Annotated in this window: 56 protein-coding genes and 4 tRNA genes (1 of these 60 running past the window's edge); 35 read left to right on the forward strand and 25 right to left on the reverse strand. The window is 63.8% G+C overall.

Features of this window, described 5'->3' with window-relative positions:
• From JC881_RS29070 to JC881_RS29090, 6 genes are all read left to right on the forward strand, one after another.
• Positions 1 to 284: DUF2345 domain-containing protein (locus JC881_RS29070; RefSeq protein WP_198789262.1), on the forward strand; the 284-nt coding region annotated here is incomplete at its 5' end.
• Positions 284 to 1201 carry a DUF4123 domain-containing protein gene (locus tag JC881_RS29075; RefSeq protein ID WP_198789263.1) on the forward strand — a complete coding sequence of 306 codons (918 nt, stop codon included), beginning with the start codon at positions 284 to 286 and terminating at the stop codon, positions 1199 to 1201. The genes JC881_RS29070 and JC881_RS29075, both read left to right, overlap by 1 nt.
• 41 nt (positions 1202 to 1242) lie before the next feature.
• Positions 1243 to 4179, forward strand: coding sequence for a T6SS effector BTH_I2691 family protein (locus tag JC881_RS29080; protein WP_198789264.1), 2937 nt, complete (start codon positions 1243 to 1245; stop codon positions 4177 to 4179).
• Positions 4180 to 4203: 24 nt separating this feature from the next.
• Positions 4204 to 5193: a DUF6708 domain-containing protein gene (locus JC881_RS29085; protein WP_198789265.1), complete on the forward strand. Its 990-nt coding sequence runs from the start codon at positions 4204 to 4206 to the stop codon at positions 5191 to 5193.
• A 55-nt stretch (positions 5194 to 5248) separates the two neighbouring features.
• Complete coding sequence (locus JC881_RS32645) at positions 5249 to 5371, forward strand: hypothetical protein (RefSeq protein WP_269823221.1); 123 nt, start codon at positions 5249 to 5251, stop codon at positions 5369 to 5371.
• 3 nt (positions 5372 to 5374) lie between these two features.
• Positions 5375 to 6370, forward strand: a complete 996-nt coding sequence (locus JC881_RS29090) for a DUF6708 domain-containing protein (protein ID WP_198789266.1) — start codon at positions 5375 to 5377, stop codon at positions 6368 to 6370.
• A 68-nt stretch (positions 6371 to 6438) separates the two neighbouring features.
• Here JC881_RS29090 and JC881_RS29095 read toward each other — a convergent pair whose 3' ends face one another.
• Entirely contained in the window at positions 6439 to 8310 is a 1872-nt protein-coding gene (locus tag JC881_RS29095) for an Ig-like domain-containing protein (RefSeq protein WP_233102105.1), read from the reverse strand.
• A gap of 75 nt (positions 8311 to 8385) precedes the next feature.
• On the opposite strand from JC881_RS29095, the gene JC881_RS29100 reads away from it, so the two are divergent.
• Positions 8386 to 9099: an SIR2 family NAD-dependent protein deacylase gene (locus JC881_RS29100; protein ID WP_198789267.1), complete on the forward strand. Its 714-nt coding sequence runs from the start codon at positions 8386 to 8388 to the stop codon at positions 9097 to 9099.
• On the opposite strand, the gene JC881_RS29105 is transcribed toward JC881_RS29100, so the two are convergent.
• The 3 genes from JC881_RS29105 to JC881_RS29115 form a co-directional block, all read right to left on the reverse strand.
• Positions 9096 to 9677: an HD domain-containing protein gene (locus JC881_RS29105; protein WP_198789268.1), complete on the reverse strand. Its 582-nt coding sequence runs from the start codon at positions 9675 to 9677 to the stop codon at positions 9096 to 9098. The genes JC881_RS29100 and JC881_RS29105 overlap by 4 nt on opposite strands.
• Before the next feature lie 111 nt (positions 9678 to 9788).
• Entirely contained in the window at positions 9789 to 10748 is a 960-nt protein-coding gene (locus tag JC881_RS29110) for a bifunctional enoyl-CoA hydratase/phosphate acetyltransferase (RefSeq protein ID WP_198789269.1), read from the reverse strand.
• 224 nt (positions 10749 to 10972) lie between these two features.
• Entirely contained in the window at positions 10973 to 11554 is a 582-nt protein-coding gene (locus JC881_RS29115; RefSeq protein ID WP_198789270.1) for a helix-turn-helix domain-containing protein, read from the reverse strand.
• A gap of 280 nt (positions 11555 to 11834) precedes the next feature.
• Between JC881_RS29115 and JC881_RS29120 the strand changes: the two genes are divergently transcribed.
• On the forward strand, positions 11835 to 12107 hold the full coding sequence (locus JC881_RS29120) for a hypothetical protein (RefSeq protein ID WP_198789271.1): 273 nt from the start codon (positions 11835 to 11837) through the stop codon (positions 12105 to 12107).
• A gap of 37 nt (positions 12108 to 12144) precedes the next feature.
• On the opposite strand, the gene JC881_RS29125 is transcribed toward JC881_RS29120, so the two are convergent.
• Together JC881_RS29125 and JC881_RS29130 are read right to left on the reverse strand one after the other, a co-directional pair.
• Positions 12145 to 13833, reverse strand: coding sequence for a DUF2075 domain-containing protein (locus JC881_RS29125; protein WP_332875310.1), 1689 nt, complete (start codon positions 13831 to 13833; stop codon positions 12145 to 12147).
• A gap of 190 nt (positions 13834 to 14023) precedes the next feature.
• Positions 14024 to 14437, reverse strand: a complete 414-nt coding sequence (locus tag JC881_RS29130) for a nucleotide pyrophosphohydrolase (RefSeq protein WP_332875311.1) — start codon at positions 14435 to 14437, stop codon at positions 14024 to 14026.
• Between the two features lie 245 nt (positions 14438 to 14682).
• On the opposite strand from JC881_RS29130, the gene JC881_RS29135 reads away from it, so the two are divergent.
• Both JC881_RS29135 and JC881_RS29140 read left to right on the forward strand, forming a co-directional pair.
• On the forward strand, positions 14683 to 15882 hold the full coding sequence (locus JC881_RS29135; protein WP_198789273.1) for a restriction endonuclease: 1200 nt from the start codon (positions 14683 to 14685) through the stop codon (positions 15880 to 15882).
• Positions 15883 to 15986: 104 nt separating this feature from the next.
• Complete coding sequence (locus JC881_RS29140) at positions 15987 to 17114, forward strand: DNA cytosine methyltransferase (RefSeq protein ID WP_198789274.1); 1128 nt, start codon at positions 15987 to 15989, stop codon at positions 17112 to 17114.
• A gap of 26 nt (positions 17115 to 17140) precedes the next feature.
• Here the strand turns inward: JC881_RS29140 and JC881_RS29145 are convergent, their stop codons facing one another.
• The 10 genes from JC881_RS29145 to JC881_RS29190 all read right to left on the reverse strand — a co-directional run bounded on the left by JC881_RS29145 (position 17141) and on the right by JC881_RS29190 (position 27493).
• A complete protein-coding gene (locus tag JC881_RS29145; RefSeq protein ID WP_332875312.1) occupies positions 17141 to 18103 on the reverse strand; it encodes an O-methyltransferase in 963 nt (320 codons plus the stop codon).
• Positions 18103 to 19458, reverse strand: a complete 1356-nt coding sequence (locus JC881_RS29150; protein ID WP_198789276.1) for an ATP-binding protein — start codon at positions 19456 to 19458, stop codon at positions 18103 to 18105. The genes JC881_RS29145 and JC881_RS29150 overlap by 1 nt, the downstream gene beginning before the upstream one ends.
• 86 nt (positions 19459 to 19544) lie before the next feature.
• Positions 19545 to 20033: a very short patch repair endonuclease gene (locus JC881_RS29155; RefSeq protein ID WP_332875313.1), complete on the reverse strand. Its 489-nt coding sequence runs from the start codon at positions 20031 to 20033 to the stop codon at positions 19545 to 19547.
• Positions 19945 to 20553 (reverse strand): HNH endonuclease, encoded by a 609-nt coding sequence (locus JC881_RS29160; RefSeq protein WP_198789277.1) that lies wholly within the window; start codon positions 20551 to 20553, stop codon positions 19945 to 19947. The genes JC881_RS29155 and JC881_RS29160 overlap by 89 nt, the downstream gene beginning before the upstream one ends.
• A gap of 198 nt (positions 20554 to 20751) precedes the next feature.
• Positions 20752 to 20827, reverse strand: a tRNA-Thr gene (locus JC881_RS29165).
• 25 nt (positions 20828 to 20852) lie between these two features.
• Positions 20853 to 21869: a class 1 fructose-bisphosphatase gene (locus tag JC881_RS29170; RefSeq protein ID WP_198789278.1), complete on the reverse strand. Its 1017-nt coding sequence runs from the start codon at positions 21867 to 21869 to the stop codon at positions 20853 to 20855.
• A gap of 39 nt (positions 21870 to 21908) precedes the next feature.
• Entirely contained in the window at positions 21909 to 24614 is a 2706-nt protein-coding gene (pepN, locus tag JC881_RS29175) for an aminopeptidase N (RefSeq protein WP_198789279.1), read from the reverse strand.
• On the reverse strand, positions 24601 to 25287 hold the full coding sequence (locus JC881_RS29180; protein ID WP_198789280.1) for an HAD family hydrolase: 687 nt from the start codon (positions 25285 to 25287) through the stop codon (positions 24601 to 24603). Before JC881_RS29180 ends, pepN begins: the two co-directional genes overlap by 14 nt.
• A gap of 13 nt (positions 25288 to 25300) precedes the next feature.
• Positions 25301 to 26405, reverse strand: a protein-coding gene (gene prfB, locus JC881_RS29185; protein WP_198789281.1) for a peptide chain release factor 2 whose coding sequence is annotated in 2 segments (ribosomal slippage) — positions 25301 to 26323 and positions 26325 to 26405 — 1104 coding nt in all. Because the reading frame shifts where the segments join, the coding sequence is not laid out codon by codon here.
• Between the two features lie 272 nt (positions 26406 to 26677).
• Entirely contained in the window at positions 26678 to 27493 is an 816-nt protein-coding gene (locus JC881_RS29190; protein WP_198789282.1) for a MetQ/NlpA family ABC transporter substrate-binding protein, read from the reverse strand.
• A gap of 235 nt (positions 27494 to 27728) precedes the next feature.
• On the opposite strand from JC881_RS29190, the gene JC881_RS29195 reads away from it, so the two are divergent.
• Genes JC881_RS29195 through JC881_RS29210 form a run of 4 tightly spaced genes read left to right on the forward strand, consistent with a single transcriptional unit; the run spans position 27729 to position 30506 of the window.
• The gene (locus JC881_RS29195) at positions 27729 to 28601 is read left to right on the forward strand and encodes a methionine ABC transporter ATP-binding protein (RefSeq protein WP_198789283.1); all 873 of its coding nucleotides are present in this window, start codon (positions 27729 to 27731) and stop codon (positions 28599 to 28601) included.
• Positions 28594 to 29256, forward strand: a complete 663-nt coding sequence (locus JC881_RS29200; RefSeq protein ID WP_198789284.1) for a methionine ABC transporter permease — start codon at positions 28594 to 28596, stop codon at positions 29254 to 29256. Before JC881_RS29195 ends, JC881_RS29200 begins: the two co-directional genes overlap by 8 nt.
• Before the next feature lie 49 nt (positions 29257 to 29305).
• Complete coding sequence (locus JC881_RS29205; RefSeq protein WP_198789285.1) at positions 29306 to 30127, forward strand: MetQ/NlpA family ABC transporter substrate-binding protein; 822 nt, start codon at positions 29306 to 29308, stop codon at positions 30125 to 30127.
• A 25-nt stretch (positions 30128 to 30152) separates the two neighbouring features.
• Entirely contained in the window at positions 30153 to 30506 is a 354-nt protein-coding gene (locus JC881_RS29210; RefSeq protein ID WP_198789286.1) for a hypothetical protein, read from the forward strand.
• Positions 30507 to 30789: 283 nt separating this feature from the next.
• On the opposite strand, the gene JC881_RS29215 is transcribed toward JC881_RS29210, so the two are convergent.
• Together JC881_RS29215 and JC881_RS29220 are read right to left on the reverse strand one after the other, a co-directional pair.
• Positions 30790 to 32142: an LLM class flavin-dependent oxidoreductase gene (locus tag JC881_RS29215; RefSeq protein ID WP_198789287.1), complete on the reverse strand. Its 1353-nt coding sequence runs from the start codon at positions 32140 to 32142 to the stop codon at positions 30790 to 30792.
• The gene (locus JC881_RS29220) at positions 32139 to 32972 is read right to left on the reverse strand and encodes a MetQ/NlpA family ABC transporter substrate-binding protein (protein ID WP_198789288.1); all 834 of its coding nucleotides are present in this window, start codon (positions 32970 to 32972) and stop codon (positions 32139 to 32141) included. Before JC881_RS29220 ends, JC881_RS29215 begins: the two co-directional genes overlap by 4 nt.
• Before the next feature lie 152 nt (positions 32973 to 33124).
• On the opposite strand from JC881_RS29220, the gene JC881_RS29225 reads away from it, so the two are divergent.
• Complete coding sequence (locus JC881_RS29225) at positions 33125 to 33823, forward strand: aspartate/glutamate racemase family protein (RefSeq protein ID WP_198789289.1); 699 nt, start codon at positions 33125 to 33127, stop codon at positions 33821 to 33823.
• Here JC881_RS29225 and JC881_RS29230 read toward each other — a convergent pair.
• Complete coding sequence (locus tag JC881_RS29230) at positions 33820 to 34746, reverse strand: alpha/beta fold hydrolase (RefSeq protein ID WP_198789290.1); 927 nt, start codon at positions 34744 to 34746, stop codon at positions 33820 to 33822. The two genes, JC881_RS29225 and JC881_RS29230, sit on opposite strands and share 4 nt — an antisense overlap.
• A gap of 135 nt (positions 34747 to 34881) precedes the next feature.
• On the opposite strand from JC881_RS29230, the gene JC881_RS29235 reads away from it, so the two are divergent.
• The 4 genes from JC881_RS29235 to JC881_RS29250 all read left to right on the forward strand — a co-directional run bounded on the left by JC881_RS29235 (position 34882) and on the right by JC881_RS29250 (position 37522).
• Positions 34882 to 35943, forward strand: coding sequence for an aldo/keto reductase (locus JC881_RS29235; protein ID WP_198789291.1), 1062 nt, complete (start codon positions 34882 to 34884; stop codon positions 35941 to 35943).
• Between the two features lie 8 nt (positions 35944 to 35951).
• Positions 35952 to 36443 (forward strand): aminoacyl-tRNA deacylase, encoded by a 492-nt coding sequence (locus tag JC881_RS29240; protein WP_198789327.1) that lies wholly within the window; start codon positions 35952 to 35954, stop codon positions 36441 to 36443.
• 67 nt (positions 36444 to 36510) lie between these two features.
• A complete protein-coding gene (plsY, locus tag JC881_RS29245; protein ID WP_198789292.1) occupies positions 36511 to 37146 on the forward strand; it encodes a glycerol-3-phosphate 1-O-acyltransferase PlsY in 636 nt (211 codons plus the stop codon).
• A 22-nt stretch (positions 37147 to 37168) separates the two neighbouring features.
• Positions 37169 to 37522, forward strand: coding sequence for a RidA family protein (locus tag JC881_RS29250; protein ID WP_198789293.1), 354 nt, complete (start codon positions 37169 to 37171; stop codon positions 37520 to 37522).
• Positions 37523 to 37525: 3 nt separating this feature from the next.
• Here the strand turns inward: JC881_RS29250 and JC881_RS29255 are convergent, their stop codons facing one another.
• Together JC881_RS29255 and JC881_RS29260 are read right to left on the reverse strand one after the other, a co-directional pair.
• A complete protein-coding gene (locus JC881_RS29255; protein ID WP_198789294.1) occupies positions 37526 to 38176 on the reverse strand; it encodes a retropepsin-like aspartic protease family protein in 651 nt (216 codons plus the stop codon).
• 7 nt (positions 38177 to 38183) lie between these two features.
• Positions 38184 to 38669 carry a YajQ family cyclic di-GMP-binding protein gene (locus JC881_RS29260; protein ID WP_013542743.1) on the reverse strand — a complete coding sequence of 162 codons (486 nt, stop codon included), beginning with the start codon at positions 38667 to 38669 and terminating at the stop codon, positions 38184 to 38186.
• A 43-nt stretch (positions 38670 to 38712) separates the two neighbouring features.
• Between JC881_RS29260 and murB the strand changes: the two genes are divergently transcribed.
• Both murB and JC881_RS29270 read left to right on the forward strand, forming a co-directional pair.
• Positions 38713 to 39765, forward strand: coding sequence for a UDP-N-acetylmuramate dehydrogenase (murB, locus tag JC881_RS29265; protein WP_198789295.1), 1053 nt, complete (start codon positions 38713 to 38715; stop codon positions 39763 to 39765).
• A gap of 4 nt (positions 39766 to 39769) precedes the next feature.
• Positions 39770 to 40603: a glycine-rich domain-containing protein gene (locus JC881_RS29270; protein WP_198789296.1), complete on the forward strand. Its 834-nt coding sequence runs from the start codon at positions 39770 to 39772 to the stop codon at positions 40601 to 40603.
• Between the two features lie 67 nt (positions 40604 to 40670).
• Here JC881_RS29270 and argG read toward each other — a convergent pair whose 3' ends face one another.
• The 4 genes from argG to JC881_RS29290 all read right to left on the reverse strand — a co-directional run bounded on the left by argG (position 40671) and on the right by JC881_RS29290 (position 43561).
• Complete coding sequence (gene argG, locus JC881_RS29275) at positions 40671 to 42017, reverse strand: argininosuccinate synthase (RefSeq protein ID WP_198789297.1); 1347 nt, start codon at positions 42015 to 42017, stop codon at positions 40671 to 40673.
• A gap of 23 nt (positions 42018 to 42040) precedes the next feature.
• Complete coding sequence (ppnP, locus tag JC881_RS29280) at positions 42041 to 42367, reverse strand: pyrimidine/purine nucleoside phosphorylase (RefSeq protein ID WP_198789298.1); 327 nt, start codon at positions 42365 to 42367, stop codon at positions 42041 to 42043.
• Between the two features lie 113 nt (positions 42368 to 42480).
• Positions 42481 to 43149 (reverse strand): hypothetical protein, encoded by a 669-nt coding sequence (locus JC881_RS29285; RefSeq protein ID WP_198789299.1) that lies wholly within the window; start codon positions 43147 to 43149, stop codon positions 42481 to 42483.
• Between the two features lie 58 nt (positions 43150 to 43207).
• Positions 43208 to 43561 carry an ArsC family reductase gene (locus tag JC881_RS29290; RefSeq protein WP_198789300.1) on the reverse strand — a complete coding sequence of 118 codons (354 nt, stop codon included), beginning with the start codon at positions 43559 to 43561 and terminating at the stop codon, positions 43208 to 43210.
• A 36-nt stretch (positions 43562 to 43597) separates the two neighbouring features.
• On the opposite strand from JC881_RS29290, the gene folC reads away from it, so the two are divergent.
• The 14 genes from folC to JC881_RS29360 all read left to right on the forward strand — a co-directional run.
• Complete coding sequence (gene folC, locus JC881_RS29295; RefSeq protein WP_198789301.1) at positions 43598 to 44905, forward strand: bifunctional tetrahydrofolate synthase/dihydrofolate synthase; 1308 nt, start codon at positions 43598 to 43600, stop codon at positions 44903 to 44905.
• A 61-nt stretch (positions 44906 to 44966) separates the two neighbouring features.
• Positions 44967 to 45854: an SPOR domain-containing protein gene (locus tag JC881_RS29300; protein ID WP_198789302.1), complete on the forward strand. Its 888-nt coding sequence runs from the start codon at positions 44967 to 44969 to the stop codon at positions 45852 to 45854.
• 18 nt (positions 45855 to 45872) lie between these two features.
• Positions 45873 to 46358 carry a CvpA family protein gene (locus JC881_RS29305; RefSeq protein WP_093430838.1) on the forward strand — a complete coding sequence of 162 codons (486 nt, stop codon included), beginning with the start codon at positions 45873 to 45875 and terminating at the stop codon, positions 46356 to 46358.
• Between the two features lie 12 nt (positions 46359 to 46370).
• On the forward strand, positions 46371 to 47876 hold the full coding sequence (gene purF / locus JC881_RS29310) for an amidophosphoribosyltransferase (protein WP_198789303.1): 1506 nt from the start codon (positions 46371 to 46373) through the stop codon (positions 47874 to 47876).
• A gap of 8 nt (positions 47877 to 47884) precedes the next feature.
• Positions 47885 to 49105 carry an O-succinylhomoserine sulfhydrylase gene (locus JC881_RS29315; protein ID WP_198789304.1) on the forward strand — a complete coding sequence of 407 codons (1221 nt, stop codon included), beginning with the start codon at positions 47885 to 47887 and terminating at the stop codon, positions 49103 to 49105.
• 10 nt (positions 49106 to 49115) lie between these two features.
• Positions 49116 to 50504: a glutamate--tRNA ligase gene (gltX, locus tag JC881_RS29320; protein ID WP_198789305.1), complete on the forward strand. Its 1389-nt coding sequence runs from the start codon at positions 49116 to 49118 to the stop codon at positions 50502 to 50504.
• A 72-nt stretch (positions 50505 to 50576) separates the two neighbouring features.
• A tRNA-Ala gene (locus JC881_RS29325) sits at positions 50577 to 50652 on the forward strand.
• 56 nt (positions 50653 to 50708) lie between these two features.
• A tRNA-Glu gene (locus JC881_RS29330) sits at positions 50709 to 50784 on the forward strand.
• A gap of 69 nt (positions 50785 to 50853) precedes the next feature.
• Positions 50854 to 50930: transfer RNA gene (locus JC881_RS29335), tRNA-Asp, on the forward strand.
• 311 nt (positions 50931 to 51241) lie between these two features.
• The gene (locus JC881_RS29340) at positions 51242 to 52321 is read left to right on the forward strand and encodes a tartrate dehydrogenase (RefSeq protein ID WP_198789306.1); all 1080 of its coding nucleotides are present in this window, start codon (positions 51242 to 51244) and stop codon (positions 52319 to 52321) included.
• 32 nt (positions 52322 to 52353) lie between these two features.
• Positions 52354 to 53304 carry an ABC transporter permease gene (locus JC881_RS29345; protein WP_198789307.1) on the forward strand — a complete coding sequence of 317 codons (951 nt, stop codon included), beginning with the start codon at positions 52354 to 52356 and terminating at the stop codon, positions 53302 to 53304.
• Entirely contained in the window at positions 53301 to 54185 is an 885-nt protein-coding gene (locus tag JC881_RS29350; protein WP_198789308.1) for an ABC transporter permease, read from the forward strand. The genes JC881_RS29345 and JC881_RS29350 overlap by 4 nt, the downstream gene beginning before the upstream one ends.
• A 3-nt stretch (positions 54186 to 54188) precedes the next feature.
• The gene (locus JC881_RS29355; protein ID WP_198789309.1) at positions 54189 to 55178 is read left to right on the forward strand and encodes an ABC transporter ATP-binding protein; all 990 of its coding nucleotides are present in this window, start codon (positions 54189 to 54191) and stop codon (positions 55176 to 55178) included.
• Positions 55175 to 55940, forward strand: partial view of an ATP-binding cassette domain-containing protein gene (locus JC881_RS29360; protein ID WP_198789310.1) — the 5' portion only. 47 nt of this gene lie beyond the right edge of the window; the window shows 766 of its 813 coding nt (coding positions 1-766); its start codon is at positions 55175 to 55177; its stop codon lies beyond the right edge, outside the window. Before JC881_RS29355 ends, JC881_RS29360 begins: the two co-directional genes overlap by 4 nt.

Below are 55940 nucleotides of genomic sequence, written 5' to 3' on the forward strand. Positions count from 1 at the left end.
CCACCAGGATCGCGGCCGACAAGAAGGTGACGATCGCGAGCACGACGAAGAACGTGGAGGTGGAAGCACCGACACACGTGCTGCTGACCAGTGCGGGCGCGTACATCAAGCTCGAAGGCGCGAGCATCAAGATTCATGCGCCGGGGAAGGTGACGTTCCGAGGAATGCACAACTTCGTCGGGCCGCAGGGGGACAGTGCGAGCAACAGCCTGCCAAACAGCGACTTCAAGGGATGCGCCCCCGGTGCAGAAACAACCGCAGTCGGTGGCGGAGGACTGATCTGATGCGCTTGCCGAATTGGCCCTGGGACGACGTGCCTGCCGCACTGGTCGAATCGTTGTCCGCGCAACTGATGTCCCGCTTTGCGCCGGGTCGTCCCATCTATCTCCTGATCGATCCATTCCTGGGCGATGAGAAAAGCCTGGACGGCCGCCACGCCAGATACCCGATCGATGGCGCATCCTTCGATGTGCCGCCGGATCGATCGCCTTATTTAATCGAACTGGAGGACAGGCACGACCCTTTGCTGGACGTGAGCCTGACCATCGCCGTGCGCGAGCATCTGGTAGCGTGCGCGGTCGGGAGCGGCGCCTTTCGGATCGGTGCCTGGCTGCAGACAAGCAACGGCGCAGGCGCAGTGCTGGCACGGCAATTGAGCCATCTGTTCAGGGCGCGAGGAGCGCCGAATGCAAAGCGCTATCTGCGGCTCGCAGACCGACGAATGCTCGCGCTGCTGCATCAGATGCCGCATATGGAGAATCAATCGCCAATGCCGGTCATCGATTGGCGCGAAGCGCTCAAGGGCGTGACCGACTGGATTTATCTTGACATGAACTTCAAGCTGCAAAGCCTGCAGGGCACTCCAGGCGAGCTGCGCATTCTTCCGCTCAAGTTGGAGCAGCGGCATTGGACGCTGCCATTGCAGGCTGAAGCAATCAACCGCGCGCTGATGGCGTGGCAGCAACTGCGCTATCCGTTGCCGGCTGACGCCACGGTGCAGGTGTTGCGCAAGGTGGCGAATGCTCAACGCCGCGGTATCGTCAACCCACAGGACCAGGCGGCCTATTCGGTCGAGGCACTGTGCCATGAGGCATTCGAGAGCTGGCGGGGCCTGGACGATCAATTGATATCGTTGCAGCGGTTTGGCGGTCGCATGCAAGACATGCTTTCAGAGCAGCGCGCGCATTGGTTCGCGCTTTGACCTGAAGCACCCCGATTTTTTGTTTTCTCTCTGGACGCGCCATGGCAACCTCCTCCCAATGCAGACGTTGTGACAAGAGCGGCTTGTCGATCTTGCTGGTGCGTCCGACCGCCATTGCGAAAGACAGTGCGTTTGCACCTGCTGACGCCGGCAGATTGCTCACTCATGACGCCGTCGTCCAAGCTCTGCGATTGCCTCGGATCGAGCAGTCGCGTTACGCATTGCGGCTCCTGCGCCAAGGCGGCTATGTGTATGTCTACTATCCGGCCGGCAGACCGCAGAAGTTGAGAAAAAGCTGGGAGGGCTATCGGGTCTCGGCGCAGGGGGCGATGCTTCCCGAGGGGGAGTTTGTCTTCGACAAGACAGAGGCCGCGTGTAGCCGAAAGTCCACCCACCCCCATGACCTGCGCACCATTTGCATCGAGGAACCCAAGCAGGTGGGCACTGTCTGGATAGGCTTCAGCATGAACTGGTGGAGCGACAAGATCAAAGCAGTCGTCGCCAAGGATCCAGGTGCTGCCGGGATGGTCAAGGTCGACCTCGGCTCGGCCACGCAGCCAAGCGGCCTCAAGGCCGAAGCTGCACTTATCGGACAACACGTGGCCGACTACGTCCTCGCCGATTTCACGCACGCCAACGTCGAGAGCGCAACGCCGTTCTATCCGGCAAAGGCGGGCGAGGCTGCCGCAGTCAGCCTGACAATGGTCATGCGCAAGCAAGCCGAGGCAAGCCCCGACACGAAAGACAAGGAACTGGTGCTGGCGATCCCCGATCCGGCGGGTTTGGCGGCGGACCTCAACGGCATCCGGATCGCGAAGGACAAGGCTTTGAAAGAGGCATTGGCCAATTCGACCGATGCGCGCGCATTGGCCAGCGATGCCGCATTGCGGGGCCTGGAGGAGGCGATCCGCGCGGTGGCCGCCGTGCGCGCGCAGAACGAAGCCAATGGCAGCACTTCGGAAAGTGCTTGGAACAAGATAAAGGACTCGCGCTACGTCACGGAAGGCGGCTACCGGTGGGAGCCTTCATCCGACGGCAGCAAGGCCGCGGATGGGAGTCTCAACGGACAGATCATCAATCCCCCTGATGCTCGCCGCGAAAGAGCCATTGCAGCGCGCGGCAAGAAACTCGGTGAAAGCGACTGGGCCAAGATCGGCAGCCAGCTCGACGAAGCGCGCCGCAACCAACTCGTGGCAAGGGCCAGAAACCGGGTCGAGGAAGATGGCAGGAAACTGGAGCCGTATGAAGCCGATTGGCTCAAGGCCATGAAATCGATCTCGACGCTGAAGTACTTCGAATGCCATTTCGACGAAGACGAGCCCAACAGGGTCATCGCGCCGGTCAGTCCGGGCGAGATCTATTGCAGCGAAAGCAGCCTAGTGCACTTGCCGCAGCCGCTGAGCAGCCAGCGCCACTACAAGGAATATCTGGAGCATCTGCTCGACAAGCCCGTCACCGACAAGCAGGCCGTCGCGTTGCGCGCCATGTTCGGCAACCAGAAGGTGGTGATCGAACAGATCAACGGGCTGCTCGCGGGCGATGCCGATCGCGGCAACAGCGACAACATGCGCGACAAGACGTACGACATGCTCAAGGGTCTGTTTACGTTGGAAGGTGGGAAAAAATACTCCTGGATGACCGACGCTGTGGCTGCCTTTGCCGGTGGTCATCAAACCGCGTTGGGTGCTGCGGCATTTCTGCTATTGCGCGGCAACCCGGCGCAGGCGGCCACCTATCTGCAGAAGCTGCCAAAGTTGGCCGTGGGACACAACACCCTGCTGATGGCCATCGAAACAGCGGTCAATGGGGGCGAGCCGAACATGGCGATTCTGGTGGAGCGCCGTGTGACCGCGGCGCAAGCCATCAAGCGCGTGGCAGCGGCACCCAAGGATCAATATTCCCAGCGAGACCGCACCGCCTTCAACCAGAACGACAAAAGAGTGCTGGTGCTGGAGCTTTCGGACGTGAACACCGAAAGTGGCGCAGTGACATTGCGACCGGGCGAGGCACCTCGCATGCAAGGCTACGCGAAAGGAGCGCCCAGCACCAAGGCCTTCGAGGCCGTCAAGGAGCGAGCCAAGTCATTGAATGCCGTCGTCACGACCGAGTCGGCCGTCGAGCGGGTGCAGCAATACAGAAAGATTGAAGCCGCCAATCTCGTAGCCGAAGGACGGATCGACCAGCGACTGGGCATCGGCGGGATGATCGTGCAGGCGATCGGGCTGTATCAGGCGTTGCCTGTCCTGTTCAAGGAACTCAATGGCCCCGGCGGCGAAAAGCTGCGTGACGCGGCCCTGAGCGTGGCCGATGGCGTCAGCGGCTTCACCGGTGCGACAGCTGACATGCTGGCGGGGGCGCATAAGGCTGCGCTGATGGAGCAGGCCGCGGGCAGGCAGCTGATTCAGATGAGCACGAAGCTGGCAGTCCTCAAGACAGTGGCGGGCTTGGCGGGCGTGGCGGGTGGTGCGCTGAATGCGGTGATGTCGGCATACAAGGCAGAGGGGGCGGAAAAAGAAGGGGATACGGCCGCGTTTGTTGGGTATCGAACTGCTCAATGGACCTTTATCGGGACTTCGTTCACGAGTGCGTACGTTGCGGGAGATGCCGCCAGTGGAGCCGCCATCAGTCGCTTTATTGCCCGCCGCGTCGTATTGCGCGCCGCTGGTGTCGTCGCCGCCGAAGCCCTGGCCGCGACCGCAGGCACGGTGGCGGCCGTAGTTTCAGGGGTGGGGCTGGTGTTGCTGATCGTGGGCATAGGCGCCACCGTCTTTGCCATCGTGACCACTCGCACCGAACTGCAGCGTTGGGCGGCGCGAAGTTATTTTGGCAAAGACAGTGGCGAGGCGCCGCGATTCAAATCCGCAGCTGAAGAAGATGCCGAACTCGTCAAGGCATTGGGCGTCGCGTCGGCTGATGAAGTGAAGGGATCCGTGCTGCTGGAGCGCGATCTCGCACCGGAGGCCGCAAGCTATGGTTGAGTTGTCGGTTCCAGGAGTTCGACCATGAAGCTGATCGGCTTTGACACCAGCGGTGAGAGTACCGACGAAACACGGCTCGACGGCAAAGTCTTTGGCCTGACCAAGCGCTATGACAAGAAGCGGGCTGCGGGTGCGCAGGCGGGGCACCAAGGGAGGCTGTCTGGGGTGTATCGCGATGCGATCGAGATCAACGGCGGTTCATTGGTGGCAGCGGGAGGATATGCAACCACCTTGGGCCTGATTTGCGGACTGCTCGGCCTGTATTTTTTTCGCGAATCCTTTTTCGGAGACTTGGCGAAGGGCCACTATGTGCTCACTGCAATAGGCATCCTCTGCTTGTTCTGTGTTTTCTTCATCGGCATCTACTTCGAGATGTTCAGCCCAAGCGAATCGCCGATCTATTTCGATCGCGCCCGCCGCAGGGTCTACTACGTGCATCGCTCCGGCCGAAGGCGCTTCATCCTGTTTGGCCCCTCGGCGGTCGAGATTCGTGTCATCGATTGGTCTTTGGTAGATGCCGAACATCACACCAAAGCCCGTGCCAGCACGGCCAGCGTTTCTCGAGATCACTACTTGGTGTTTCTCATGCGCAAGAGCGAAACCGATCCCACCATCGCCGATGCCTACCCGATCGGACCCGTCGACTTTCCCAGTGCCTTGTGGGAGTACATCCGCCGCTATATGGAGCGCGACGCCGCCCCCCTGATTGCCGGTGAGGCGCCGCCTTACAAAGGTGCGACCTTCGACATGATCGAAGCGCTGAAGCAACGCAAGAAGAACTACTGGCAGGACTGGAAGGAGTTGCCGTGGACCCAGCTGTGGCAACACTTGGCCTTGCCATTGTTCGCCGTGTTCTTCGTCGTCAATCGCTTCGTGGTGTGGACCGCGCAGAAGGTGCGCTGGCCGCAAGAGGTCAAGGACGCGCTGGGTGTGGCGATTACCGAAGAAGACTTGAAGGCCGATCCAACACACAAGTTGCGACCCGAAGGCGAGGCTACGAAGGACGGCACCTGATCACTGTCCGTTCGTCCGATCTCACGATTCACTCAATTTGGGGTCGAGTCAAATCATGGTTTCCAGCGGCGTCGTGTTCACCTTTGGCGCCATCCTGTTCTTGGCTTTTGCAAATGCCATCAAGGCGTTGCGCGAGGCAGCGCAAAAGGCCGCTCATGACGCAGCCAAGGCGGGCTGACCCATGTTGACAGGCTGGTACCCGCAATTTTCAAAGAATCGCCCGCTGACCTCGCAAGAAGAAAAAGATCACTTGCCGTTTGGACGCAAGCAGGACGTCATCCCCGAAGACGGCGTGGGATTGATTCATTTCAACTCCACCTTCATCGAGTTCGTAGACAGGGGATTCAAGCTCAAGGGAATGTCGGCGACATTGGCCTTCTTGTTTTGCGAACTGATTGTTCTCGGTGCTTTCTTCGGTGGAATTTACCTGGCCGTCGAATCGACTCAAGAGTTCACACTCGCGACGTATCTGATCGTGGCCGCGGGAGAAAGCACATTTCTTTTTCTCGCTTATTTCGTGTGGAAGAACTTGCTCCGCTTCGACCTCTTTGCCTACACGCACAACCCGATTCGTTTCAATCGCAAGACCGGCAAGATCCACGTCTTTCGCCATAACGGCGCGGGCGGCGTGCTGAGCGTGCCTTGGGGCGACCCCAGTCTGTACTTCCACATCGGCCATGGCATGCAGAACAAGGTGCTGCGCGACCTGCGCTGCCATGTGCTCGATGCGAGCCGATCGGTTCAGGACACCTTCACCGTGGGCCACAGCACCGATGAAGATCTGCGCATCGTGGAGCAGTGGGAGTTCATCCGCCGCTACATGGAGCAAGGGCCCTCCCATGTGGTGGACGACCCGCTCGACGGCGTGATCACCCTTTCGCTCAAACCCAGTTGGAAGAACTGCTACGTGTGGGTGTGCTTCGCCCTGGGGCAAAGCCTGTTCCCGATGCGGCATGTGCTGTTTCCGCTGTACGGCGCGCTCACCTTGACCCGTTGGCTGAGCTTCAAGACCTGCAAAGAGCCCGTGTGGCCCGCCGACATCCAGGCCGAAGGTGCGATGGAGCCCGGCGATCCGCACCATTGGCCCGAGCCCGAGTTCATGGGCGCTTTTGCCGAGAACGATGCGATCTACCAGCGCGCCGTGCGCAGGAACGAACTGCGCAAGCAACGCCTGTAAGCGAATGACCGAGTGAAGATCTGGAGGTGCAGGCGAGGGCGGTTACCCATGTCGTGGCGACCTCACCCTCAAGACCCACTCCGCTCCCGCAAAGCCACAGCCGTCCGCACCTTCTGCACCGCCGCAGCCGGCGCAGCGGCCTGCGTCATCAACCGCTCCGCCACATCCTTCTCCCCCTCCTTCATCGCCAACGCCCGGTACGGCGTGACCTGCGCATTCACCTGCATGTTCGCCGACACGCTGGCAACATTCCCCATCCCATCCACAACCCGCGCCTCGATGCTCGCGTACCCCGCCGCCCCGGGCGTCCAATTGCACGTATACGGCGCGGCCTTCACAGTGCACAGCGTCTTCCCATCCACGATGAACTGAAGCTCGGCGATCCCCGCATTCGCTTGCGCCGCAGCGGAGAGCGTCGTCGTGCGGCTGACCCCCGTTGCAGCCGGCACCGCGACCGACACCACAGGCGGCGCCACATCCGCGGGCGCAGTCACCATCACATTCGCAGTCGCCATCGCCGAGTTGCCGGCCGCGTCCACGCCGATCACGCGGATCGTCTGCATGCCCGGCGTCATCGGCGTCCAGGTGCAGGTGAAGGGCGGCGCTTCGAAGGTGCAGATCGGAATGCCATCGGCGCCCGCCACCTTCACGCCCCACACGCCCACGTTGTCCACCACGGCCGGTGCAATGGTCACCGGCTGCCCGATGGTCGCCATCGCGGGCGCCGAGACCGACACCGTCGGCGGCACGTTGTCCACGCCGCCCAGTGCCATGTCGATCGTGAAGGTCGATTGGCCCTTCACCGCCTTCTGCTCGAACGCATCGAAGATCGTGAACCAGCTCGCCGCGGGCGAGCGCCCCGGCGCGGACGCCTTCACCAGCAGCGTCGACTTCGCGCTGTTGAAGCACGTGAAGCCGCACGCCCAGTCGAACGCGAAGCGGCCTGCCTCATCGGCCGCGCCCTGCGCGAGCAGCACCATCGGCTGCTCCGTCGACGTGCCCGCATTGCGCCACACCGACACCTGCGCGCCCGCGAGCGCGGTGCCCGTCGCGCGGTCGGTGATGCGCACCTGCGTGGCCGTCGTGCCCGCCATGAACTTCGAGGTGCCGTACTTCGGCCAGTCGCTCCAGTCGGTGTTGATGTTGGCCTTGGTGCCCGCAGTGAAGCGGATCATGTTCAGCGTGATGACGCGGTTGGTCGCCGGGTCGCGCCGCTGCTCGAACACCGTGCCCAGCAGCGGGTCGAGCCGCCAGCTCTGGCGCGTCCACCAGTAGCGGTCGGTGTCGCTCATCAGCGCCAGGTCGGCCTGCGGCGCGGTGCCGGTGGTGTCCTTCACCATCGAGGCGTTGTAGTACTCGCCCGCGCCCGCGCCGAACACGTGCTCCAGCTCGTGCAGCAGCGTCTTCAGTTGGCGGCCGAGGTAGTCTTTCTCGGTGGATTCGGGCGCGGCCTTGGTGATGTCGCGCGACAGGCGCAGGGGGTCGTGCAGCGCGATCCAGTTCAGGTTCCAGGTCACGCCCTTCTGCGGAAAGGTCCAGCTCGCGGCGAGGCCGCCGTGGCTGTAGCCGCGGGTCGACTTCGAGATGCACACTGCAATCTCGCCGTTCACCAGCCCGTTGTGGCTGCACGCCGGCGCCATGGCGGGCGCCACCAGCTGCAGGTCGTTCGACGGGTCGAAGACGAAGCTGCGCACCGTCTCGCGCGTGAAGACCGTGTTGACGTCGGCCACGTACTGCGCAAGGCGCCGGCCGGCCTCTTGCGGGCCGAGTTCGTCGGAAAGCGCGGGGTCGACGTAGAACTTCAGGCGATGCACACTGTGTGGCGCATTGCCAACATCGTTGAGGCCCGCCCACGCCGCCTGGCTGGCCAGCAATGCACCGCAGAAGAGCGCGGCCCCAGAGGGAAAAGCCCGGCGAACCAGCGAGAGAAGAGCGCGCATCTGCCCCAAAGGATATGTATCGAAAATGTAAGTTTAGTGCGTATTTAGACACATACCCCGATTCTTTTTACAAATATGAAACAACTGCAGCCCCGCAAGATCGTCGTGCTCTCCGGCTCCGGCGTGAGCGCCGAGAGCGGACTGCCCACCTTTCGCGATGCGAAGGGGCTGTGGAACAGCTATTCGTGGCAGGAGCTCGCGAGCCCCGATGGATGGCAGCGCCATCCCGAGGCGGTGCTGGCCTTCTACAACGAGCGCCGGCAGAAGGCCTGGCAGGCAGAGCCGAACGCGGCGCACATCGCCATCGCATCGCTGGAGGCCGCCTACGAGGTGGTCATCGTCACGCAGAACGTCGATGCACTGCACGAGCGCGCGGGCTCGCGTCACGTGCTGCATGTGCACGGCGAGCTCGCGTATGCGCGCGGCACGTCGCCCACGCCCAGGCGCTACCGCATCGACGGCGAGCCCATCGTCCTCGGCCAGCTGTGCGAAGACGGCACGCAGCTGCGGCCCGACATCGTGTGGTTCGGCGAATCGGTGCGGCACTTCGACGAGGCAGAAGCGCACGTGGCCACCGCGGCGCGCGTGCTGGTGGTGGGCACGTCGCTCACGGTGAACCCGGCGGCGTCGCTCGTGCAGTACGCGCACCGCGATGCACAGAAGGCACTGGTCGCGCTCGAGATCGAAGACGTGCCGCGCGGCTTCACCTTCCTGCAGGGCAGGGCGACGGACGTGGTGCCCGCGCTGGCCGCGAAGTGGCTGAGCGAGGCGCCGCCCGATACGCGCTAATGCACGGGCGCCGAAGGCACCATCCGCCGCCGCGTCGCGTCATCGAGCAACTCGCGCAACGCGCTGAAAAGCGGCGCAGTGCCCGTGTGCTTGCGCCCATACCCCAGGTTGAACGCGTAGTCGAAATTCTCGGGGTTCGCGCCCTGGCTGTGCTGCAGGATCGTCTCCAGCTTGTCGAGCGCCTTCACCGCCTGGGCCTCGGGCGAGGCGGCGGCTTCGTACTCGTCCCACAGCGCGAGCAGCTCGCCGCGCAGCCCGGCATCGAGCGGCGCCATCAGCGTGAGCAGATCGCGGCGCTCGCGCTCGCTCTTGTCGGGGTGCGCATGCTGGCTCGTCGCCGGAACGTCGCCATGAATCGCCTCGCCCAGGTCGTGCACCACGCACAGCTTCAGCACGCGCAGCAGGTCGAGGCCGACGAGCTCTTCTTCGAACGCCATCGCCATGAGGCACAGGCGCCAGCTGTGCTCGGCCGTGCTCTCCGCGCGACCGGAGGAGGTGTGGCCGCTGCGCAGCACGTCCTTGAGTTTTTCCGCCTCGCGCAGGAAGGCGAGCTTGCCCTTGAGTTGCTCGATGTTCATCGGCGGGATCGTAGGCAGGCGGGGCGGGGGTGTCCACGCATGAGATATGCGCGGCACCTTCGTTCACTTGTCTGTTCATTCGATCAATGAGATGAGACGAGGCGAGACGCGTCACCCCACCGCCTTGATCAACCGATCCCTCCCCGCCTTCACCAGCATCGACGCCACCGCGCACGACGCAAGCCGCGCCGATTCCGAATCCGCGCGGCTCGTGAGGATCACCGGCACCTTCGTGCCCAGCACGATGCCCGCCGCATAGGCGCCGCCCAGAAAGGTGAGGCTCTTGGCGAGCATGTTGCCCGCGTCCAGGTCGGGCACGATCAGCACGTTGGCGCGGCCGGCCACCGGCGAGACGATGCCTTTGATGCGCGCGGCCTCGGCGTCGATGGCGTTGTCCATGGCCAGAGGGCCGTCGAGCTGCGCGCCGGTGATCTGGCCGCGGTCGGCCATCTTGCAGAGCACGGCGGCGTCCAGCGTGGAGGGCACCTTGGCGTTCACCGTTTCGGTGGCCGAGAGAATCGCCACCCGCACGGTGGGCATGTGCAGCGCGTGCGCGAGGTCGATGGCGTTCTGCACGATGTCGACCTTCTCTTCGAGCGTGGGCGCGATGTTGATCGCCGCGTCGGAGATGACCAGCGGCTGCGCGTGGCCCGGCACGTCCATCACGAAGCAGTGGCTGATGCGCCGCGAGGTGCGCAGGCCCCCCTCGCGCCGCACCACAGCGCCCATCAGCTCGTCGGTGTGCAGGCTCCCCTTCATGAGCGCATCGACCTCGCCGCGCAAGGCCATGGCCACGGCGGCATCGGCCGCGGCGTGGCTGTGGGGCGCATCGACGATGGTGAGGTGCGAGATGTCGGCGCCGGCCTCGCGCGCCGCGGCTTCGATCTTCGCGCGCGGGCCGACCAGCGTCGGCGCGATGAGGCCGAGCGCCGCGGACGCGAGCGCCGCTTCGAGCGACACCGCGTTGACCGGGTGGACCACCGCGACGCGCAGCGGCGGGAGGGCGCGGGCGGCGGCGATCAGGCGGTCGTAGTGGGGGTGCGGTGCGGCGGGAGAGGGGGAAGACGCCATGCGGGCTCCGGAAGAGGGGTGAGGGGCGGACGATGCAAGCGAGACAAGCCAGACCCATAGGGCAGAAGAGTCAGCCGTCCGACGAGTCCGGAGAGGAGTTTGCAGCATCCCCATGAAGGCCCATGCGAAAGGCCACAGAAGCGGGCAGGGAGGGCCACGCGATCACGGCCAGCCCTTTCATGCGCTTGCACGCGCTTTCATGGGGCGGGCCGTCATCGCCATCGTCAAAGCGTTTCGACCAACCGCGCCGACGTGCCATCGGCCAGCGTGATCCGCGTCCACCGGCACACGCTCTGCGCAATCGGCACGAGCTGCGAACTGTTGGTGCCCGTCGCGAACTCCAGCGAGGGTGGCGCGAGCGCATCGCGCCAGCCGATGCCATCGAGCATCGCCTCCTTGCCCGCGATTTCCGGCGTGGCATAGCGCCAGAGCGAGCGGCCCAAAAGCTGCGAGAGCGGCGCGCCGAACTCGGCGGCCCTGCGCGCGGACGAGGCCAGGAGGCGATGCGTGATGTCGCACACCAGATGCACCGGCCGCGGGCTCTCGTTGACGAGCCTGGCGAGCGCATGGTCGGCGGCCGCATCGAGCCGGGCGGACAACAGCGCCTCGGCGCGTGCGCGCTCGGCGGGCTCCATCGCCTGCGTGCCGGACTCCCAGCGCGAGATGGTCGATTGATTGACGTTGAAGAGCTCGGCCGCGTGCGATTGCTTCACGCGATGCAGCAGGCGCCAGCGCTTGAGCGCCGGGCCGAGGGCCGAGGTGACGAAAGTGACAGCGCTGGCAGGGGTGTCGAGTGCGTCTTGCATATGTGAATTCATTGCCATTTATTGCCGCGACAGAAGGCATTTTGTTTTGCTTTGCCGATGTGGGCAAAGTTGGCGCGATGCGCGATTTGTTCGCCGCGAGGGCGCTCTGTTCAAGCGCTTCTGTTCTTATATTTGTCGACCGCCGCGCCTCACGGCGGGACATCGAAATGCACACCGCAGCGATGTCGATGTGAGGCAGATAGGCGACGGCCAAGGTGCGCTAACACCAGGGCCGTCTGACCACTCAACGTGCACCAACTTTTCAGAGAAAGCACATCAAATGGCTGACGAAATTATCACCGGGCGCAACACGCCCCCATCCCACCGTGCAATCCAGGGGCCGGACGCTGCGGACATTCTTGAGAACAAGTTGACCCAAATGCAATCTCTGCTGAGTTGCTGCTACGGGGACTGGAGCGAATGGTTCGAAGGGATCGGAGAGCGGCATCGGGACCACATCATGTGGCTTGCCGCAGACCTGACGGACGACATCATCGGGCTCACGCAAGACGTTCTGAAGCGGCTCATCGCGCTGGAGCAGCCGAAAGCCTAGAGCGTCGACGGTGGGCATCGCAACCCACCTCAAATGCTCATGGCTGGACCGCAGCCGTCGCCCCGGGTGACAGCCGGGCGCGGAAATAAGCTGCGGTTTCTTCGTCGCTGCAGTAGACGTAGCACCCCTTCATGCCTCGCGTCATCAACGTGCGGTAGGTGTTCTTGATGATGAGGTCGGCCTCTGCAGCGGCCTTTTTGGGATCGGCCTTGAACCGAACCTTGTAGCCACGCAACGTCTTGTCGTAGCGGTCTCGCGCCGCTGGCACGGTCTTGACGAGCCCGTCGCGCACGATCAGGTCCGGCCCGATGATCACTCCGATGTAGTCGACTTCCAGCCCTTGGCAGGTGTGGATGCAGCCGACTTCGTTGATCGAGTTCGGCGCGATGATCCACAAGCTGCCGTCGACATCGAGGTTCCAGCGCTTGCGATAGTCACCAATGACGATGTCGAAGGCCTTCGGGTCTTTCTTGCTGGTCCACGGCCAGCAATAACCGGCCACGACGCGCGCACTGCCTGATGTGTTCTTCGCTGCGATCGATGCGTGAAGCTCATCGGGCGTGCCGAAGACCTTGAAGTCGAACTCGGCCGGAGTGAGCGTCTTGTTCGCTGTCGTTCGCACGTCGAGCGTGTCGTCCAGCCACGCGATGTAGCCGTCCGAGCCGCTGCACCTGAACTGGGAGGCCAGCTCGTGCTCCGACACCTCCGCGCCCTTGCCGATGCCGAAGTCGCGGATGGTCTGCTTGGTGCCGATGTCGCTCAGCGTTACGCGCTGATCCTCATCGATGAAGAACACCGTGCACTTGGCGGCGGCGATGAGTTCCTTCACCTGGTTCTCGCCCAGGTTGCCGTACAGGCCGCTCTTCTCGTTCAGGCGATGGGCCTCATCCACGATCAGCACGTCGAACTGGTCGGCGGGTGTTTCGATGAAACCACCCGAGCCCGTGAAGAGGTTGGAGTAACGCGTGCGCGTCATCGTGCCGGCGAGCTTGGTCTCGTACACACGCCGCGGCGCCGCGTTCTTCGAAACGTACTTGCAGTTCAAGCCACCGCCCATCAAGGCGACGAGTGCATTGATGGCGAGAACCGTCTTGCCAGTCCCCGGACCGCCTTCGACGATCACCACCTTGGGGCTCGCGCTCGATGCGTTTCGACCCGCGGCCAGGATGTTCTCGTAGACCTCTTTCTGGTCATCGATCAAGATGAACTCGGCATTGCCCTTCAGCAAGCCCGCGAGGCTGTCGCTGAGCGCCTTCGACGGCCTGATGCGGCCGTTCGCCAGTTCGTAGAGCACGCTCTTGTCGCCGAACTTGATGTGCTGCTTGATGAACTTGCGAAGCATGCTTCGCTCGGCCTCGCCCTTCAGGAACAGCGGCGCCTTTGCGATGTAGCCGGCGTAGTGGTCAGAGTCGATGACGCCGTCGCGCTCGTAGTTGTGGAGGTACGCGCAAGCCTGAACCGAGATGCCGCCGGAATAGACCGCTTCGTTGAAGCCCTCCATGAGGGAGGCATAGGACCACGCTTGGTACGAGGGATGAACCACCTCTCGATGCCCTCCGCCGAGATAGGTGCTGACCAGCGCATCTTTGGTCGAAGACTTCACCTTGTCCCATTGCTTGAGTTCCACGATCACGACGTTTTTTGACTCGTCGTGACCTCGGCCTGTCAGGCTGATGTCGATGCGCTTGGAGCTTTGCGGGATATGAAGCTCGACGGCGACGCCCACGTCGTTCGGGATTTCCGAATCGCTGAGCACCCGCGACATGTAGCCCAGCGAATCCCTCCACGACCTCATTTCCGCCGCAGGCACCTTGCGGCCGGTGGCGCTGAAGTACTTGGCGAGGATGACGTCTTCGATGTCCCTGTCGTTGTTGTCGCTGAGAAATTGCTGCTTGTCGGCCTCGTAGACGATCACTTCAGTCCTTCCCAGATTCGCCAGCTTCGGGCTGGCTGTGCTTCTTGCTGCTGCCCCGGACCTTGTCCGCGGGATAGCGCATGGCGTTGTCCTTCAGCTTCTGCTGGACCGCGGCATCGAGGTCGACGCCCAAGACCGACGAGAGGCGCACGAGGTACAGCAGAACGTCCGCAAGCTCGTCTTGCACGGCCTTCGCGGTTTGGGCGTCTCGGCCGGCTTCTTTCGACGCGGCCTCCGACATCCATTGAAAGATCTCGCTCAGTTCGCCGACTTCACCCGTCAAGGCCATCACCAAATTCTTTGGGGAGTGGAACTGGGCCCAGTCGCGCTCGGTGGCGAATTGATCGAGCTTCGCGGCGAGTCGCGTGACATCGACGAGGAGGGCGTCTTGCCCCGAACGGCCTTCCTCTGTCACACAAGTTCTCCTGGTTTTCCCGAGCCCGTGCGGAGCTGGGCGCGAGCGTTCAAACGGGATTTCATGAAACGAGTGTATCTAGCGCTGAGTCACGATTTGCGGGCTCTCCTCTGAGAAATCTCTGAGCGCGGCTCGAAATCGGTCAAGATTGTTAAATCTCATGCCTGCAGGCATATCGCGAGGAATGGTTCTGGCCAGGCTTCTCGACGTCGCTCTGGCTGCCCTTTTTGACTTCCGCTTCGACCATGACCCGCATATTCAGCTTCGAGGATTTACCGACTGCCGACCTTGTCGTTGACGCGATCTACGAGGGTGGAAGCGCTGGCAACGCGGGGAGTGATCCGATTGCCAAGCTGCTTCCGGGCGCCGGCAATCAGGGCGGATTCCGTGCATCCGGCGCAGGGGCAAGGAAGAAATTCGTCGTTCTCTACTCCAGCGACGAAGAAGGAGATTGGCCTGATCGCCTCGATCTAAACACCGGTCAGTTCGTTTACTACGGTGACAACCGAACCCCGGGGCACGATCTTCACGACACCACCCGTCGAGGCAATCTGATCCTCAAGACAACCTTCGAGAACGCGCACGGTGACGCAGCGAGGAGGTCGGAGGTTCCCCCATTCTTTGTTTTCACGAAATGCCCCACAGCAAAGAGCAGCCGAGCCGTTCAGTTCAAGGGCCTTGCGGCCCCAGGGTTCCCAGGCCTCCCTATGACGGAAGACTTGGTCGCCGTATGGAAGACGACTGCGGGTGAGAGGTTCCAAAACTACCGGTCGGTGTTCACCGTGCTCGACGCAGCGACCATCCCGCGTGCGTGGATCGATAGCCTATCGACCTTGCAGGCAGCCCTGGTAACTCCGCCGAATGCATGGCGCTCTTGGATCGAATCAGGTGCATATAGCCCTTTAACCTCCGAGCCCACGAAGGTGATTCGCACGGAGAGTGAACAGAAACCGGACACGACGCTTAAGGCGGCAATCTTGGAGCGTGTATGGATGCATTTCAAAGACTCGCCTCATGCATTCGAAGCATTCGCCGCAAGGATCTATCAGCTGACCGATCGACGCGTGATCATCGATGAGATCACCAGAGGCAGTGTCGACGGAGGACGAGATGCAATTGGCAGGTACTTGCTCGGCCTAAGCATCGACCCCGTGTACGCGGAGTTCGCGTTAGAGGCTAAGTGCTATCGCCCAGCACTTGAGGGCGTCACCCCAACGACAGTAGGTGTCCGCGAAGTGGCCCGCCTAATCTCGCGGATTCGAAATCGACAGTTCGGAGTTTTGGTCACCACATCGCTCGTTGCTAGGCAGGCATACGAGGAGGTGCGAGACGACCGCCATCCCATCGTTTTCATCAGCGGGCGAGACATCGCTGAAATCTTGATTCAAGCAGGTTACGGTTCGGTCGAGCGGGTTGGCGAACTGCTTGGCGACTGGCCGGCCTAGCGACTAACCGAGCCACTCATTGTGGTAAGGCGCCAAGGACCTCGATCGACAAACCATCGTCACACTGCTAAGCTCGACGGATTTTGAAATGAAGGTTGCGAGTAGTGTCCGATCTCTGCAAGGTAGTGGATCTCTATGCTGGGGCCGGTGGGTTCTCTTTGGGTGCGGCGCGCGCAGGGTTCGACCTCTCCGCATCGGTCGAAATTGACCCTTTTGCCAATGAAACTCACCAGAAGAACTTTCCAAAAGCGCGTCATCTCGGGGTAGATGTAGCTGAGTTATCTGGCAACGACCTTCTTGTTCACTCAGGACTAAAAGCGGGTCAGCTAGCCGGTCTTATCGGCGGGCCGCCTTGTCAGGGTTTCAGTGATATGGGCAGAAGAAATCCTGAAGATTCTAGGAATTCGCTCTTCGGACATTTCATGCGTTTGGTGCATGAAACCCGTCCAGCATTCTTCGTTGCGGAGAACGTGCCGGGGATATTGGATATCCGTAACGAAGAAACTGTTAAAGCGGCATATAAGCTTTTACCCAAAGACTACGTGCTATTAAAGCCTCATCGAGTCTGCGCGGCAGATTTTGGCGCTCCCACGACTCGTACAAGAGTTTTTTTTGTGGGATTTGATCCGAAGCGCTGTAACGAGCTTTCTTCAGAAATATTTGTTCCTCCGATTAAACGCGAACTCGTGACGGTTGGCACTGCCTTGACTGGGCTGCCGGAAGAGATTGATTCAGCTTGGCAGGACGAGTCGGAGGGATGGCGCGAGGTGCAACGGGTATCCAGTAATACATCAAGTTATTTTCAAAGGGCTCAAGGCCATCGGCCCAAAAATATTGGCTTCGATTTTGCAATTGATGCGTTTTTTGAGTTCGGCGTCACGTCTGGATGCTTAGGGACCCTTCATACGCCTGGGGTCGTCAAGCGATTTTCAAGTTTGAAGCCAAAAGAAGTAGACAAAATTTCAAAAGCGATGCGGCTTGACGTAAAAGGGCTATGCCCAACGCTACGGGCTGGTACTGGAAGTGATAAAGGTAGCTATCAGGCGGTTCGACCTATTCACCCATCTCAACCTAGAGTAATAACACCCCGCGAAGCCGCACGCCTTCAAGGTTTTCCAGATTGGTTTGCTCTTCATGGAACAAAATGGCATAGCTTCCGACAACTCGGCAATAGCGTTTCGCCAATAGTCGCTGAAGATGTACTTTCTGCCATAAAAAAGAAGCTTCGCTAATTGTTGCGTAGCTAAGAGGTGATTTCCTAAACCTCAGATTCAATGAAATTCGGAAAGTAACGATAAACCTTCATGTACTTTTCGACATCCGCCCGCGGTATGGAGAGGTTTCCATAGTCTGCTTCTGCCAGCGGGATCGATGCATCAATAGCACGGACTTCTTTAAAGGTCAGAAATGGTGGATCGATAAGATATGAGTCTGCGCCTTGAGCCACGAAGGGAAGTTTTTGGAAGTCACAGCGACTGAAGTGATGCTCTTGGTCCGCTTCAAATAAAACGCCACCGACGGTAAGCATTCGAGCACCATCTTCGTAGTGAAAATTGGCCAGCTGCCGGTAAACAAGCCGCGAGCCAGCGGGGCGTACCCCATTAAATTTTCGCAAAGTCTCTTCGATTTTTGTTTGAATAATCGTGCGATATACGCGAGCCGTATTCCATCCAGAAAGATCGTTGGGCTTTGTATCCAGGGGAATTAGCTCATCGCCGACACGTGATTTTAGTGCGTCCATGACCGGGAGCTGTTTGCCCTCTTCGTCATGCTCGACCGGGGGGTTAGCGTTTACGGAAACAAAAATAGCACTTCCGGGCTTCGCTTTTATGCATACCGTTTCAATATCGGTTAGGACGGTTTGATCCAAATTGCCATCGTAGTCCAGCCATAAAACCGTTCTTTGATGCCAATCAAGCCTTGCTAAGACATGCGTCGACAAGCCGTACTGCATCTTAACGTGGCGATATGGAATGTTGAAATCAAAGCGCTGCCGCGTACTTGGTTCATTTGTATTTTCGATGCTGATCATTGAATCAAAGCCAAGTAGGCGATGAAACAATTTAAAGTCGCTAAAATACAAGGAGCCAAATCCTATATACCTGTAATCTTCCAGGCGGCCGAATTCACCCAGTTTCCGTAGAATTTCGGCTAGCATTTTTCGCTCTACCGATTTTGCGGGCCGAACTCGGTAATCGATTTTTCGATAACTCGCAGCCATTAGGTTGACTCGCGTTCAAGGAAGTATTCGAAAGATTTCTCTCCAACCGCCTTTGCTGCTGTGACATTAAAAAAGCGCTTCGCGAGTTCAACCTCAGCTATTGGCCTGGTATAAGAAATTCGAACGCTCGTGGGTGCTGGACGAGAACCATCATCTTGCGGGTATACAAATGTGGTCGATGTCTCTAGGGCTGAAAGCGCTCGGGGCGTGCCGGCTTTGATGGCATCAGAAAGCGCAGTTGTTTCAACTTCACCTTCTGCATCTAACTTATTGAGAAAATCGATAACCTGCCGCATAGCCGATGCCATTTCGAGTTTGGCCGCTAAATACAATGACGATTCGGGATCAACCGCATTCTTCATGGTATTCCAAGGAAGCACTGCTGCTTTTGCGCACTCGAAAAATACAAATCCTCGAAAACGCGAAAATTGATTGTGCGCCTTTGGTAATTTCTTCTCATCATTAACGACGTCATCCCAGCCAGTCGTTCTCGACTTGTCGGCTCTCAAAATTTGCCGCCCGTTGCATATGACATACCATCCGGCTTGATCTTGCGACGATTCGCTAATGCCCGCGTAAATCGTTACAAGGACGGGAATTTTCCCCCCCTCGGCATCAGGGTCCTCGGTCTCATAAGTGCGCTCAATTTTTATTGGCTTAATGCTATTGGAGACAATTAAGGTTGACAGCCGATGTTTAATTTCGTGTTGATTTATTGCGATGTGAAGGCCTCGATGAATGCTCTGTTCGTGAGCAGACTGAATCACATCAAGTACTCGCTTTTCAAAAACAGGACTCGAAAATTCTTCGGCAATGGGAGGGCGAATTTTTGTTACCTCGACAATGGTGCCACATTGAGCGACTGGCGCTGCAACACGCGTTAATTCGCTAAATTCAAATTCCCATTTTTCACGACCATCTTTGTCGACGGCAGTCTTCCATGTCGGGAGATCAACCTCAACTTTGAATTTTCCTTCCGGATCAACGGATTCGACTACAAAATGCTCACCCATTTTAAATAAGGCACGCTTCATGCCCACACCAAATTGCCCCACAGAACCGGTCGTTGTTGGCATTCCAGAGGCACGACCAAAGCGAAAAGCGTAGTGCTTTGCAATTTCGATTGAAATGCCGCCGCAGTTATCAATTATGGAAAAATGACCGGCATCAAATTCAACGTCAATAGTAAGACCGTTGTAATCGCCATTGGGGCGAAGTCTTCTAGCGCCATCCACACAATTGTCGATTAAATCTGCAATTGCATCCGCTAATTTAATATCTCTTACTAGAATGTCGATGAAAAATTCTTTTGTGGGCGATGCGTTGATCGCCAGGTCGTTTTGTTCATCTGCCATTCACGCTCCTCTGTATGACCGCATTGTGCTGATCGTGATGTGAGAACCGTTTGTAACAGAACTAAGAAGATGTTTGGTTAGAAGATTCACCTAGCCAAGAATCGAAGCGCTCGATTGAGCCAAACATCTTTTTTGATCTGGCACTCCCAGATCGTGAGCACGTGCCATCCGCGTGACCGAAGGCGCGCCGAGACTCGCACATCCCTCGCTTTGTTTCGAGTGATCTTTTCAGTCCAGAACTGAACGTTGCTTTTCGACGCGGCGCGCCCTTGTTTGCAGGAGTGCCCGTGCCAGAAACAGCCATGCACAAAGATAATCTTCCCCATTCCAGAAAAGACCAGATCTGGCGACCCGGGTAATCCTTTTGCATGCAGTCGGTACCGATACCCAAGCTGATGCAACGTTCTTCTGACGGTTAATTCGGGCAACGTGTTTTTGCTCTTGATGCGCGACATTAGACGGCTGCGACCTTCGGGAGTGAGTCGATCAACCATTGATCTCAAGAGAGTTTGGAGCGAGCATGTGCTCGATAACGTTTGCGTAGAAATCTTCCGGCATCGATTTCCAGATCTCATGCGCGAAACGAATCCGAGTGAGCTTTCTCTGCACCACCAGTTCGTACAGTTGCTCATAGCCCTGGCACTTGATGAAGAACATCAACATGAAATCCCCCAAGTAGTAGAACTCGTCCCTGTCGATCCGGCGAGCGACAGCGTCATCGGAGAGAAGGCCATACAGATATGCCCACTCGTCCTGATCGTCACTACCTAGAGCTCCGAGCGGCCTTTGAAGGTCGGGTCTTCCGTTGAATTGCTCATGCACCTTTCGATGGCACTCATCGCAGAGCGTGATCCCGTTTCCGAGTTCGTATCTTCCCCAGGGATAGAGGGTCTGCCTGACAACGTGATGCGCGTGTATCGTGGTTAAGGTGCCGCAGTTCACGCAGCGATTTCCATCTCTAGCTTTGATGAACTTGCCCCAAAGTCGGAGGCACCATTTTTGTGAGCGATTGCGGCCGACTGCGAATTGCAAGCGATCACGCTTCGTTCGGAGAGCAATCAGATCCATAGTTGGCACCGTCGATGCGCTTTCCATCGTTATGTGTGCTTGCAAGCGTCGCAGAAGAACGCTGTGATGAGTAGCTAGTTGCGCCTGCGCAAATTTTGCACCCAATGGCGACGCGTTATGGCAAAGAAAAAGCCTCCGCGTTGGGAGGCTTTCAAACCAGAAATTTTCTGGTGGACCACTGGATTTCCGCTGTCAGTAATTAGTTACTGTGGGAACCCTGAGTTTTGGTGCCGGAGAGATGAATCGAACACCCGACCTTCTCATTACGAATGAGCTGCTCTACCGACTGAGCTACACCGGCGAAGCCTCAGATTATAGCCACTCCATCAGCCCTTTTCGGCGTGGTACTGGGTCAAACGCTCAACTTCGTTACGTGAACCCAACATCACGCTCACCCGCTCGTGCAGCTTGGTGGGCTTCAAGTCCAGGATGCGCTGCTTGCCGTTGGTGGCCGCGCCGCCGGCCTGCTCGACCAGCCAGCTCATCGGGTTGGCCTCGTACATCAGCCTGAGCTTGCCGGCCTTCTCGGGCTCGCGCTTGTCCCACGGGTACATGAACACGCCGCCGCGCATCAGGATGCGGTGCACGTCGGCCACCATGCTGGCGATCCAGCGCATGTTGAAGTCCTTGCCGCGCGGGCCTTCCTTGCCGGCCAGGCACTCGTCGATGTAGCGCTTCATGGGCTCGTCCCAGTGGCGCATGTTGCTCATGTTGATCGCGAATTCCTTGGTGTCCGCCGGAATCTGGATGTCTTCCTGCGTCAGCACGAAGCTGCCTTGCTCGCGGTCCAGCGTGAACATGGCCACGCCGTTGCCCACGGTGAGCACCAGCGTGGTCTGCGGGCCGTAGATGCAGTAGCCCGCGGCCACCTGTTGCGTGCCGGGCTGCAGAAAGTCGGCCTCCTGCACGCCGGGGGTGTCGTCGGGCTTCTTCAGCACGCTGAAGATGGTGCCGATGCTCACGTTCACGTCGATGTTGCTGCTGCCGTCCAGCGGGTCGAACATCAGGAGGTATTCGCCCTGCGGGTAGCGGTTGGGCACCACGTAGATGCTGTCCATTTCCTCGCTGGCCATGGCCGCGAGGTGGCCGCCCCATTCGTTGGCCTCGATGAGCACTTCGTTGGCAATGATGTCCAGCTTCTTCTGGATCTCGCCCTGCACGTTCTCGCTCTCGGCCGTGCCGAGCACACCGCCCAGCGCGCCCTTGTTGACGGCCTGGCTGATGCTCTTGCACGCACGGGCCACCACTTCGAGCAGCAAGCGCAGCTGGCCCGGAATGAGGCCGTCGGCGCGCTGTTGTTCGACGAGGTAGCGGGTGAGGGAAATCTTCTGTTGTTGAGCCATGTGCTTTTCGTGTTCCTTGCTTGATCGCTGGGTGTGTGATCAGTTACCGGCCAAAGCGCGGGTAACGACTTCGTGGGTGTCTTTGCTCAAGTCCGGTTTCGCGGCCACGCGCGCGATCGCTTCGCGCGCGGCGCTGCGGTACGGCTCGGCCAGCTTGCTCCAGCGGTCGAGCGCGCGCGCCAGGCGTGCGGCCACCTGCGGGTTGATGGCGTCCAGCTCGATCACGCGGTCGCTCCAGAACACGTAGCCGGCCGCGTCGGGGCGGTGGAAGGCGCCGGGGTTCGCGCTGCAATAACTGAAGATCACGCTGCGCGCGCGGTTCGGGTTCTTGAGCGAGAAGTCCGGGTGCTTCATCAACTGCTTGACCAGCGGCAGGATGTCGCCGCCGCGGTCGCTCGCGCCGGCCTGCAGCGAGAACCATTTGTCGATGACCAGCGCCTCGTCCTTGAAGATGGCGTGGAACCGCGCGAGCGCCTGCGCCGCGAGCGTGTGGCCCGACGACACGAGCGCGTTGAGCGCGTTGAAGCGGTCGGTCATGTTGCCCGCGTCCTTGAAGCGCTGCAGCGTCTTGCCGGGCCACACGGTGTCGCCCGAGGCGCGCGCCGCCAGGCACAGAAAGTTGAGCGCCATGCCGGCCAGCGCGCGGCGGCCCGAGGAGGTCGGGTCGGGCGTGTACGCGCCGGTGTCGTGGTTCTCTTCGTACACCTGTTCCCAATCCGCGAAGAGGGCGGTGGCCAGCTGCGCGCGCATGGCTTCGCGCACCAGGTGCACGCGCTGCGGATCGACCACGTCGAGCTGCTCGGCAATGTAGGTTTCCGAGGGCAGCGTGAGCACCAGCTCCTTGAAGGCGGCATCGAGCAGGGGGTTGCGCAGCACGCTGCGCATGGCGTCGATGTAGGCGTCGTTCAGCACCGGGCTGGTGTCGGTCGCGAGCGCCGCAATGCCCTGCAGCGCGGCGCGCAAGCCCAGGCGCTGGCCGGCTTCCCAGCGGTTGAACGGGTCGGGGTCGTTGGCCAGCAGGGTGAGCAGCTGGGCGTCGGTGTAGTCGAAGTCGAGGATCACGGGCGCGCTGAAGCCGCGCAAGATCGAAGGCACGGGCTCGGCATCGAGGCCCACGAAGGTGAGCTGTTCGCCGGCGCGCGAGAGCACGATGGTTCGCGTGCCACGCGTCACATCGCTTTCGCCTTCGAGCTGGATCGGCAGCTCGCGCCCGTTGGCATCGAGCAGGCCGATGTTCAGCGGAATGACGAAGGGCTCCTTGGTCGGCTGGCCCGGCGTGGGCGGGCAGCTCTGCACCACGCTGAGCGTGTAGCTGCGGTTCTGTGCGTCGTACACGCCGTGCGCCGCAAGGCGGGGCGTGCCGGCCTGGCTGTACCAGCGCTTGAACTGGGGCAAGAGGCGCGCGAGTTCCGAATCGGGGTTGGCATCGGCAATGGCCTGCGCGAAGTCGTCGCAGGTCACGGCCTGGCCGTCGTGGCGCTCGAAGTAGAGCGTGATGCCTTTCTCGAAGCCCTTGCGGCCGACCAGCGTCTGCATCATGCGAACGACTTCGGCACCCTTTTCGTAAATGGTGACGGTGTAGAAGTTGCTGATCTCGATGTAGCTGTCGGGCCGCACCGGGTGGGCCATGGGGCCGGCGTCTTCGGGGAACTGGGCGGTGCGCAGCACGCGCACGTCTTCGATGCGCTTGACGGCGCGGGCCGACGCATCGGCGCACAGGTCCTGGCTGAACTCCTGGTCGCGGAAGACGGTGAGGCCTTCCTTCAGCGAGAGCTGGAACCAGTCGCGGCAGGTCACGCGGTCGCCGCTCCAGTTGTGGAAGTACTCGTGGCCGACGACGCTCTCGATGTTGCTGTAGTCCGCATCGGTGGCGGTGGCCTGATTGGCCAGAACGTACTTCGTGTTGAAGATGTTCAGGCCCTTGTTCTCCATCGCGCCCATGTTGAAGTCGCTGGTGGCAACGATCATGAAACGGTCCAGGTCCAGCGGCAGGCCGAAGCGGGTTTCGTCCCACAGCACGGAGTGGATGAGCGAGTTCATCGCGTGCTCGGTCTTGTCCAGGTCGCCGGCGCGCACGTACACCTGCAGCAAATGCTCCTTGCCGTTGCGCGCGGTGATGCGCTGCTCGCGCGCCACCAGCTTGCCCGCCACGAGCGCGAACAAATAGCTGGGCTTGCGGAACGGGTCGACCCACTTGGCGAAGTGGCGGCCCTCGGGCAGGTCGCCTTGTTCGACCAGGTTGCCGTTCGACAGCAGCACCGGGTACGCGGCCTTGGCGGCGCGCAGCGTGACGGTGTAGGTCGACATCACATCGGGGCGGTCGAGGAAGTAGGTGATGCGGCGAAAGCCCTCGGCCTCGCACTGGGTGAAGAAGGTGTCTTCGCTCACGAACAGGCCCATCAGCTTCGTGTTCTTGATGGGGCAGCAGGTGGTGAAGATCTCCAGCTCGAAGTCGCCTTCTTCCGCGTAGGGCAGGCCATCGATCACGAGCTGGTCGCCCTCCATGCGGAACGAGGCGCCCTGGCCGTTGACCAGCACGCGCGCGAGGTTCAGCTCATCGCCGTCGAGCCGCAGCGGCTGGATCGGCGCATCGGGGTTGCGGCGAAGGCGCATGCGGTTGAGCACGCGGGTCTTGGCGGGGTCCAGGTCGAAGGTGAGGTCGACGGTGTCGATCCAGTAGCCGGGGGCGGCATAGTCTTCGCGTCGAATGGCAATTGGTTGGCCTTGGCCATCACGCAGCATCATCGAGGGTCTCCAGAAAATTCGAATGGGCGAGTTCGTCGTAGTCGCGAACCGCGGCAATCACATGGGGGCCGGCCAGCTCGGCGGCGGTATGGGTGCTGCACACGGCCACGGCACGCATGCCGCCGCGGCGGGCGGCTTCGATGCCGAAGGGCGCGTCTTCGAACACGATGCAGCGCTCGGGCGCCACGCCGATGCGGCGCGCCGCTTCCAGAAAGATCGCGGGCGTGGGCTTGCCGCTGAAGCCTTCGTCGCCGCCGACGATCGCCAGCGGCAGCGGGTCCATCTTCAGGCGCGACATCGCGAATTCGATGTTGCCCTTGTCGCCCGCCGTGCCCACCGCCACCTTCAGGCCGCGCGCAACCGCGGCCTTGGCGAAGGCGGTGAAGCCCGCGACCTCGGTGAAGTTGTCGCTGAACATGGCGCGGTAGATCTCTTCCTTCTCGTGCACCAGCACTTGCGCTTCTTCATCGGAGAGCTTGCGCTCGAAGAGCTCGTGCATGCACTCCACGCCCGTGCGGCCCGTGGTGCGCGCGAGGATGTCGCTCACGTCCAGCTTCAAGCCATGGCGCTCGACAAACTCCACCCACGAGCGCGCATGCCAGGGCATGGAGTCGATCATGGTGCCGTCCATGTCGAAGATGAAGGCTTCGACCTTCCCGTGCGTCAAGCTCATTGGCGTCATCGGATCAAACGCCTTGCTTCAGCGAGGCTTCGATGAACACGTCCAGGTCGCCATCGAGCACCTTCTGCGTGGCCGAGACTTCGACGTTGGTGCGCAGGTCCTTGATGCGGCTGTTGTCCAGCACGTAGCTGCGGATCTGGTGGCCCCAGCCCACGTCGGTCTTGCTGTCTTCCAGCTTTTGCTGCTCTTCCTGGCGCTTGCGCATCTCGTGGTCGTACAGCCGCGAGCGCAGGCGCTTCCACGCCACGTCGCGGTTGCTGTGCTGGCTGCGGCCGTCCTGGCACTGCACGACGATGCCGGTCGGAATGTGCGTCAGACGCACGGCCGAGTCGGTCTTGTTGATGTGCTGGCCGCCCGCGCCGCTGGCGCGGAAGGTGTCGGTGCGCACGTCCGACGGGTTGATGTCGATCTCGATCGAATCGTCGATTTCCGGGTACACGAAGATCGATGCAAAGCTGGTGTGGCGACCGCCCGAGGAGTCGAACGGCGACTTGCGCACCAGGCGGTGCACGCCGGTTTCGGTGCGCAAGAGGCCGAAGGCGTAGTCGCCCTCGACCTTGATGGTCGCGCCCTTGATGCCGGCGGTGTCGCCGGGCGTCTCGTCTTCGATCTGCGTCTTGAAGCCCTTGCGCTCGGCGTACTTCAGGTACTGGCGCAAGAGCATGCTGGCCCAGTCGCAAGCCTCGGTGCCGCCGGCGCCGGCCTGGATGTCCACGAAGGCATTGAGCGGATCGGCCGGGTTGTTGAACATCCGGCGGAATTCGAGCTGCTTGATGTCGGCTTCGAGCGCGGTGGCGTCATCGGAGATGGACTGCAAACCGTCCATGTCGCCTTCTTCCTTCGACATCTCGAAGAGCTCGGCGTTGTCCGACAGGCCATTGGTCAGCTTGTCGAGCGTGACGACCACGTCGTCGAGCGACTTCTTTTCCTTGCCCAGTTCCTGGGCCTTCTTGGGGTCGTTCCAGACGTTGGGGTCTTCCAGCGATGCGTTGACTGTCCTCAGTCGTTCAGCTTTGGCATCGTAGTCAAAGATACCTCCGTAAATCGACCGTGCGAACGCTCAGGTCCGCGAGCATTGCGCCGATTTGGTTGATCTGTTCTGCGTCCATGGGGTGTCCTGACTGTGTGGGTTGGTGTTCGGGGGAACCGGATATTTTCTCACGCTCGGGAGGCCTGCCTTGCAGAGCCCCTGTATTGCGCCTTCCCCCTCTGGGGGAAGGTGGGGTTGGGGGCTGGCGGCTTCAATGCCGGCACAGTCTTCGAGGCCGTCGCGCCCCCACCCCAACCCTCCCCCAGAGGGGGAGGGGGCAAGTCAAGAAAAAGCCCCCTGGGCACGCCGCGCGCACCCAGGGGGCAAGGGGGAAGTCTGTGTCCGCGCGGATCAGAACGCCGGCACGAGCGAGCCCTTGAACTGGGTCTCGATGAAGCTCCTGACCTCCGGCGACTGGTACGCCGCCACGAGGCGCTTGGCCCATGACTTGTCCTTGTCGGCGCGGCGCACGGCGATCAGGTTGGCGTAGGGGCTCTTGGGCGATTCCTTGATCACCGCGTCCTTGTCGAGCGAGAGGCCCGCCTTCTCGGCGTAGTCGTTGTTGATGGAGGCGATGGTCAGGTCATCGAGCGAGCGCGGCAGCTGCGCCGCATCGAGCGCCACGAGCTTGAGCTTCTTCGGGTTCGTCACCACGTCCAGCGGCGTCGCGTTGTTGTTCTTCACCGCCTCGGGCTTGAGCGTGATGAGGCCGGCCTGCTGCAAGAGCAGCAACGCGCGGTTGCCGTTCGACGGATCGTTCTGGATGCCGACCGAGGCGCCATCGGGCAACTGGTCGATCGCCTTGATCTTGCGCGAGTAGAAGCCCAGCGGCGCGGTGATCGTGAGGCCCACGGGCACGATGTCGAAGCCGCGCGCCTTGTTCTGGTTGTCGAGGAAGGGCTGGTGCTGGAACGCGTTGGCGTCCAGGTCGCCCGAGGCGAGCGCGGCGTTGGGCAGCTGGTAGTCGTTGAACACCACGACCTGGATGTTCAGGCCGTCCTTGGCGGCGACCTTTTTCACCACCTCGAAGATCTGCTCGCCGTTGCCGACTGAGACGCCGACCTTCAGCGTGTTCTTGTTGTCCTGTGCGAAGGCGCTGCCGCTGGTGAAAAGAGCGGTGGCCAGTGCGGCAAGGGCCAGGGTGCGGCGGCGAAAAGTGCTGTGCATGTTGTTGTGCGAATCAAAAAATGAAGGCGCGAATGTGGCACCGCCGGCCGCATTCGCGAACGAACCAATGCGCATATCGATATGGCGTTGGCCGCGGGCGTTTTGAAATGCTTATGCGTTTTCATGCATAAGCAAGCGCCGATTTGTTCGTTCCCTTTTGGGGCGCTTGTTTTCATACTCGGCACCTTTTTGCGAACTCCGCGACCTGCCTTCACGCGGGCCGCGCCTCCTCTCCATGACCCACCATTCGCCTGATACGGCCCGCGGCGACGCGGCGCAGCCGGTCATCCGTCTTCAATCGGTGCAGAAGTCTTTTGCCCTGCCCAGCGGCGAGGTGTTCGACGCCGTGCAGTCGCTCTCGCTCGACATCCACCAGGGCGACGTGTTCGGCCTGATCGGCAAGAGCGGCGCGGGCAAGTCGACGCTGCTGCGCCTCATCAACCTGCTGGAGCGTCCCGATGCGGGGCGCGTGCTCGTCGGCGGGCGCGACCTCACCACGCTCTCGCGCCGCGAGCTGCGCGATACGCGCCAGAACATCGGCATGATCTTCCAGCAGTTCAACCTGCTGCAGAACGCCACGGTGTTCGACAACGTGGCCTTCCCGCTGAAGATCCACGGCCGCCATTCCAAGGCCGAGATCGATGCGCGGGTGCGCGAGTGCCTGGACCTCGTGGGCCTCGCTGAAAAGATCGACACCTACCCGGCCCAGCTCTCGGGCGGCCAGAAGCAGCGCGTGGCCATCGCCCGCGCATTGGCACCGCGCCCGCAGGTGCTGTTGTGCGACGAGCCCACCTCGGCGCTCGACACCGAAACCACCCGCGCGCTGCTGGAGACGCTGCGCGACATCAACCAGAAGATCGGCGTGACCATCGTGATCGTCACGCACGAGCTCTCGGTGGTAGAGGTGCTGTGCCGCAACGTGGCGATCCTCGAGAAGGGCCGGCTGGTGGAGCAGTTCGCCGTCGATGCGCCGAGCGAAGAGCGCAAGACCGCGCTCGGTCGCGAGATCGACGAGCTGGTGCGCCGCCGCGAGCGCGAGGCGCGCCTGCCCATCGAGCCGCGACCCATATCCGCCGCGCGCAATGCACAAGAGGTGGCCTATGTTTGAGAACATCGCCCCGATCCTTCCCGAGCTCTGGACCGCCACGGGCCAGACTTTCATGATGCTGGCCATCGGCCTGTCGGCCGCGGTGCTGATCGGCGGGCCGCTGGGCATCTTGCTGTTCCTGCTGGGGCCGGGCCAATCGCTGGAGAACAAGCCGGCGTTCCTGGTGCTGAACTGGATCGTCAACACGGTGCGCTCGTTCCCTTTCATCATTCTCTTGGTGGCGCTGGTGCCGTTCACGCGGGTGATCGCAGGCACCTCCATCGGGCCGCTGGCGGCCGCGGTGCCGCTGTCGTTCGCGGCCATTCCGTATTTCGCGCGGCTGGTGGACCAGTGCCTGCGCGAAGTGCCGCGCGGCGTGATCGAGGCGGCGCATGCCATGGGCGCCTCGGAGCTGCAGATCGTCTGGCGTGTGCTGGTGGTGGAGGCACGCTCGGGCCTCGTGCTCGCGCTCACGGTTTTGGCGGTGAGCTTTCTCTCGTACTCGGCGATCGCCGGCGTGGTGGGAGGCGGCGGCATCGGCGACCTGGCGATCCGCTACGGCTACTACCGCTTCCAGACCGACGTGATGGTGCTCACCGTGGCGCTCCTGGTGGTGCTGGTACAGATCCTGCAATTCGTGGGGAACACCACGGCGCGCAGGCTGGACAAGCGTTGATTCCTTTTTCTTTCCTTTCCTACCTTTCCTTTTTCCTGCTGGTCATCTCATGAAAACCGCATTGCTGCGCCGCTCCGTCCTCGCCCTGTCCCTCGTCGCGCTGTCGTTCGGCGGCCTCTCGCTCGCGCAGGCGCAAGACGCCAAGAAGAACCTCGTGATCGGCGGCACCGCCGGCTCCAACATCGACCAGCTGAAGGTCGGCATCGTGCCGCTCCTGGAGAAGAAGGGCTACAAGGTGAAGCTGGTCGAGTTCAACGACTACGTGCAGCCCAACCTCGCGCTCGCCCAAGGCTCGCTCGACGCCAATTTCTTCCAGCATCAGGTCTACCTGAAGAAGTTCTCGGCCGACCAGAAGCTGGACCTGGCCGAACTGGTGCAGGGCCCGATCGCGCCGCTGGGCGTGTACTCGACCAAGCGCAAGACGCTGGCCGACGTGAAGGAGGGCGACCGCGTCACGCTCCCGAACGACCCGAGCAACCTGGCGCGCGCGCTGGTGCTGCTGGAGCAGAACAAGCTCATCACGATCAAGGCCGGCGTCGATCCGATCCGCGCGTCTGAAAAAGACGTGGCCGAGAACCCGAAGAAGCTCAAGTTCATTCCGCTGGAAGCCGCGCAGCTGCCGCGCTCGTTGGGCGACACCGAGTACGCCATCGTCAACGGCAACTTCGCGATCTCCTCGGGCCTGAAGCTCACCGAAGCCGTGGTGCTGGAGAAGACGCCCGACTACTACCTCAATGTGGTCGCGGTGAAGACCGGCGACAAGAATTCCGCTTGGGCCAAGGACATCGTCGAGGCCTACCATTCGAAGGAATTCAAGACGGTGGTCGACACCAAGTTCCAGGGCTACGCCAAGCCCAGCTTCCTGCAGTAATCACCTCTCAACGAAGGACGCCCTCATGCCCGTGCTCGCCGTATTCGATGCCCAAGCCAACTGGCGCGACACGCATGTGTGCGATGGATGGATCACCGAGCATCTGGCCGCGCAGGGCGTGAGTTGGGGGCGCGGCAAGGCGAAGAAGGGGCAGCGCGCGCTCGATGGGGCGGGACTGTTTTATCTGCCTACTGCCGACGGTTATCTGGGGTTGTTGTTCGAAGGGGGCGAGTGGGTTTCGATTCCCTCTGACAAGCCGCATTTCTTCGATGCGGGGGAGGCGGAGTCTCTCGATGGGCTGCCTGCGGAGCTGCCGCTCTTCGAGGCCTTTGTGGAAGAGGTGCTGTCCCTTACGGGGAACGACGCCGACGAGGAGTGACGAGGGCTCGGGTCGGTGGCGGGTGCACAGGCCACCGGGTACTCCCCTCCGCGAATGTCCCCCGGGGCTTCGCCCCTCCTCCTTGATTTCGCTGCGGGGAGCACCCGATGCCCTGCGCACTTGGACGCGCTGCTGGTGCGCGGCCGATCAACGACTGCTCTGAAAACGAGCGCGCCGATGGGGTGCCTTGCGCAGCGAAATCAAGGAGGAGGGCGAAGCCCGGGGGACATTCGCGGAGCAAGGTACCCCGTCGGCGCGATCGTCGCCCTGAACAGAACAGCGCTCAAGCCGCCAGCCGCTGCGCAGTCCGTCCACCAGGCCGCGCCAGCCCGAGGTGATCGCGCAACGTGCGCCCCTCGTACTCGGTGCGAAAGAGCCCACGCTTCTGCAGGATCGGCACCACGCCATCGACAAAGTCCTGCAGCCCGTGCGGCAGCGCATCCGGCATCAGGTTGAACCCGTCTGCCGCACCACCTTTGAACCAATGCTCGATGTCATCGGCGATCTGCTCCGGCGTACCGACGATCACACGATGCCCGCCGCCGCCAGCGAGTTCGCGGATCAGCTGGCGCACCGTGTAGCCATGCGTGCGGCCGGCCGCGACCACCGCGTTGAAGAAGGTGTGGTTGCCGTTGCCATTGCCCGGGAGCGGCAAGTTGTCGGGCAGGCGCTCGTCGAGCTTCAGGCGATCTGGCGTGATGCCCAGCGTGCCGGCCAGGCGCGTGAGGCTGTAGTCCCACGGGATCAGATCGACCAACTCGTCGCGCCGGCGCCGCGCCTCGGCCTCGGTGCCCCCCACGATGGTGGTGAGGCCGGCGAGTACCTTCACCGCATCGGGGCCGCGGCCCAGTTCGGCGGCGCGGGTCTTGAGGGCGCGTGCGTAGGCCAGCGATTCTTCGAACGACTGCGAGGCCGAGAACACGGCTTCCGCATGGCGTGACGCGAGCTCGCGCCCATCGGCCGAGGCACCCGCCTGCACCAGCACCGGATGGCCCTGCGGCGCGCGCGGCAGGTTCAGCGGACCCTGCACCGCGAAGTGCTCGCCGCGGTGCGCGATCGCATGCACCTTGGCCGGGTCGATGAAGCGGCCCGAGGCCTTGTCGCCGATGAAGGCATCGTCTTCCCAGCTGTCCCACAGGGCCTTCACGATGTCGGCGAATTCCGAGGCGCGGGCGTAGCGCTGGGTGTGGTCGGGCGTCGTGTCCAGGCCGAAGTTGCGGGCCGAGGGCAGGTCGGCGGTGGTCACCATGTTCCAGCCCGCGCGGCCGTTGCTCACATGGTCGAGCGTCGAGAAACGGCGCGCGATGTTGTAGGGCTCGTTGTAGCTGGTGGAGGCGGTGGCGATGAGGCCGATGTGCGTCGTCGCCGCGGCCACGCAGGCCAGGAGGATGGTGGGCTCCAGCGCGGTGATCGGGCGGAAGTGGATCTGGTCCACGATGGCCGCGTTGTCCGCGAGAAAGATCGCATCGAGCTTGGCGGCTTCGGCGATCTGCGCGGTGCGGATGTAGTGCTGGATGTCGGCGAACGCCCAGGGGTCGCTCTCCGGCAGGCGCCACGCCGAGGGCACGAAGCCGGAGTGCAGGATGTTGACGTTGAGGTGCAGTTGCCTGCGCGGTGCGCTGTGGTTGTTGCTCATTGGCTGAAGTAGTCCGGCAGCCGGTAGCCGGCCCACACGGGGTTGGCCCTGAAGAACTTCTGGAACTCGGGCGACTGGTAGGCGGCCACGATGTCTTTCGCGAACTTCGCGTTCTCGTTGCTGCGCTTGACGGCCACCACGTTCACGTAGGGCAGTGTCATGTCTTCGAGCTTCAGGGCCTCGGTGAGCTTCAGGCCCGAGGCGACGGCGAAGTTGCCCTGCACGGCGGCGAGGTCGGCATCGGCCAGCGAGCGCGGGGCCTGCGCGGCATCGAGCGGAACGATCTTCAGGCGCTTGGGGTTGTTCACGATGTCGCGCTCCGACACGCTCAGCGGGCTCACGCCCGGCTTCAACGTCACCCACCCGATGGCCGCGAGGATGTTGAGCGCGCGCGCCGCATTCACCGGGTCGGCCGGCAGCGTGACGGTCGCGCCGTCGGGCACCTTGTCCAGCGACTTGTGGCGCTGCGAATAGAGGCCCATCGGCGGCGTCGGCACATGCACCACGGGCACGAGGTCGAAGCCTTGCTGCTTGTTGGTGGCGTTGAGGTACAGCGAGTGCTGGAAGATGTTGGCGTCGATCTGCCCGCGCTCGACGGCATCGTTGGGTTGCACGCCCTGGCTGAACTCGACGTACTTGACGGTGTAGCCCAGCTTCTTCAACTGAGGCTCGATGCCGAGGGTGAAGGCATCGCGGTACGGGCCGGGCATGAAGCCCACGCGCAGGTCATCGGCGTGGGCGGAGATGTGAAGGAGCAGGCTCAGTGCGAGGCCGCCGGACAGCGGGGCGAGGCGGCGCAGCCACGAGGGCGCGCGCGAGGGGAAAGGCATGACGGCAACTCCGGAGGACGGCGAAAGGAGTTGGGCACTCTAGGCGGCGGTGCCTGATGCGCGAACGAAGATTTGTGCGCTTGGATATCCGGTCGGCGGATATCGCGGGGCAGGGCAATGACATCGGTCCGCGCCTTTTGTAGGATGCCGCCATGACCCAGCACATCGGAATCGTCGGCTGCTCGGCCGAAGGCGCATCGCTTTGCTACCAGACCATTTGCGTGGAGGGCGCGAAACTGCTCGGCCCGCACGCGCACCCCGAGGTCTCGATGCACACGCCATCGCTCTCGGACTACATGGAACACATCTACCAGGGCGACTGGCGCGGCGTGGGCGAGGTGATGCTCGCGTCGGCGCACAAGCTCGCGAAGATCGGCGCGGACTTTCTGGTGTGCCCCGACAACACCATCCACCAGGCGCTGCCGTTCATCGAAGGTCGCTCGCCGCTGCCGTGGCTGCACATCGCCGGATGCGTCGCCGATGAAGCGGCGCAGCGCGGCTTTCGGCGCATCGGCATCACGGGCACGCGATGGCTGACCGACAGCGAGGTGTATCCCGAGAAGCTCTCGGCGCGCGGCCTGGAATATGTCCGCCCCACCATCGAGGAGCGCGACGAGATCGCGCGGATCATCATGGAAGAGCTGGTCTACGGCGTCTTCAAGCCCGAGGCCGTGGCCACTTTCCAGCGCGTGATGCAGCGCTTGAAAGATGAAGAGGGCTGCGACGCGGTGGTGCTCGGCTGCACCGAGATTCCGCTGATCATGAACGACGCGAATTCGCCGCTGCCGACGCTCGATTCGACGCGGCTGCTGGCACGCGCGGCATTGCGCCGCGCGACGCAGACGAACTAGGCCAGGAAGTCTTCGATCAGCCGCGCCACGCGCTGCGGCTGGTCGTGGTGCAGCATGTGGCCCGCGTCGTCCAGCCGCTCGATGCGCACCGAGGGCACGGACTTCAGGCGCTCGTGGAATTCATCGAGCGTGTAGCGGGCCTTCCACCAGCCGTGCAGGCTGTCGTCGGCGGCCTCGATCATCAGCGTCGGCGCGGTGATGCGCGCGTAGAGCGCGAGGGTTTCATCGACGCGGAAGATGTGCGCGTTGACGATCTTGTGCGCCGCTTCGCCCAGGATCTGCCAGCGCATGCTGCCGTCGGGCTGCGGGTGGCCGGCGGACCAGTGGCTCGCGAGCCAGTCGGCCTTGTCTTGCGTCAGGCGCGGGTTGGTCTTCATGAGGCGGCGGGCCACGCCGTCGACGGCCGAGTAGCCCGCGAGCGCCTTCTCGCCGCGGTGCAGGCCCTTGAGCTCGTCGATCCACTGGCCGTAGCGCGCGGGCGCCTCGTCGGGCTTGCGCGCGGGCATGCCGAAGCCTTCGAGGTTCACGAGGCGGCGGATGCGCGCGGGCCGAACGCCCGCGTAGTGCATCGCGACGTTGCCGCCCATGCTGTGGCCGACGAGGTCGACCGGCCGCGCATCGTTGCCTTCGCCCGCATAGTGGTCGAGCAGCCATTCGAGGTCGGCCAGGTAGTCGGCGAGCCAGTAGTTGTCGACGCCGCCGCCGTCGGTGAGGCCGAAGCCGCGCCAGTCGGGGGCGATGATGAAGCGGTCTTCGGCCAGCGCATCGACCACGAACTGCCAGGAGGCCGCGACGTCCATCCATCCGTGCACCAGCACCAGTGGCGGGCGGTCCGGCGAGGGCTCGCCCCAGAGGCGCACGTGGTAGCTCAAGTTGCGCACGGGCACGAATTCGCTGCGCGAGGGACGGAGGGCTTGGTACATGGGCGTCGATGATAAGGAGCCTGGCGCGTTCGGGCAGTCCGCCAGACGACAGTTGTGAACACCAGCGGAGCGCATCCGCTCGGGCTTTCGGCGCACGGCCAGCGCGTTGCGGGGGAGGGCGGTAGCATCCCGCGCATGAAAAAGATCCAACTCGGTCAGAGCGACCTGCACGTCACCCCGATCTGCCTCGGCACCATGACTTTCGGCGAGCAGGTGGACGAGCCCACCGCCCACGCCATCCTGAGCCGTTCGCTCGAGCGGGGCGTCGATTTCATCGACACCGCCGAGATGTACTCGGTGCCCACCCGCAAGGAAACCTACAGCGTCACCGAAACCATCATCGGCAACTGGTTCGCTGGTAACCCCGGCGCGCGCCAGAAGCTCGTGCTGGCCACCAAGGTGGCCGGCCCGCTGCGCAACACGCCCTGGGTCCGCGAAGGCGTGGGCATGACGGCCGCGGACATCGTGGCCTCGTGCGAGGCAAGCCTGAAGCGCCTCAAAACCGAGACGATCGACCTCTACCAGATCCACTGGCCCGAGCGCCATGTGCCGGCCTTCGGCAACATCTACTACGACCCGTCCAAGGAAGTCACGCAGACGCCGATCCACGAGCAGCTGGAGACCTTCGGCAAGCTGGTGAAGGCCGGCAAGATCCGCGCGATCGGCCTGTCGAACGAAACGCCCTATGGCGTGCACGAGTTCGTGCGGCTGGCAGAGCAGCACGGGCTGCCGCGCGTAGCCACGGTGCAGAACGTCTACAACCTCGCGAGCCGCGGCGCCGAGAACGGGCTGGACGAGACGATGCATCGGCTGGGCGTCTCGCTGCTGGCCTACTCGCCGCTGGCCTACGGCCTCCTGACCGGCAAGTACGACCAGAGCGGCATCACCGGCCCCGACGCGCCCGCCGAAGCGCGCATCACGCGCTACGAATCGGTGCGCAAGCTCCGCTGGGGCCGCCCCGACGCACTGAAGGCCGCGCGCCTGTACAACCAGCTCGCGCGCGACAACGGCTTGACGCCCACGAAGCTCGCGCTGGCCTTCTGCTACACCAAGTGGCAGGTGGCGAGCACGATCATCGGCGTGCGCACGCTCGAGCAGCTCGACGAGGACATCGACGCGTACGGCACCACGCTGTCGCCAGAAATCCTGGCCGAGATCGACAAGATCCGCTGGGACATCCGGGACCCGGCTGCGTGAACGACAAGATGGTGAAGAAGGTCCACGTTTCCGAAACGCCCGCAACGCAACTGCTGCGGGCGAACAAGATCGCCTTCACCGAGCATCCCTACGAGTACATGGAACACGGCGGCGCGCAGCGCGGCGCCGAGATGCTGGGGCTCGACCCCTTCACCGTCATCAAGACGCTGGTGATGCAGGACCAGGACGCCAGGCCGCTCATCGTGCTGATGCACGGCAACCGCACGGTGTCGACCAAGAACCTCGCGCGGCAGATCGGCGCCAAGTCCGTCGAGCCCTGCAAGCCCGAGGTGGCGCAGCGCCACAGCGGCTACATGGTGGGCGGCACCTCGCCCTTCGGCACGCGGCGCGAGATGCCGGTGTACGTCGAATCGACCATCCTCGAGTTGCCGAGGATCGTGCTCAATGGCGGGCGGCGCGGCTACTTGATCGGCATCGATCCGCAGGTGTGCGTGGCGCTGCTGGGCGCGACGCCGGTGCAGTGCGCGCTGGCAGAATAGCCGCCGCGACGGCGCCGGCACTTTGGCGCGTCGCCGATAAGAACAACCAATCCCGCGGAGCGCTGCCTTGAGCTTTCACCTGCCGTCCCTCATCGCCATCGTGGCGTCGTACCTGATCGGCTCGCTGTCCTTCGCGGTCATCGTGAGCAAGTCGCTCGGCATGGCCGATCCGCGCAGCTACGGCAGCGGCAACCCCGGCGCGACCAACGTGCTGCGCTCGGGCAACAAGGGCGCGGCGCTCGCCACGCTGGTGCTCGATGCGGTCAAGGGCTGGCTGCCGGTGTTTTTGATCCGCCACTACGGCGCGCAGTGGGGCCTGGGCGATGGCGTGGCCGCCGTGGCGGGCCTCGCGGCTTTCCTCGGGCACCTGTACCCGGTGTTCTTCGGCTTCCAGGGCGGCAAGGGCGTGGCGACCGCGGCGGGCGTGCTGGTGGGCATTGCGCCCTGGCTGGGGCTGGCGACCGGCGTCACCTGGCTGATCATCGCGGTCTTCTTCCGCTATTCGTCGCTGTCGTCGCTGGTGGCGGCGTTCTTCGCGCCGGCCTATTACCTTTTGGGCGGCAACATCGCGTGGCCGCTCGACCGCACGGTGCTGATTGCGATCATCATCATGAGTCTGCTGCTGGTCTGGCGGCACCGCGAAAACATCCGCCGGCTCGCGGCCGGCACGGAGTCGAAACTCGGCTCGAAGAAAAAAGCTTGAAGCAGAAGGCTAGAACACCACCATGGCAACCCTCACCCGCTTTCACGTCGGCCCGCGTCTCTCGGAGACGGCCGTGCACAACGGCACCATCTATCTCGCGGGCCAGGTGCCCGACGACACCTCGCAGGACATCCGCGGCCAGACCACGCAGGTGCTCGCCATGGTCGATCGCCTCCTGGCCGAAGCCGGCAGCGACAAGTCGCGCATCCTCATGACGCAGATCTTTTTGGCCGACATCACCGACATCACGGCGATGAACGAGGTGTGGGATGCGTGGATTCCGGCCGGCAACACGCCGCCGCGCGCAACGGTGCAGGCCAAGATGGCCAATGCGGCCTACAAGATCGAGATCGTCGTCACGGCCGCAGCGGCCTGACGGTCAATAGCGCTTCTCCAGAACCATCTGGTCCGCATCGCGGCGCATCGAGAAGCGGTTGATGAAGCTGTTGCCCAGCAGCACGAAAGGCATCGGCTCGGGCGACACGATGGCGTCGATGTCGTAGACCTCGACATCGCCGACGCGCACGGACTGCAGCCGCAGCTTGTAGCCCACGGTCACGCCGTTGGCGGTGCTCATCTGGACCCGCTGGGCCTTGCTGTAGTCCAGGCCGATGCGCTGCGCATCGGCGGCCGACAACGCGATCGACGTGGCCCCGGTGTCGAGCATGAAGGTGACCGTGCGCCCGTTGATGGTGCCCTGCGTCATGTAGTGGCCGCGGCTGTCGGCCGGCAGCACGATGCGGCTGCCACCGCCGGAACCTCCACCATTTCCGCCGATGCTGACCGGCGTGTCCATGCGCAGGTTGACGCGCTTGCCCTCGAGTTCGACCACGGCCTGCTCGGCCTGCAGCGACACCAGCTTCACGCCCTGGAAGCTCTCGCCGACCGCCACCGTCTTGGGCGGCGCGCCGTTCACGATCAGGATCGCGCGGCTGCCGATGGTGCCGGTGAGCATCACCGAGCTGGCGGCATGCGCCGTCGCAGCGGCAGCCAGAAGCAGCGCTGCCGCGAGGGCGGCCGGGGATTTCATGGTGCGATCAGTCGCGGAAGTTGTTGAACGACAGCGGCATGTCCGGCACGTCCTTCTTGATGAGGGCCATCGCGGCCTGAAGATCGTCGCGCTTGGCGCCGGTGATGCGCACCGCGTCGCCCTGGATCGCGGCCTGCACCTTGAGCTTGCTGTCCTTGACGATGCGGGTGATCTTCTTGGCCTGCTCGCTCTCGATGCCGCTCTTGACCTTGATGACCTGCTTGACCTTGTCGCCGCCCATCTTCTGGACGTCGCCCTTGTCGAGGAAGCGCACATCGACGCTGCGCTTGGTGAGCTTGCTGCGAAGGATGTCTTCGACCTGCACGAGCTGGAACTCGGCATCCCCGATCATGGTGATTTCCTTGTCCTTGAGGTCGACGGCAGCCGCCGTGCCCTTGAAATCGAAGCGCGTCGCGATTTCCTTGGCGGTGTTCTCGACCGCATTCTTCACTTCGGGCAGATTGGGCTCGCAGACGGTATCGAAAGACGGCATGGGCTCTCCTGATGTCACTTGTGCTGGATGCGACAATTCTCCCATGATCGTGGAGCACAACGTCCCCCTGCAGCCGTACAACAGTTTCGGCATCGTCGCGCGCGCGCAGCGCCTGGCGCGCATCACGGGCGAGGCCGATATCGCCGAGCTCCTGGCCGGCCCCGACTGGCCGGGCGCCCCCCGTTTCGTGCTGGGCGGCGGCAGCAACATCGTGCTGACCGGCGACGTCAAGCCGCTGGTGCTCAAGGTGGAAATCAAGGGCCTGCGGCTGGTCGAAGAGACGCCCAGGGCCTGGATCGTCGAGGCGGGTGCGGGCGAAATCTGGCACGACGCCGTCGAATGGATGGTGCGCAACGGCTATCCCGGCCTCGAGAACCTGGCGCTCATTCCCGGCACCGTGGGCGGCGCCCCGGTGCAGAACATCGGCGCCTACGGCGTCGAGCTGCAGGACCGCTTCGAATCGCTGGACGCCATCGACCTGGACACCGGCCGCAGCTTCATGCTCGATGCGGCCCAGTGCGCCTTCGGCTATCGCGACTCTGTCTTCAAGCACGTGCGAAGCGGCCCGAACGACTTCGGCCTCGCAGGCCGGGCGCTGATCACGCGGGTGCGCTTCAGGCTGCAAAAGCCGTGGAAAGCGGTCGTCGGCTACCTCGACCTCGAACGCAAGATGGAAGAAACCGGCAACTTCACGCCGAGCGCCGTCGATGTCTTCGACTGGGTCTGCGCCATCCGCCGCGCCAAGCTGCCCGACTGGCGCGTGCTGGGCAACGCCGGCAGCTTCTTCAAGAACCCGACCGTCACGCCCGAGCAGTGCGCCGACATCATCGCGCGCGACCCCAAGATCGTTCACTACCCGATGGCCGACGGCAGCATCAAGCTGGCGGCCGGCTGGCTCATCGACGCCTGCGGCTGGAAGGGCAAGTCGGTCGGCAATGCCGGCGTGTACGAGCGGCAGGCGCTGGTGCTGGTCAACCGCGGCGGCAGCGAGAACCCGGTGACCGGCGGCGAGGTGATGACGCTGGCCAAGGCCATCCAGACCAGCGTGTACGAGCGCTTCGGCATTCGCCTGGAGCCCGAGCCGGTGGTCGTCTGACGCGATGGATCTGGACTTTTTGCACCTGAATTTCCGGCGGCGCATCGCGACGCTGGTGTGGGCGCAGCGGGTCGTCATCGTGGCGGGCATCGCCTCGGTGTTTCTGGTGCCGGCGCGCTGGTGGGGATCGGCGCTGCTGTTCATCGCGGCCTTCTGCTTCGCGGCGCTCCTGAGCCGCATCGAAGTGAGCCTGCGCCGCCAGTTCATCCGCGAGGCGCGGCTGCCGCCCTTTCTCGTTGGCAAGCTGCGCGAAGCCCATCCGCAGTTGAGCCGGCGCGATGCCGAGCTGGTGCTGCGGGGCCTGCGCCAGTTCTTCATGGCGCACCTGCGCAGCGACCGCAAGTTCGTCGCCATGCCCTCGAAGGTGGTCGACACCGCCTGGCACGAGTTCATCCTGCACACGCAGGGCTACCAGAACTGGTGCAAGGCGGCCTTCGGCGGCATGCTGCACCACAGCCCGGCCGAGGTGCTGGGCAAGGACGCCAAGCGCAACGACGGCCTGCGCCGCACCTGGTACTGGGCGTGCAAGGAAGAGAGCATCGATCCGCGCAAGCCCGCGCGGCTGCCGCTGCTGTTCGCGCTGGACATCAAGTTCGCGATTCCCGGCGGCTTCGAATACGTGCCCGACTGCAAGGCGGTCGACCGGCACAACGGCTCGACCGCGCAGTGCGGCAGCGAGTTCGGCGAGTCTTCGTCGGATGGCGGCGGCTCGGGCGATGCCGGTGGTTTCGGCGGCAGCGAGTCGGGCAGCGACAGCGGAAGCGGGGACTCTGGCGGTGACAGTGGTGGTGACAGCGGCGGGTGCGGAGGCGGCTGCGGCGGAGGCGGCGGCGACTGACCGACGCGACGCAGCGCCAAAGAAAAACGGGCCCCTCGGGCCCGTTCGTCATTGAAGCGCGCGGCGCTTACTTGCTGCCGCTTTCGTCGTCGTTCGCGAGCTTGGGCAGCGAAGCGCCCTGGCTCGACGACAGCAGCCCGGTGCGGGTGTAGATCGCCAGCTTTTCGCGCGTGTCGATGATGTCCAGGTTGCGCATCGTCAACTGGCCGATGCGGTCCAGCGGCGTGAACGCGCCTTCGACCTTTTCCATGCTCAGGCGCTCGGGCTTGTAGGTGAGGTTGGGCGATTCGGTGTTCAGGATCGAGTAGTCGTTGCCGCGGCGCAGCTCGACGGTCACTTCGCCGGTGATGGCGCGCGCCACCCAGCGTTGGGCGGTCTCGCGCAGCATGATCGCCTGCGGGTCGAACCAGCGGCCCTGGTAGAGCAGGCGGCCGAGCTTGCGGCCGTGGTCGCGGTATTGCTCGATCGTGTCTTCGTTGTGGATGCCGGTCACCAGGCGCTCGTAGGCGATGAACAGCAGCGCGAGGCCCGGGGCCTCGTAGATGCCGCGGCTCTTGGCCTCGATGATGCGGTTCTCGATCTGGTCGCTCATGCCCAGGCCGTGGCGCCCGCCGATGCGGTTGGCTTCCAGGATCAGCTCGACCATGTTCGGGTAGGCCACGCCGTTCAGCGCGACGGGCACGCCTTCTTCGAAGCGCACCGAGACGGTCTCGCGCTTGACCTCGACTTCGTCCTTCCAGAACGCGACGCCCATGATGGGCTGCACGATCTGCATGCCGCTGTTCAGGTGCTCCAGGTCTTTCGCCTCGTGCGTGGCGCCCAGCATGTTGGAGTCGGTCGAGTAGGCCTTCTCGGACGACATCTTGTAGGCGAAGCCGGCCTTCTGCATGAATTCCGACATTTCCTTGCGGCCGCCGAGTTCGTCGATGAAGACCTGGTCGAGCCAGGGCTTGTAGATCTTCAGCGCGGGGTTGGTGAGCAGGCCGTAGCGGTAGAAGCGCTCGATGTCGTTGCCCTTGTAGGTGCTGCCGTCGCCCCAGATGTTGACGTCGTCTTCCTTCATGGCCGACACCAGCATGGTGCCGGTCACCGCGCGGCCCAGCGGCGTGGTGTTGAAGTAGGTGACGCCCGCGGTGGTGACGTGGAAGGCGCCGGCCTGCAGCGCGGCGATGCCTTCGTTGGCCAGTTGCGCGCGGCAGTCGATCAGGCGCGCGTTTTCGGCGCCGTAGAGCATCGCCTTGCGCGGGATCTCGTCGTAGTCGGGCTCGTCGGGCTGGCCGAGGTTGGCGGTGTAGGCGTAGGGAATCGCGCCCTTGTTGCGCATCCAGTGCAGGGCCGCGCTGGTGTCCAGGCCGCCGGAGAAGGCAATGCCGACCTTCTGGCCGGCGGGAACGTTTTGGAGGATGGTCGACATGTCAGAGGTTCCGGGTTCGCGGTTCAGCCGAAGTGGCAGATGTAGCTGTAGGGCTCGCCGCTCACGCGGATCTGGAAGCTGGAGTTGCCCGGCACGTTGAACTTCTGGCCCGGGCCCGAAGCGACCCATTCGGTGGTGCCGGACAGCAGGTACTCGCAGCTGCCGGCCGTGCCTTCCATGATCTCGGGCGCGCCGGTGTTGAAGGTGAGGGTGGACGGCAGGATCACGCCGACCGATTTCTTCGTGCCGTCGGCGAGCGTGAGGCTGTGGCTCACGCATTTGCCGTCGAAATACACATTGGCCTTGGTGGCCACTGCGGCGCTGTTCAGAGTGTCGGTAGTCGTCGTCATTGGGTGGCGCCGGCGCCTGGGCGTTCGGCTAATCGAGGACGCACCGCACCGGCGGCGCACCCGTCAGGGTTGGGAAAGTCCTCGATTTTAGGGGCTCGACGGCCCCCATCTTCTCAACGGTGCCAGCCGCCGCGGTAACCGCCGTAGCCGCGATAGCCGTAGCCACCCCGGTAGCCGCCGTAGCCGCGGCCGTAGTAGCCGCCGCCCCAACCGCGCGAATACCCCAGGTTCAGCGAGATGCCGACGGGCGGGTACACGTAGGGCTGCGCATATGGGTAGGAATAGGCGGGCTGCACGTAGACCGGTGGCGCATAGACCGGGGCCGGCTGTGCGTAGACCGGCGCGCCCTGGCCGGAGACCACCACGCCGGGCTCCGGCACGACGTTTTCCCAGGGGGAACCGCCGCCTTGCTGGCCCTGTTGGTACTGTTCCTGGTACTGCGGGTCTTGCTGGTACTGCTGGCCGTTGTTGGCCTCGACCGGGTAGACCTGAGGCTGTGGCTGCACGGGCATGCTCGTTGCGCCCGTCGTGGTCACGCCATAGGCGCTGGCCTGGATCGGGATCGTGGCGCCCGGCCGGCTGGTGGTGCGGGTCGTGTACTGGCGGCCCTGGTATTCGTAGGTGACGTTGTAGCTGACGTCGCTGCCGGTCGTCTCGCGGATCGGGGTGGCGGAAATCACCCGGGCCTGGACCACCTGCTGGGCCTGCGCGACGGTTGCTCCCGTCGCCAGCAGCCCGGCCACCGAAAGCCCCGCGAGGGTGCGAAAAACGTGTCTGTTCATGGTGTTCTCTCCTGCAGATCGAGGTTGGAGGCCGGCCGGCGAGACGGGGTTCCGGGGTTTACACGGCGTTCACAGCCCAGGTTTGGGCGTCGAATCCCGTCGTAACGCCGGTTTTGGCCCCCCAGTTGACCACCGGACGCTTGATGAGGCTCGGGTTGGCCAGCAGCACCGCGCGGGCCGAGGCGGCGTCGACCACGCTGTTCTGCGTGGCTTCGTCGAGCTTGCGCCAGGTGGTGCCCCGGCGGTTGACCAGGGCCTCCCAGCCCGGCTCTTTCAGCCACTGGTCCAGTTCGGCCTCGGGCACGCCCTGTTTCTTGAAATCGTGGAAGGTGTAGGCCACGCCGTGTTCGTCGAGCCAAGCGCGGGCGCGCTTGACGGTGTCGCAGTTCGGGATGCCGTATAGGGTTGTCATGGCCGCCATGATGCCGCGCCCGGCGGGTCGGCGACAATGCCGGCCTCCATGGAAACCCTTAACGACTGGCTCGCGCGCGCCGAGCAACTCCATCCCAAGAACATCGAACTGGGCCTCGAACGCGCCAAGGAGATGGCCGGGCGCCTGGGCCTCACGTTCGGCTGCCCCGTCATCACGGTCGCGGGCACCAACGGCAAGGGCTCGACCTGCGCCATGCTCGAGTCGATCCTGACGCACGCGGGCTACCGCACCGCCGTGTTCACTTCCCCCCACCTCGTGCGCTTCGAGGAACGGCTGCGCCTGAAGGGCGAATCGGTCGATGCTTCCAAACTGATAGCAAGCTTCGACGTGGTGGAGAAGGCCCGCGGCGACATGCCCCTGACCTATTTCGAATTCACCACCCTGGGCATCCTGCACTGCATGATCCAGGAAAAGCCCGACGTGGCGATCCTGGAAGTCGGCCTCGGCGGCCGGCTCGACGCGGTCAACATCATCGATGCCGACTGCGCGGTCATCACCAGCATCGACCTGGACCACATGGAATACCTCGGGCCCGACCGCGAAAGCATCGGCTTCGAGAAGGCCGGCATCCTGCGCGCCGGCAAGGCCGCGATCGTGAGCGATCCGATGCCGCCGCAGAGCGTGATCGACCACGCCACCGCCATCGGCGCCGACCTCTGGCGCTTTGGCACCGACTTCAACGTGTCGGGCGACAAGCAGCAGTGGGGCTGGTCGGGCCGCGGCAGGCGCTACAGCGGGCTGGCCTATCCGGCGCTGCGCGGCGCCAACCAGCTCATCAATGCCGCGGGCGTGCTTGCGGCGCTGGAGGCGCTTCGTCCGCAATTGCCGATCACGGCGCAGGCGGTGCGCAACGGGCTCGCGATGGTCGAGCTGCCGGGCCGCTTCCAGATCGTGCCGGGCGAGCCCGCGCTGGTGCTCGACGTGGCGCACAACGCGCATGCGGTCGCCGCGCTCGCCGAGAACCTCGACGCGATGGGTTTCTTTCCGACGACGCACGGCGTCTTCGGTGTCATGGCCGACAAGGACCTCGCGCCGATCCTGGCGCGCATCGGCCCGATGATCGACCGCTGGTACTTCACCGACCTGCCCACGCCGCGCGCGGCCAAGGCGGCCGATCTGCTGGCCGCATGGCAGGCGCAGAACACCCGCGCCGATGCTTCCGGCAGCGTGCATGCAGGGCCGATGGACGCGCTGCGCGCAGCCATCGAGCACGCGGACCCCGCTGATAGAATCGTGGTCTTCGGATCGTTCTTCACCGTGGGTGGCGTGCTCGAAAACGGCACCCCCCGGCTGCAAGCCAAACACCTGTCGCCGGGCGGCTGACCGACAGGTCGACCGCACCACCTGGCATCACCTCGCTGCACTCCTTCAGGGATCGAACTTCATGGCGTTTTTCAAGTTCCGCACGCGCGGCCCACAAGGCAACGAAGGACGCAACGCCCCGGCGGCCGTCCCCGCGGAAAGTGTCGAAACCATGCGTCGGCGCGCGCGCCATCGGTTGCTGGGCGCCGCAGTGCTGGTGCTGCTGGGCGTGATCGGCTTCCCGCTGCTGTTCGACACGCAGCCGCGGCCCGTGTCGGTCGACATCCCCATCGAGATTCCGGACCGCAACAAGGTCAAGCCGCTGCCCGTGCCCAATGCACCTGCAACAGCGCCCGCAACGAGCAGCGCGCCGGCTGCCCCCGACAACAGCGCCCGCGTGGCGGCTGCCTCGTCGGCCGGCGGCATGATCACCGAGACCGCCGATGGCACCGTGATCGAGTCCGGCAAGCCGGTGGCCAGCACGCCGCCGGCCGCCGAAACCAAGCCCAAGCCAGAACCGAAACCGGAACCCAAGCCCGAACCGAAACCCGAGGCCAAGCCGAAGCCCGAACCCAAGCCCGAGGCCAAGGAATCCAAGCCGAAGCCGGAGCCGAAACCCGAGGCCAAGCCGAAGCCGGAGACCAAGCCCGCCGCCTCCGCCGACGACGGCGCCCGCGCCCGCGCATTGCTCGAAGGCAAGCCCATCAGCACCACGCCCAAGCCGGCCGCCGGCGACGACGCCGGCCGCTTCATCGTGCAGGTCGGTGCGTTCGCCGATGCCGACAAGGCGCGCGAAGTGCGCCAGAAGCTGGAGCGCGCGGGCCTGAAGACCTATGTGAACGTCGCCAAGACGGCCGATGGCGAGCGCACGCGTGTGCGTGTCGGCCCCTTCGCGTCGCGCGCCGAGGCGGACAAGGCGGCGGAGAAGGTCAAGGGCTTGTCTTTGTCGGCCGCGATCCTCACGTTGTAAGCGCAGGCGCCTGCTGCCGTGGCCCTGCTCGACTGGATCGCCGTCACGCTCATCGTGGTGTCGATGCTGTTCGGCCTCATGCGGGGCCTGGTGTTCGAAGTGATTTCGCTGGTGGGCTGGGTGGCCGCTTTCATCGCCGCCCAGTGGCTGGCCTCCGATGTGGCGGCGTGGCTGCCGTTCGGCGAGCCGCAGGCCACGTGGCGTTATCCACTGGCGTTCGTGCTGGTGTTCGTGGCGGTGGCGTTCGGCGCGGGGCTCGTGGCAGCCTTGACGCGCAAGCTGATCACCGTGGTGGGCCTTCGGCCCGTGGACCGGATTTTGGGAGCTGCCTTCGGTGCGGCGCGGGGCGCAGTGGCCCTGCTCGTGCTGGCAGTCGTTGTTCATTTGCTGGTGTTGAGCGACAGTGCCTGGTGGCGCGACTCGCTCAGTGCCGGTGTTCTCGATGCGGCATTGCAGGGCCTGAAACCCGCGCTGCCTGAAAAGTTGGCAAGCTACCTGCCCTGAGAGGAATCGTTCATGTGTGGAATCGTCGGCGTTGTCAGCAACGCACCCGTCAACCAGTTGCTCTATGACGCGCTGCTGCTCCTGCAGCATCGCGGCCAGGACGCGGCCGGCATCGTGACCTTGCTGGAACGCAAGTTCTTCATGCACAAGGCCAAGGGCATGGTGCGCGACGTGTTCCGCACCCGCAACATGCGCGGGCTGCCGGGCAACGTGGGCCTGGGCCAGGTGCGCTACCCGACCGCCGGCAACGCCTACAGCGAGGAAGAGGCGCAGCCCTTCTACGTGAACGCGCCGTTCGGCATCGTGCTCGTGCACAACGGCAACCTGACCAACGCGCACGCGCTGCGCTCGGAGCTGTTCTCCACCGACCACCGCCACACCAACACCGAGAGCGACTCCGAAGTGCTGCTCAACGTGCTGGCGCACGAACTGGAGCGCTCCTCGCGCGGCGTGCCGCTGCACCCGGCCGAGGTGTTCGCCGCGGTCAAGAACATGCACAAGCGCCTGCGCGGCTCGTACGCGGTGGTGTCGCTCATCGCGGGCCACGGCCTGCTCGCCTTCCGCGATCCGTACGGCATCCGCCCGCTGTGCATGGGCCGCAATGCGAAGGACGGCACCGTCATGGTGGCCAGCGAATCGGTCGCGCTCGAAGGCTCGGGCCATGTGTTCGAGCGCAACATCAACCCGGGCGAAGCGGTGTTCATCGACCTGGAAGGCAATGTCCATTCGATGCAGTGCGCCGAGTCGCCCACGCTCAACCCCTGCATCTTCGAATTTGTGTACCTCGCGCGTCCGGACTCGGTGCTCGACGGCATCTCGGTCTACCAGGCGCGCCTGAACCTGGGCGAGACGCTGGCCAAGCGCGTGGTCTCCACGGTGCCGCCGAACCAGATCGACGTGATCATCCCGATCCCTGAATCGAGCCGCCCGAGCGCCACGCAACTCGCGCACCTCCTGGGTGTGCCGTACCGCGAAGGCTTCGTGAAGAACCGCTACGTGGGCCGCACCTTCATCATGCCGGGCCAGGGCGTGCGCAAGAAGTCGGTGCGCCAGAAGCTCAACGTGATCGCCAGCGAGTTCAAGGGCCGCAATGTCCTGCTGGTGGACGACTCCATCGTGCGCGGCACGACGAGCAAAGAGATCGTGCAGATGGCGCGCGACGCCGGCGCCCGCAAGGTGTACCTCGCGAGCGCCGCGCCGCCGGTGCGCTACCCCAACGTCTACGGCATCGACATGCCGACCAAGGACGAGCTGGTCGCGCACGACCGCACCGTCGACGAGATCCGCGAACTGATCGGCTGCGACGCGCTGATCTACCAGGACGTCGATGCCATGAAGCGCGCCATCGGCTCGCTCAACACCAAGCTGGACGGCTTCGACGCCTCGTGCTTCGACGGCGTCTACGTGACCGGCGACATCGACACCGACGCCATCTCGCGCATGAACGGCAATCGCCCCCGCATCGAAGAGACCGAAGAAGATTCTTCGCGCCTTGCGCTCCCCAACCACAGCGAGTGAGAGCTGAAGTGACCGACGAAAGAACCCTGCCGCCCGGACTGCACCGCGACACGCTCGCGCTGCGCACCGGGTTGGCGCCCAGCCAGCATGGCGAGCATTCCGAAGCGCTGTTCCTGACCAGCGGCTTCGTGCAGCCCGATGCCGAGACCTCGGCACGCCGCTTCGCCGGCACCGAGCAGGGCTTTACCTATTCGCGCACCTCCAACCCGACGGTGACCAGCTTCGAGCAGCGCCTGGCCGCGCTCGAAGGCACCGAAGCGGCCATCGGCGCTTCGACCGGCATGGGCGCGATCCTCATGATGTGCATGGGGCTGCTGAAGGCCGGCGACCATGTGATCTGCTCGCGCTCTGTGTTCGGCTCCACGCTGAATCTGTTCGGCAAGGAGTTCGCCAAGTTCGGCGTCGAGACCACCTTCGTCTCGCAGACCGACGTGGCCGAATGGCGCGCGGCGATCAAGCCCAACACCAAGCTGCTGTTCGCAGAGACGCCGACCAATCCGCTGACGGAAGTCTGCGACATCCGGGCTCTCGCCGACCTGGCGCACGGCGCGGGCGCGCTGCTCGCGGTCGACAACTGTTTCTGCACGCCTGCGCTGCAGCGGCCGGCCGAGCTGGGCGCGGACCTCATCATCCATTCGGGCACCAAGTACCTGGACGGCCAGGGCCGTGTGATGGCCGGTGCGATCTGCGGTCCGTCGAAGCTCATCGTCGATGTGTTCGGCCCGATCGTGCGCACCGCCGGCATGGCGCTGTCGCCGTTCAATGCGTGGGTCGTGCTCAAGGGCCTCGAGACGCTCGGCATCCGCATGAAGGCGCAGTGCGCGAACGCGCTGGCCGTGGCGCAATGGCTCGAGCAGCAGCCGGGCATCGCGCGCGTCTACTACCCGGGCCTCGCTTCGCATGGGCAGCATGAGCTTGCGATGCGCCAGCAGTCGGGGCAGGGCGGGGCGGTGGTGTCGTTCGACGTGGTCGGCGACACGCCCGAAGCCGCGCGCGCCAACGCCTTCCACGTGATCAACAGCACCCGCGTGGTAAGCATCGCCACCAACCTGGGCGACACCAAGACCATCATCACGCACCCCGGCACGACCTCGCACGGCCGGCTCACCGAAGTGCAGCGCCAGGCGGCAGGCATCAGCCAGGGGCTGATCCGTCTCGCGGTCGGCCTCGAGTACATCGACGACATCACGGCCGATCTTTCGCGCGGCCTGAGCACCCTGAATTCCTGAATCGAGTTTCATGACCGGCAAAGTTCGCACCCGCATCGCTCCGTCTCCCACCGGCTTTCTTCACCTGGGCACGGCCCGCACCGCGCTCTATTCGTGGGCGTACGCGCGCCACCACGGCGGCGAATTCGTGCTGCGCATCGAGGACACCGACGTGGCCCGCTCCACGCAGGACTCGACCGACCAGATCCTCGCGTCGATGCACTGGCTCGGCCTGGACTACGACGAAGGCCCGATCTACCAGATGCAACGGTTGGAGCGCTACCGCGAAGTGATCGCGCAGATGCTCGCGGCCGGCACGGCCTACCACTGCTACTGCACACCGGCCGAGCTCGACGAGATGCGCGAAGCGCAACGTGCGCGCGGCGAGAAGACGCTGTACGACCGTCGCTGGCGCCCCGAGGCGGGCAAGGTGCTGCCGCCCGTGCCCGAAGGCGTGCCGCCGGTGGTGCGCTTCTGCAATCCGCCCGAAGGCGACGTGACGTGGAACGACCTCGTCAAGGGCGAGATCACCATCAACAACCGCGAGATCGACGACCTCATTATCTTGAGGCCCGACGGTGTGCCCACGTACAACTTCGCGGTCGTGGTCGACGACTGGGACATGAACATCACGCACGTGTTCCGCGGCGACGAGCACATCAACAACACGCCGTGGCAGATCAACATCTTCCGCGCGCTCGGCGCACCGCTGCCGCAGTTCGGCCATGTGCCGGTGATCCTGGGCGACGACGGACAGAAGCTCTCCAAGCGCCGCGGCGCGGTGAGCGTCACCGCCTATGAAGAGAACGGCTACCTGCCCGAAGCGATGCTGAACTACCTCGCGCGCCTGGGTTGGAGCCACGGCGACGACGAGCTCTTCACGCGTGAGCAGATGGTCAGCTGGTTCGACGGCTCGCACCTGTCCAAGAGCCCTGCGCAATGGGATGCGGCCAAGCTCGCGTGGGTCAACGCGCAGTACATCAAGGCGAAGGCCGATGCGGAACTCGCGCCGCTCGTGGCCGCGCAACTGAAGAAGCGCGGCATCGAGGCGGACGACCGGCTCACGGCCATCTGCGCGCTCTTCAAGGACCGCTGCGAAACCACGGTCGCGCTGGCCGATTGGGCCGCCGCGTTCTACACCGACGTGACGCCGAGCGATGCCGATCGCGCGCAGCACGTCACCGATGCGGTGAAGCCCGTCCTCGCGACGCTCGCAGAGAAGCTCGCGGACGTGACGTGGGAAAAAGTTTCGATCGCCGCGGCCATCAAGGAAGTTCTGGCCGCGCATTCTGTGAAAATGCCCGTGTTGGCCATGCCGGTTCGCGTCCTCGTGATGGGAACACCGCAGACGCCATCCCTCGATTCGGTGCTCGCACTCTTTTCTCGCGAAAAAGTTGTGGAGCGTTTGAAAAGGGCCTGATTTTTCGGTCTATAATTTGAGGCTCGACACCGACACACGGTAATTCTGAAAAGAAGAACCTGAAAGTCAAATGGGGGTATAGCTCAGCTGGGAGAGCGCTTGCATGGCATGCAAGAGGTCATCGGTTCGATCCCGTTTACCTCCACCATCAAAAAGTGTCGAGAAGAAGATAAGTGCTGATCGCAGCACGGTTCCTAAGGTTTTGACCCTATCGTCTAGAGGCCTAGGACACCACCCTTTCACGGTGGCTACCGGGGTTCGAATCCCCGTAGGGTCGCCAGTTTCATGCAAGTGAAGCAGGCACAAGTCGTCAGCACTTGGCTCCGCAAGGAGTGAACGTTGTCTACCAGGAGTGGTAGTTCAGTTGGTTAGAATACCGGCCTGTCACGCCGGGGGTCGCGGGTTCGAGTCCCGTCCACTCCGCCAGTCAGAAGCCCCTGCAATTCAATGAGTTGCAGGGGCTTTTCACTTTCCGGGTCCGCCACATGCATCGAGCGCGTCGACCCTGGAAATCACCGCACTCAAAGCAGTTCAAGCTCGCTTCTTCCGAGCCCGAAGCCTTCGCGAAATTAGAAGGTGATGGCGCATTTCTCTCCGCCAGGAAGTGCCATCTAGCTCTTGAGTCGTGCCGTCGAGCCTTCTGATAATGGCAAGACAAAGTACGTGCGAACCCCCATCCGGTGGCACGCCACCTGCTTCTAGACTTGTTCGTGAAACAGTCTTCAAGCAGGTATCCGATGCAACGAAAACACAGAATCGCCGTCATCCCGGGTGACGGCATCGGGGTCGAGGTGATGCCCGAAGGCCTTCGCGTGCTCGAGGCCGTGAGCCGCAAGTTCGGCATCGACTTCAGCTTCGATCATTTCGACTGGGGCTCGGACCACTACGTGCGCCACGGCCTCATGATGCCGGCCGACTGGGACGACCAGATCAAGGGCCACGACGCCATCTACTTCGGCGCCGTCGGTGCGCCCGACAAGGTGCCCGACCACATCGCGGTGTGGGGCCTCCTCATCAAGATCCGCCGCGAGTTCGACCAGTACGTGAACCTGCGCCCCGTGCGCCTGATGCCCGGCGTGCCCGGGCCGCTGGCGCACCGCAAGCCCGGCGACATCGACTTCTTCGTCGTGCGCGAGAACACCGAAGGCGAGTACACCTCCGTCGGCGGCCGCCTCTTCGAAGGCACGCCGCGCGAAATGGCGATCCAGGAGGCCGTGTTCACGCGCCACGGCGTGGATCGCATCCTCAAGTACGCCTACGAACTCGCGAGCAAGCGCCCGCGCAAGAACCTCGTGGCGGCGACCAAGTCGAATGGCATCGCGATCACCATGCCGTACTGGGACGAGCGCCTGGCCGAGATGGCCAAGCGCCATCCCGACATCGCCACGAGCAAGTACCACATCGACATCCTGTGCGCGCACTTCGTGCAGCACCCCGACTGGTTCGACGTGGTCGTGGCCTCCAACCTCTTCGGCGACATCCTCTCGGACCTCGGCCCGGCATGCACCGGCACGATCGGCATCGCACCATCGGCGAACCTGAACCCCGAGCGCGCGTTCCCCTCGCTCTTCGAACCGGTGCACGGCTCGGCGCCCGACATCGCGGGCAAGGGCATCGCCAACCCGATTGGCCAGATCTGGTCGGCCGCGCTGATGCTGGATCACCTGGGCAACGGCGACCCCGTGTACGCACAGGCCTCGGCCGCGGTGATCTCGGCCGTCGAAACCGTGCTGGGCGAAGGCCCGCGCACGCGCGACATGGGCGGCACGGCGAGCACGGTCGACGTGGGCCGCGCCGTCGCCAGCTGCATTGCATGACCCGCCCCAACGCGAGGCCCAGGGGCAGCTAGATGGGCCTCTTCCTGCTCAAGCGCCTGGCAACGCTGGTCGGCACGCTGATCGGCGCGTCGGTCATCGTGTTCCTGGTCCTGGAGATCCTGCCCGGCAACGCCGCGCAGATGCTCATGGGGCCCGACGCCTCGCCCGACGCGGTGGCTGCACTCGCCACGAAGCTGGGCCTGGACCAGCCCGCGTGGACGCGCTACTGGCACTGGATCGGCGGCATCCTCACCGGCAACCTGGGCGACAGCTACGCCTACGGCTCGCCGGTGCTCGACCTCATCCTCGAACGCCTCGCGCTCACCGTGCCGCTGGCCGTGCTCGCGATGACGCTGACCACGGTGCTCGCGCTCGTGGTCGGCGTGACGGCCGCGGCGCGCCACAACAAGATGGGCGACGTGGGCCTCATGGGCATGACGCAGGTGGGCATCGCGATTCCGAATTTCTGGTTCGCGATCCTCTTGATCCTGGTGTTCTCGGTGAAGCTGCAGTGGTTTTCCGCGGGCGGCTTCGACGGGTGGGGCGAGGGCGTGTTCAGTGGCGTGAAATCGCTGCTGCTGCCCGCGCTGTCGCTTGCGGTGGTGCAGGCGGCGATCCTTGCGCGCATCACGCGCTCGGCCGTGCTCGAAGTGATGCGCGAAGACTTCGTGCGCACCGCGCGTGCCAAGGGTGTGTCGCAACGTGCCGTGCTGTGGCTGCACGTGCTGCGCAACGCGATGATCCCCGTCATCACCGTGATGGGCATGCAGTTCTCCGAACTGCTCGCCGGCACCATCGTGATCGAGAACGTGTTCTACCTGCCGGGCCTCGGCCGGCTGATCTTCCAGGCCATCAGCAACCGCGACCTCGTCGTGGTGCGCAACTGCGTGATGCTGCTCGCGGCGCTCGTGGTCATCGTGAACTTCGTGGTCGACGTGCTGTACGCCGTGATCGACCCACGCATCAAGGCGAGCGACATATGAACGCCATCGTTGCTCCCAACGTTCCCAACGCAGCCGCGCTCACCGTGCCGGGCTTCTGGCGCCGCGCGCTGCACCACCGCAGCTTCGTCATCGGCGCCGTGCTCGCGCTGCTGCTGCTCGTCGCCGCGCTCGTCTCGTTCGTGTGGACTCCGTGGTCGCCCTACGACATGGACATGGCCAACAAGATGCAGGCGCCCTCGGCCGCGCACTGGCTCGGCACCGACGCCTTCGGGCGCGACGTGGCCTCGCTGCTGCTGGTGGGTGCGCGCGCCTCCATCCTCGTGGGCGTGATTGCTGTCGGCATCGGTCTCGTGGTCGGCACGGCACTCGGCCTGCTGGCCGCCGCCCGGCGCGGCTGGGTCGAAGAGGCGATCATGCGTTTCGCCGACTTCTCGCTCGCGTTCCCCGCGATCCTCTCGGCGATCATGATGACGGCCGTGTTCGGCGCCGGCATCGTCAATGCCATCGTCGCGATCGGCATCTACAACATCCCCACCTTCGCGCGCATCACGCGGGCCTCGGCCAACGCGATCTGGTCGCGCGAGTACATCGCGGCGGCGCGCGCCTGCGGCAAGGGCTCCTTCTCGATCACGTTCCAGCACGTGCTGCCGAACATCTCGGCCGTGCTGATCGTGCAGATCACCATCCGCTTCGCCATCGCGATCCTCGCGGAAGCGGCGCTCTCGTACCTCGGCCTCGGCACGCAGCCGCCGCAGCCCTCGTGGGGCCGCATGCTCAGCGAGGCGCAGACGCTCATGTTCCAGCAGCCGCTCCTGGCCGTGTTCCCCGGCATGGCGATCGCGCTGGCGGTGCTGGGCCTCAACCTGCTCGGCGACGGTCTGCGCGACCTGCTCGACCCGCGCCTTGCACGGGCCCGCTGAACCATGCCTCTTCTCGAAGTCAACGACCTGCGCATCGGCCTGCAAACGCAGCGCGGCCCGGCCGAAGCGGTGCGCGGCATTTCCTTTTCCCTGGAGCGCGGCGAAACGCTGGGCATCGTGGGCGAATCGGGCTGCGGCAAATCGATCACCGTGATGTCGCTCATGGGCCTCTTGCCTTCGAGCGCCAAGGTCGGCGGCAGCATTCGCCTCGACGGGCAGGAGCTCGTCGGGCTGCCCGAAAAAGCGATGTGCCAGATCCGCGGCAACCGCATCGGCATGATCTTCCAGGAGCCGATGACCGCGCTGAACCCGGTGCACACCATCGCGCGCCAGGTCGGCGAGCCGCTGCGGCTGCACCGCGGGCTCTCCAAAGCGGAAGCGCGGCAGGAGGCGCTGGGCCTGCTGGAGCGCGTGGGCATTCCCGATGCGGCTTCGCGTCTCGATGCGTATCCGCACCAGTTCTCCGGCGGGCAACGGCAGCGCATCGGCATCGCGATGGCGCTGGCCTGCGGCCCCGACCTGCTGATTGCCGACGAGCCCACCACCGCGCTCGACGTGACCATCCAGAAGCAGGTGCTGGACCTCATCCAGGGCCTGGTCGCGGAGATGGGCATGGCGCTGATCCTGATCTCGCACGACCTCGGCGTGATCGCCAACAGCGTGCAGCGCATGCTCGTGATGTATGGCGGCAGCATGGTCGAGGGCGGGCCGACGAAGGCCGTGTTCGCCGAGCGCGCGCATCCCTACACGCGCGGCTTGTTCGCGGCACGGCCGGTGCTCGGTGCGCCGCGCACGGGCCGGCTGGCCACCATCCGCGGCAGCGTGCCCGAGCTCGTGGACCTTCCGCGTGGCTGCGCGTTCGCAGGGCGTTGCAGCTTCACGGCCGACATGTGCTACACGACGAAGCCGCCGCTGGCGATGAAGCCGAGCGGCCATGCCGTGCGCTGCCTTCGCCTCGAAGAAATCGCGGCGCAAAGCGCTGTACCGGCATGAGCAAGTCCGCCACATCCCAGCCGCTGCTGGAGGTGACCGACCTCGTGCGGCATTACGACCTGCCGCGCGAAAAACTCTTTGCGCCGCCACCGACCGTCAAGGCGCTCAACGGCGTGAGCTTCAAGGTCGAAGCCGGGCGCAGCTTGGGCATCGTCGGTGAATCGGGCTCGGGCAAGTCGACCATCGCGCGCCTCGTGATGGCGCTCGACACGCCCACCTCGGGCAGCGTGAAGCTGCTCGGGCGCGACCTGCACACACTGCCCAAGAGCGAACTGCGCACCGCACGCCGCGATTTTCAGATGGTCTTTCAAGACCCGTACGGTTCGCTCGATCCGCGCCAGACCGTCGCACGCATCGTCGCCGAACCGCTCGAAGCATTGGCCGAAGTCTCGCGCAAAGAGCAACGCGAACGCGCCGCCGAATCGCTCGCAGCCGTCGGCCTGCGCACGACCGACATGGACAAATATCCGCACGAGTTCTCGGGCGGACAAAGACAGCGCATCGCCATCGCGCGCGCGCTCATCACGCGCCCCAAGCTCATCGTCGCCGACGAGCCCGTGAGCGCGCTCGACGTGTCGGTGCAGGCCCAGGTGCTCAACCTCATGCAGGACCTGCAGCAGCAGTTCGGCATCAGCTACCTCCTGATCAGCCACGACCTCGCGGTGGTCAACCACCTGTGCGACGACGTCGCCGTCGTCTTCAAGGGCCGGATCGTGGAGCAGGGCGCGCCGGGCCACCTGTTCCGCCACGCACAGCACCCCT

Source organism: Variovorax sp. IB41 (assembly GCF_016405905.1).
GTDB lineage: Bacteria > Pseudomonadota > Gammaproteobacteria > Burkholderiales > Burkholderiaceae_C > Variovorax.

Coding starts and splice junctions, on each gene's coding strand:
- pepN (WP_198789279.1), bottom strand. CDS start 24,614: ATGATGCTGCGTGATGGCCAAGGCCAACCAATTGCCATTCGACGCGAA.
- JC881_RS29200 (WP_198789284.1), top strand. CDS start 28,594: ATGTTTGAGAACATCGCCCCGATCCTTCCCGAGCTCTGGACCGCCACG.
- JC881_RS29285 (WP_198789299.1), bottom strand. CDS start 43,149: ATGAACAGACACGTTTTTCGCACCCTCGCGGGGCTTTCGGTGGCCGGG.
- JC881_RS29345 (WP_198789307.1), top strand. CDS start 52,354: ATGGGCCTCTTCCTGCTCAAGCGCCTGGCAACGCTGGTCGGCACGCTG.
- purF (WP_198789303.1), top strand. CDS start 46,371: ATGTGTGGAATCGTCGGCGTTGTCAGCAACGCACCCGTCAACCAGTTG.
- JC881_RS29160 (WP_198789277.1), bottom strand. CDS start 20,553: ATGGAAAGCGCATCGACGGTGCCAACTATGGATCTGATTGCTCTCCGA.
- JC881_RS29145 (WP_332875312.1), bottom strand. CDS start 18,103: ATGGCTGCGAGTTATCGAAAAATCGATTACCGAGTTCGGCCCGCAAAA.
- JC881_RS29155 (WP_332875313.1), bottom strand. CDS start 20,033: ATGAGATCTGGAAATCGATGCCGGAAGATTTCTACGCAAACGTTATCG.
- JC881_RS29080 (WP_198789264.1), top strand. CDS start 1,243: ATGGCAACCTCCTCCCAATGCAGACGTTGTGACAAGAGCGGCTTGTCG.
- JC881_RS29205 (WP_198789285.1), top strand. CDS start 29,306: ATGAAAACCGCATTGCTGCGCCGCTCCGTCCTCGCCCTGTCCCTCGTC.
- JC881_RS29215 (WP_198789287.1), bottom strand. CDS start 32,142: ATGAGCAACAACCACAGCGCACCGCGCAGGCAACTGCACCTCAACGTC.
- JC881_RS29135 (WP_198789273.1), top strand. CDS start 14,683: ATGACCCGCATATTCAGCTTCGAGGATTTACCGACTGCCGACCTTGTC.
- JC881_RS29210 (WP_198789286.1), top strand. CDS start 30,153: ATGCCCGTGCTCGCCGTATTCGATGCCCAAGCCAACTGGCGCGACACG.
- JC881_RS29355 (WP_198789309.1), top strand. CDS start 54,189: ATGCCTCTTCTCGAAGTCAACGACCTGCGCATCGGCCTGCAAACGCAG.
- JC881_RS29300 (WP_198789302.1), top strand. CDS start 44,967: ATGGCGTTTTTCAAGTTCCGCACGCGCGGCCCACAAGGCAACGAAGGA.
- JC881_RS29250 (WP_198789293.1), top strand. CDS start 37,169: ATGGCAACCCTCACCCGCTTTCACGTCGGCCCGCGTCTCTCGGAGACG.
- JC881_RS29350 (WP_198789308.1), top strand. CDS start 53,301: ATGAACGCCATCGTTGCTCCCAACGTTCCCAACGCAGCCGCGCTCACC.
- JC881_RS29095 (WP_233102105.1), bottom strand. CDS start 8,310: ATGCGCGCTCTTCTCTCGCTGGTTCGCCGGGCTTTTCCCTCTGGGGCC.
- JC881_RS32645 (WP_269823221.1), top strand. CDS start 5,249: ATGGTTTCCAGCGGCGTCGTGTTCACCTTTGGCGCCATCCTGTTCTTG.
- JC881_RS29115 (WP_198789270.1), bottom strand. CDS start 11,554: ATGCAAGACGCACTCGACACCCCTGCCAGCGCTGTCACTTTCGTCACC.
- JC881_RS29085 (WP_198789265.1), top strand. CDS start 4,204: ATGAAGCTGATCGGCTTTGACACCAGCGGTGAGAGTACCGACGAAACA.
- JC881_RS29195 (WP_198789283.1), top strand. CDS start 27,729: ATGACCCACCATTCGCCTGATACGGCCCGCGGCGACGCGGCGCAGCCG.
- JC881_RS29220 (WP_198789288.1), bottom strand. CDS start 32,972: ATGCCTTTCCCCTCGCGCGCGCCCTCGTGGCTGCGCCGCCTCGCCCCG.
- JC881_RS29270 (WP_198789296.1), top strand. CDS start 39,770: ATGGATCTGGACTTTTTGCACCTGAATTTCCGGCGGCGCATCGCGACG.
- murB (WP_198789295.1), top strand. CDS start 38,713: ATGATCGTGGAGCACAACGTCCCCCTGCAGCCGTACAACAGTTTCGGC.
- gltX (WP_198789305.1), top strand. CDS start 49,116: ATGACCGGCAAAGTTCGCACCCGCATCGCTCCGTCTCCCACCGGCTTT.
- JC881_RS29290 (WP_198789300.1), bottom strand. CDS start 43,561: ATGACAACCCTATACGGCATCCCGAACTGCGACACCGTCAAGCGCGCC.
- JC881_RS29260 (WP_013542743.1), bottom strand. CDS start 38,669: ATGCCGTCTTTCGATACCGTCTGCGAGCCCAATCTGCCCGAAGTGAAG.
- JC881_RS29075 (WP_198789263.1), top strand. CDS start 284: ATGCGCTTGCCGAATTGGCCCTGGGACGACGTGCCTGCCGCACTGGTC.
- JC881_RS29110 (WP_198789269.1), bottom strand. CDS start 10,748: ATGGCGTCTTCCCCCTCTCCCGCCGCACCGCACCCCCACTACGACCGC.
- argG (WP_198789297.1), bottom strand. CDS start 42,017: ATGTCGACCATCCTCCAAAACGTTCCCGCCGGCCAGAAGGTCGGCATT.
- JC881_RS29180 (WP_198789280.1), bottom strand. CDS start 25,287: ATGAGCTTGACGCACGGGAAGGTCGAAGCCTTCATCTTCGACATGGAC.
- JC881_RS29090 (WP_198789266.1), top strand. CDS start 5,375: ATGTTGACAGGCTGGTACCCGCAATTTTCAAAGAATCGCCCGCTGACC.
- JC881_RS29105 (WP_198789268.1), bottom strand. CDS start 9,677: ATGAACATCGAGCAACTCAAGGGCAAGCTCGCCTTCCTGCGCGAGGCG.
- JC881_RS29150 (WP_198789276.1), bottom strand. CDS start 19,458: ATGGCAGATGAACAAAACGACCTGGCGATCAACGCATCGCCCACAAAA.
- ppnP (WP_198789298.1), bottom strand. CDS start 42,367: ATGACGACGACTACCGACACTCTGAACAGCGCCGCAGTGGCCACCAAG.
- JC881_RS29255 (WP_198789294.1), bottom strand. CDS start 38,176: ATGAAATCCCCGGCCGCCCTCGCGGCAGCGCTGCTTCTGGCTGCCGCT.
- JC881_RS29225 (WP_198789289.1), top strand. CDS start 33,125: ATGACCCAGCACATCGGAATCGTCGGCTGCTCGGCCGAAGGCGCATCG.
- JC881_RS29340 (WP_198789306.1), top strand. CDS start 51,242: ATGCAACGAAAACACAGAATCGCCGTCATCCCGGGTGACGGCATCGGG.
- JC881_RS29230 (WP_198789290.1), bottom strand. CDS start 34,746: ATGTACCAAGCCCTCCGTCCCTCGCGCAGCGAATTCGTGCCCGTGCGC.
- JC881_RS29240 (WP_198789327.1), top strand. CDS start 35,952: ATGGTGAAGAAGGTCCACGTTTCCGAAACGCCCGCAACGCAACTGCTG.
- folC (WP_198789301.1), top strand. CDS start 43,598: ATGCCGGCCTCCATGGAAACCCTTAACGACTGGCTCGCGCGCGCCGAG.
- JC881_RS29120 (WP_198789271.1), top strand. CDS start 11,835: ATGGCTGACGAAATTATCACCGGGCGCAACACGCCCCCATCCCACCGT.
- JC881_RS29170 (WP_198789278.1), bottom strand. CDS start 21,869: ATGGCTCAACAACAGAAGATTTCCCTCACCCGCTACCTCGTCGAACAA.
- JC881_RS29235 (WP_198789291.1), top strand. CDS start 34,882: ATGAAAAAGATCCAACTCGGTCAGAGCGACCTGCACGTCACCCCGATC.
- JC881_RS29190 (WP_198789282.1), bottom strand. CDS start 27,493: ATGCACAGCACTTTTCGCCGCCGCACCCTGGCCCTTGCCGCACTGGCC.
- JC881_RS29100 (WP_198789267.1), top strand. CDS start 8,386: ATGAAACAACTGCAGCCCCGCAAGATCGTCGTGCTCTCCGGCTCCGGC.